48 protein-coding genes and 1 tRNA gene (1 of these 49 only partly in view) are annotated in these 56,515 nt (G+C 68.8%); 21 read left to right on the forward strand and 28 right to left on the reverse strand.

Going from position 1 to position 56,515, the window contains the following annotated elements:
• Positions 1 to 308: 308 nt before the first annotated feature.
• From H9658_RS05135 to H9658_RS05175, 9 genes are all read right to left on the reverse strand, one after another.
• A complete protein-coding gene (locus H9658_RS05135; RefSeq protein ID WP_191824603.1) occupies positions 309 to 1,145 on the reverse strand; it encodes a carbohydrate ABC transporter permease in 837 nt (278 codons plus the stop codon).
• A complete protein-coding gene (locus H9658_RS05140) occupies positions 1,142 to 2,023 on the reverse strand; it encodes a carbohydrate ABC transporter permease (RefSeq protein ID WP_179563998.1) in 882 nt (293 codons plus the stop codon). Before H9658_RS05140 ends, H9658_RS05135 begins: the two co-directional genes overlap by 4 nt.
• Positions 2,020 to 3,333, reverse strand: coding sequence for a sugar ABC transporter substrate-binding protein (locus H9658_RS05145; RefSeq protein WP_406848104.1), 1,314 nt, complete (start codon positions 3,331 to 3,333; stop codon positions 2,020 to 2,022). The genes H9658_RS05140 and H9658_RS05145 overlap by 4 nt, the downstream gene beginning before the upstream one ends.
• Positions 3,330 to 4,952 (reverse strand): glucoamylase family protein, encoded by a 1,623-nt coding sequence (locus H9658_RS05150; protein ID WP_179563996.1) that lies wholly within the window; start codon positions 4,950 to 4,952, stop codon positions 3,330 to 3,332. The genes H9658_RS05145 and H9658_RS05150 overlap by 4 nt, the downstream gene beginning before the upstream one ends.
• A gap of 106 nt (positions 4,953 to 5,058) precedes the next feature.
• Entirely contained in the window at positions 5,059 to 8,010 is a 2,952-nt protein-coding gene (locus H9658_RS05155) for a TonB-dependent receptor (RefSeq protein WP_406848105.1), read from the reverse strand.
• Positions 8,011 to 8,922: 912 nt separating this feature from the next.
• Entirely contained in the window at positions 8,923 to 11,889 is a 2,967-nt protein-coding gene (locus H9658_RS05160) for a TonB-dependent receptor (protein ID WP_191824605.1), read from the reverse strand.
• 118 nt (positions 11,890 to 12,007) lie between these two features.
• Complete coding sequence (locus H9658_RS05165) at positions 12,008 to 13,027, reverse strand: LacI family DNA-binding transcriptional regulator (protein ID WP_191824606.1); 1,020 nt, start codon at positions 13,025 to 13,027, stop codon at positions 12,008 to 12,010.
• A 245-nt stretch (positions 13,028 to 13,272) separates the two neighbouring features.
• Positions 13,273 to 13,548, reverse strand: a complete 276-nt coding sequence (locus H9658_RS05170; RefSeq protein WP_191824831.1) for a BolA family protein — start codon at positions 13,546 to 13,548, stop codon at positions 13,273 to 13,275.
• Positions 13,549 to 13,568: 20 nt separating this feature from the next.
• On the reverse strand, positions 13,569 to 13,868 hold the full coding sequence (locus H9658_RS05175; RefSeq protein ID WP_191824607.1) for a YciI family protein: 300 nt from the start codon (positions 13,866 to 13,868) through the stop codon (positions 13,569 to 13,571).
• 372 nt (positions 13,869 to 14,240) lie between these two features.
• Between H9658_RS05175 and H9658_RS05180 the strand changes: the two genes are divergently transcribed.
• From H9658_RS05180 to H9658_RS05190, 3 genes are read left to right on the forward strand one after another with little or no spacing between them, the layout of a single operon-like run.
• Positions 14,241 to 15,179, forward strand: a complete 939-nt coding sequence (locus H9658_RS05180; protein WP_179563987.1) for a segregation and condensation protein A — start codon at positions 14,241 to 14,243, stop codon at positions 15,177 to 15,179.
• A gap of 22 nt (positions 15,180 to 15,201) precedes the next feature.
• On the forward strand, positions 15,202 to 16,227 hold the full coding sequence (gene scpB, locus H9658_RS05185; protein ID WP_191824608.1) for an SMC-Scp complex subunit ScpB: 1,026 nt from the start codon (positions 15,202 to 15,204) through the stop codon (positions 16,225 to 16,227).
• Complete coding sequence (locus H9658_RS05190) at positions 16,220 to 17,782, forward strand: pseudouridine synthase (RefSeq protein ID WP_179563983.1); 1,563 nt, start codon at positions 16,220 to 16,222, stop codon at positions 17,780 to 17,782. Before scpB ends, H9658_RS05190 begins: the two co-directional genes overlap by 8 nt.
• Positions 17,783 to 18,210: 428 nt before the next feature.
• Here H9658_RS05190 and H9658_RS05195 read toward each other — a convergent pair whose 3' ends face one another.
• Positions 18,211 to 18,807 (reverse strand): hypothetical protein, encoded by a 597-nt coding sequence (locus H9658_RS05195; RefSeq protein WP_225209774.1) that lies wholly within the window; start codon positions 18,805 to 18,807, stop codon positions 18,211 to 18,213.
• 297 nt (positions 18,808 to 19,104) lie between these two features.
• Between H9658_RS05195 and H9658_RS05200 the strand changes: the two genes are divergently transcribed.
• Complete coding sequence (locus H9658_RS05200; RefSeq protein ID WP_179563981.1) at positions 19,105 to 19,797, forward strand: hypothetical protein; 693 nt, start codon at positions 19,105 to 19,107, stop codon at positions 19,795 to 19,797.
• Positions 19,798 to 19,878: 81 nt separating this feature from the next.
• Here H9658_RS05200 and H9658_RS05205 read toward each other — a convergent pair whose 3' ends face one another.
• The 3 genes from H9658_RS05205 to H9658_RS05215 form a co-directional block, all read right to left on the reverse strand.
• Entirely contained in the window at positions 19,879 to 20,316 is a 438-nt protein-coding gene (locus tag H9658_RS05205) for a hypothetical protein (RefSeq protein ID WP_179563979.1), read from the reverse strand.
• Positions 20,317 to 20,406: 90 nt separating this feature from the next.
• Positions 20,407 to 21,237 (reverse strand): amidohydrolase, encoded by an 831-nt coding sequence (locus tag H9658_RS05210; RefSeq protein WP_191824609.1) that lies wholly within the window; start codon positions 21,235 to 21,237, stop codon positions 20,407 to 20,409.
• Positions 21,238 to 21,387: 150 nt separating this feature from the next.
• On the reverse strand, positions 21,388 to 22,536 hold the full coding sequence (locus tag H9658_RS05215) for a pyridoxal phosphate-dependent aminotransferase (RefSeq protein WP_191824610.1): 1,149 nt from the start codon (positions 22,534 to 22,536) through the stop codon (positions 21,388 to 21,390).
• A 218-nt stretch (positions 22,537 to 22,754) separates the two neighbouring features.
• Between H9658_RS05215 and ccmA the strand changes: the two genes are divergently transcribed.
• The 11 genes from ccmA (at position 22,755) to H9658_RS05270 (ending at position 31,728) form a co-directional block, all read left to right on the forward strand.
• A complete protein-coding gene (gene ccmA / locus H9658_RS05220; protein ID WP_047324868.1) occupies positions 22,755 to 23,402 on the forward strand; it encodes a heme ABC exporter ATP-binding protein CcmA in 648 nt (215 codons plus the stop codon).
• On the forward strand, positions 23,399 to 24,094 hold the full coding sequence (ccmB, locus tag H9658_RS05225; protein ID WP_179563973.1) for a heme exporter protein CcmB: 696 nt from the start codon (positions 23,399 to 23,401) through the stop codon (positions 24,092 to 24,094). Before ccmA ends, ccmB begins: the two co-directional genes overlap by 4 nt.
• A gap of 115 nt (positions 24,095 to 24,209) precedes the next feature.
• A complete protein-coding gene (ccmC, locus tag H9658_RS05230) occupies positions 24,210 to 24,959 on the forward strand; it encodes a heme ABC transporter permease CcmC (protein WP_179563971.1) in 750 nt (249 codons plus the stop codon).
• Positions 24,956 to 25,129, forward strand: a complete 174-nt coding sequence (locus H9658_RS05235; protein WP_003474125.1) for a heme exporter protein CcmD — start codon at positions 24,956 to 24,958, stop codon at positions 25,127 to 25,129. Before ccmC ends, H9658_RS05235 begins: the two co-directional genes overlap by 4 nt.
• Positions 25,126 to 25,578 carry a cytochrome c maturation protein CcmE gene (ccmE, locus tag H9658_RS05240; RefSeq protein ID WP_191824611.1) on the forward strand — a complete coding sequence of 151 codons (453 nt, stop codon included), beginning with the start codon at positions 25,126 to 25,128 and terminating at the stop codon, positions 25,576 to 25,578. The genes H9658_RS05235 and ccmE overlap by 4 nt, the downstream gene beginning before the upstream one ends.
• 123 nt (positions 25,579 to 25,701) lie before the next feature.
• The gene (locus tag H9658_RS05245) at positions 25,702 to 27,636 is read left to right on the forward strand and encodes a heme lyase CcmF/NrfE family subunit (protein WP_191824612.1); all 1,935 of its coding nucleotides are present in this window, start codon (positions 25,702 to 25,704) and stop codon (positions 27,634 to 27,636) included.
• On the forward strand, positions 27,636 to 28,238 hold the full coding sequence (locus H9658_RS05250) for a DsbE family thiol:disulfide interchange protein (protein WP_179563966.1): 603 nt from the start codon (positions 27,636 to 27,638) through the stop codon (positions 28,236 to 28,238). The genes H9658_RS05245 and H9658_RS05250 overlap by 1 nt, the downstream gene beginning before the upstream one ends.
• Positions 28,235 to 28,681: a cytochrome c-type biogenesis protein gene (locus H9658_RS05255; RefSeq protein ID WP_191824613.1), complete on the forward strand. Its 447-nt coding sequence runs from the start codon at positions 28,235 to 28,237 to the stop codon at positions 28,679 to 28,681. The genes H9658_RS05250 and H9658_RS05255 overlap by 4 nt, the downstream gene beginning before the upstream one ends.
• Positions 28,682 to 28,685: 4 nt before the next feature.
• The gene (locus H9658_RS05260; protein ID WP_191824614.1) at positions 28,686 to 29,762 is read left to right on the forward strand and encodes a c-type cytochrome biogenesis protein CcmI/CycH; all 1,077 of its coding nucleotides are present in this window, start codon (positions 28,686 to 28,688) and stop codon (positions 29,760 to 29,762) included.
• 200 nt (positions 29,763 to 29,962) lie between these two features.
• Positions 29,963 to 31,075 (forward strand): homoserine O-acetyltransferase MetX, encoded by a 1,113-nt coding sequence (gene metX, locus H9658_RS05265; RefSeq protein WP_191824615.1) that lies wholly within the window; start codon positions 29,963 to 29,965, stop codon positions 31,073 to 31,075.
• Positions 31,076 to 31,101: 26 nt separating this feature from the next.
• On the forward strand, positions 31,102 to 31,728 hold the full coding sequence (locus tag H9658_RS05270) for a cold shock and DUF1294 domain-containing protein (protein WP_191824616.1): 627 nt from the start codon (positions 31,102 to 31,104) through the stop codon (positions 31,726 to 31,728).
• 105 nt (positions 31,729 to 31,833) lie between these two features.
• On the opposite strand, the gene cydC is transcribed toward H9658_RS05270, so the two are convergent.
• Together cydC and H9658_RS05280 are read right to left on the reverse strand one after the other, a co-directional pair.
• On the reverse strand, positions 31,834 to 33,513 hold the full coding sequence (gene cydC / locus H9658_RS05275; protein WP_191824617.1) for a thiol reductant ABC exporter subunit CydC: 1,680 nt from the start codon (positions 33,511 to 33,513) through the stop codon (positions 31,834 to 31,836).
• The gene (locus tag H9658_RS05280; protein WP_191824618.1) at positions 33,510 to 35,429 is read right to left on the reverse strand and encodes an ABC transporter ATP-binding protein/permease; all 1,920 of its coding nucleotides are present in this window, start codon (positions 35,427 to 35,429) and stop codon (positions 33,510 to 33,512) included. Before H9658_RS05280 ends, cydC begins: the two co-directional genes overlap by 4 nt.
• A 201-nt stretch (positions 35,430 to 35,630) precedes the next feature.
• On the opposite strand from H9658_RS05280, the gene H9658_RS05285 reads away from it, so the two are divergent.
• The 4 genes from H9658_RS05285 to H9658_RS05300 all read left to right on the forward strand — a co-directional run bounded on the left by H9658_RS05285 (position 35,631) and on the right by H9658_RS05300 (position 38,673).
• Complete coding sequence (locus H9658_RS05285; RefSeq protein ID WP_191824619.1) at positions 35,631 to 37,220, forward strand: cytochrome ubiquinol oxidase subunit I; 1,590 nt, start codon at positions 35,631 to 35,633, stop codon at positions 37,218 to 37,220.
• A gap of 19 nt (positions 37,221 to 37,239) precedes the next feature.
• Positions 37,240 to 38,391, forward strand: coding sequence for a cytochrome d ubiquinol oxidase subunit II (gene cydB / locus H9658_RS05290; protein ID WP_191824620.1), 1,152 nt, complete (start codon positions 37,240 to 37,242; stop codon positions 38,389 to 38,391).
• A gap of 34 nt (positions 38,392 to 38,425) precedes the next feature.
• Positions 38,426 to 38,536 (forward strand): cytochrome bd-I oxidase subunit CydX, encoded by a 111-nt coding sequence (gene cydX / locus H9658_RS05295; RefSeq protein ID WP_003470310.1) that lies wholly within the window; start codon positions 38,426 to 38,428, stop codon positions 38,534 to 38,536.
• 60 nt (positions 38,537 to 38,596) lie between these two features.
• Positions 38,597 to 38,673: transfer RNA gene (locus H9658_RS05300), tRNA-Pro, on the forward strand.
• Positions 38,674 to 38,799: 126 nt separating this feature from the next.
• On the opposite strand, the gene H9658_RS22870 is transcribed toward H9658_RS05300, so the two are convergent.
• The 4 genes from H9658_RS22870 to H9658_RS05320 all read right to left on the reverse strand — a co-directional run bounded on the left by H9658_RS22870 (position 38,800) and on the right by H9658_RS05320 (position 42,788).
• Positions 38,800 to 39,354 (reverse strand): cyclophilin-like fold protein, encoded by a 555-nt coding sequence (locus tag H9658_RS22870; RefSeq protein ID WP_225209775.1) that lies wholly within the window; start codon positions 39,352 to 39,354, stop codon positions 38,800 to 38,802.
• 34 nt (positions 39,355 to 39,388) lie between these two features.
• Positions 39,389 to 40,588 carry an MFS transporter gene (locus tag H9658_RS05310; protein WP_406848109.1) on the reverse strand — a complete coding sequence of 400 codons (1,200 nt, stop codon included), beginning with the start codon at positions 40,586 to 40,588 and terminating at the stop codon, positions 39,389 to 39,391.
• A gap of 103 nt (positions 40,589 to 40,691) precedes the next feature.
• Positions 40,692 to 41,726 carry an alpha/beta hydrolase gene (locus H9658_RS05315; protein WP_191824621.1) on the reverse strand — a complete coding sequence of 345 codons (1,035 nt, stop codon included), beginning with the start codon at positions 41,724 to 41,726 and terminating at the stop codon, positions 40,692 to 40,694.
• 12 nt (positions 41,727 to 41,738) lie between these two features.
• Positions 41,739 to 42,788: an NAD(P)-dependent alcohol dehydrogenase gene (locus H9658_RS05320; protein WP_191824622.1), complete on the reverse strand. Its 1,050-nt coding sequence runs from the start codon at positions 42,786 to 42,788 to the stop codon at positions 41,739 to 41,741.
• A 122-nt stretch (positions 42,789 to 42,910) separates the two neighbouring features.
• Between H9658_RS05320 and H9658_RS05325 the strand changes: the two genes are divergently transcribed.
• Complete coding sequence (locus H9658_RS05325; protein ID WP_191824623.1) at positions 42,911 to 43,798, forward strand: LysR family transcriptional regulator; 888 nt, start codon at positions 42,911 to 42,913, stop codon at positions 43,796 to 43,798.
• Between the two features lie 96 nt (positions 43,799 to 43,894).
• On the opposite strand, the gene H9658_RS05330 is transcribed toward H9658_RS05325, so the two are convergent.
• Positions 43,895 to 45,811 carry a CocE/NonD family hydrolase gene (locus H9658_RS05330; RefSeq protein WP_191824624.1) on the reverse strand — a complete coding sequence of 639 codons (1,917 nt, stop codon included), beginning with the start codon at positions 45,809 to 45,811 and terminating at the stop codon, positions 43,895 to 43,897.
• A 317-nt stretch (positions 45,812 to 46,128) separates the two neighbouring features.
• Here H9658_RS05330 and H9658_RS05335 point away from each other — a divergent pair, with 317 nt between their 5' ends.
• Positions 46,129 to 48,537, forward strand: coding sequence for a glycosyl hydrolase family 95 catalytic domain-containing protein (locus H9658_RS05335; RefSeq protein ID WP_191824625.1), 2,409 nt, complete (start codon positions 46,129 to 46,131; stop codon positions 48,535 to 48,537).
• Between the two features lie 133 nt (positions 48,538 to 48,670).
• Here H9658_RS05335 and H9658_RS05340 read toward each other — a convergent pair whose 3' ends face one another.
• The 8 genes from H9658_RS05340 to H9658_RS05375 form a co-directional block, all read right to left on the reverse strand.
• Positions 48,671 to 49,918, reverse strand: a complete 1,248-nt coding sequence (locus H9658_RS05340) for a glutamate-5-semialdehyde dehydrogenase (protein WP_191824626.1) — start codon at positions 49,916 to 49,918, stop codon at positions 48,671 to 48,673.
• A gap of 167 nt (positions 49,919 to 50,085) precedes the next feature.
• Positions 50,086 to 51,297, reverse strand: a complete 1,212-nt coding sequence (gene proB, locus H9658_RS05345; RefSeq protein ID WP_191824627.1) for a glutamate 5-kinase — start codon at positions 51,295 to 51,297, stop codon at positions 50,086 to 50,088.
• 16 nt (positions 51,298 to 51,313) lie between these two features.
• The gene (locus H9658_RS05350) at positions 51,314 to 51,571 is read right to left on the reverse strand and encodes a YciI family protein (protein WP_179563951.1); all 258 of its coding nucleotides are present in this window, start codon (positions 51,569 to 51,571) and stop codon (positions 51,314 to 51,316) included.
• Between the two features lie 88 nt (positions 51,572 to 51,659).
• Positions 51,660 to 52,382 carry a hypothetical protein gene (locus H9658_RS05355; RefSeq protein WP_225209776.1) on the reverse strand — a complete coding sequence of 241 codons (723 nt, stop codon included), beginning with the start codon at positions 52,380 to 52,382 and terminating at the stop codon, positions 51,660 to 51,662.
• A 134-nt stretch (positions 52,383 to 52,516) separates the two neighbouring features.
• The gene (argH, locus tag H9658_RS05360; protein ID WP_191824629.1) at positions 52,517 to 53,815 is read right to left on the reverse strand and encodes an argininosuccinate lyase; all 1,299 of its coding nucleotides are present in this window, start codon (positions 53,813 to 53,815) and stop codon (positions 52,517 to 52,519) included.
• Between the two features lie 144 nt (positions 53,816 to 53,959).
• Positions 53,960 to 54,928: an N-acetyl-gamma-glutamyl-phosphate reductase gene (gene argC / locus H9658_RS05365; protein ID WP_191824630.1), complete on the reverse strand. Its 969-nt coding sequence runs from the start codon at positions 54,926 to 54,928 to the stop codon at positions 53,960 to 53,962.
• Positions 54,925 to 55,536, reverse strand: coding sequence for a GNAT family N-acetyltransferase (locus tag H9658_RS05370; protein ID WP_191824631.1), 612 nt, complete (start codon positions 55,534 to 55,536; stop codon positions 54,925 to 54,927). Before H9658_RS05370 ends, argC begins: the two co-directional genes overlap by 4 nt.
• A gap of 5 nt (positions 55,537 to 55,541) precedes the next feature.
• On the reverse strand, positions 55,542 to 56,515 hold the 3' portion of the coding sequence (locus H9658_RS05375; protein ID WP_191824632.1) for an acetylglutamate kinase. Its footprint extends 343 nt past the window's final position; only the last 974 of its 1,317 coding nucleotides appear in the window; its start codon lies off the right edge, out of view; it ends in the stop codon at positions 55,542 to 55,544.

The raw sequence follows: 56,515 nt of genomic DNA on the forward strand, positions 1-56,515 counted from the left end.
CGCACTCCAGAACGTCCGGCCCGGCCATCCATGGCCGGGCGTTCGGGAACGCGCGAGCCAGTGGCTCGCAAGCGCGTCGCCGCACTCGCATCTTTCCCATGCCATCCATGGCGCAACGGATCGGCTCCGGACAACCCGGCCTGGCCATCCATGGCCAGGCGTTCGGCGCAACGCGCGCCAGTGGCACTCCATGATCGGCAGAACGCTGCCATCCATGGCGTAACACTCGCACTCCAGAACGTCCGGCCCGGCCATCCATGGCCGGGCGTTCGGGAACGCGCGAGCCAGTGGCTCGCAAGCGCGTTCCCTCACCCCTTCACGCTACCCAGCAGCAAGCCCTGGATGTAGTAGCGCTGCAGCGCCAGGAACAGCGCCAGCACCGGGATCACCGTCACCACCGCGCCGGCCATCATCATCTCCACGTCCATGATGTGTTCGCGCGAAAGCGCCGCCAGCGCCACCGGCAGGGTGTAGTGCTCCTGGTCGGTCAGCACGATCAGCGGCCACATGAAGTCGTTCCACGCGGCCATGAAGGTGAAGATGGTCAGCGTCACCAGCACCGGCTTGAGCATCGGCAGCACGATCTGGAAGAAGATGCGCAGCTCGCCGGCGCCGTCGATGCGCGCGGCCTCCAGCAACTCGTCCGGGATCGAGCGCGCGTACTGGCGCACCAGGAAGATGCCGAACACCGTCGCCAGCGCCGGCACCACCACCCCGCCGAAGTTGTTGACCAGGTGCAACTGCTTCATCAGCAGGAACAGCGGCAGCATCGCCACCTGCGCCGGGATCACCAGCGCCGCCAGCAGGATCTGGAAGATCCGCTCCTTGCCGACGAAGCGCAGCTTGGCGAAGGCGTAGCCGGCCATGGTGTTGATCAGCAGCGAGCCGAAGGTGATGGCGCACGACACCAGCAGGCTGTTGGCGAAGTTGCGCGCCATGCCGGTCCGCGAGAACAGCTCGCCGTAGTTGGCCAGGGTCGGGCCGGTCGGCAGCATCGGCGGCGGGAAGCGGCTCGCCTGCCCCGCCGGCATGAACGACACCGACACCATCCACAGCAGCGGCGCCAGGCTGATCAGCGCCAGCACCAGCAGCCCGCCGTTGACCAGCAGCGTGTTCCAGCGCGACGCGCCGATTTCGCGGCTCATACCAGGTCCTTCTTGCGGCCGAAGCGCAGCATCACGGAGGTCACTCCCAGGATGATCAGGAACAGCAGGAACGCCACCGCCGACGCGCGGCCGAGGTTCCACCACTTGAAGCCTTCCTCGAACATGAAGTACAGCACGCTGACCGTGCTTTGCAGCGGGTCGCCGCGGGTCATCACGTAGGGTTCGGCGAACAGCTGGAAATAGCCGGACACGGTGATCACTCCGACCACCAGCAGCACCGGACCCAGCATCGGCAGGGTGATGTGCAGGAACTGCCGCCACTTCGACGCGCCGTCGATGCGCGCAGCCTCGTACAGGTCCTGCGGGATGCCCTGCAGGCCGGCGAGGAAGATCACCATGTTGTAGCCGAAGTTCTTCCACACCGCGAACAGCATGATCGTCGGCATCGCCCAGTGCGGGTCGCCGAGCCAGTCGATCGGGCCGATGCCCAGATGGCTCAGGCCGTAGTTGACCAGGCCGTAGCTGGTGTGGAACAGGTAGCGCCAGATCACCGCCACCGCCACCAGCGTGGTCACCACCGGCGCGAACAGCGCGGTGCGGAACAGCGGCTTGAACCGCGCCACCGGCGCATTGAGCAGCAGCGCCGCGCCCAGCGAGGCGCCGATCGACAGCGGCACGCCGACGATGACGAAGTAGGTGGTGTTCCACAGCGACTTCCAGAACATCTGCGTCTGCAGCAACTCGATGTAGTTGCCGAAGCCGACGAAGCGCAGGTGGTTGCTGTCGGCCAGCGCGTACAGGTCGAAGTCGGTGACGCTCAGCGCCAGCGCCGACAGCACCGGCAGGCCGAAGAACACGCCGATCACGATCAGCGCCGGCCCGGCGAACAGCCAGCCGGCCAGGGAACCGCGCTTCATGGCGCCGCTCCCGCAGCCGCTGCGGCCGCTGCCTGCGGATGCTGCTGCTGGTAGATCCAGCGCCGCTTCTCCAGGATTTCGTCCACGCGCTTGTCCAGGTCCTGCACCGCCTTCTCCTGGCTTTCGCCGCCGCGCACCACGCGCTCGGTGACCAGCCGCATTTCCTGCACGATGCGCTCCCACTCCAGCACCTTCGGCGCCGGCTTGACCCGCTCGAGCTGGTCGCGGAACGCGTGCGCCAACGGATCGTTGGCCAGCGACGGGTACTCCCAGGTGCTGCGCCGCGGCGGCATGTCGCCGATCAGCGCATGGAACCGCGCCTGGGTCTGCGGCCGCGACAGGAACTCGATCAGCTTCCACGCCGCGTCCTTCTGCTCCGACTTGCGGAAGATCACCAGGCTGGTGCCGCCGGCGATGCCGGCGCCCGGGCCGCTCGGGCCCGGCAGCGGCATGGTGCCCCACTGCCCTTTCAGCGCCGCCGGCTCCAGCTTGCGGAACTCGCGGATATTCCACGGCCCGGAGATGTAGAACGCGTAGAAGCCGTTGAAGAATTCGTCCCACACGTTGGAGATCTGGGTCTCGGACATCTTCGGCGCCCAGCCCTGTTCGAACATGTTGGCGTAGAAGCCCAGCGCCTTGCGGAAACCGGGGCTGCGGAAATTGCCGTAGTTGTTGTGGTCGCGCAGCAGCGGATCGTCCAGCTGCAGGCCCAGCGACAGCTGCTGCTCGAATTCGTTGATCGGCATCAGGATCGCGTAACGCTTAGGCCCCACGTGCTTCTTCACCGCGGCCATGGCCTGTTCCCACTCGGCCCAGGTCTGCGGCAGTTTTTCCACGCCCGCATCCTTCAGCATGTCCTTGCGGTAGAACAGCAGGCGCGTGTCCACGTACCACGGCACCCCGTACAGCTGCCCGTCGATGACGCTGGTGTCCCAGATGCCGGCGAAGTAGTCCTTCGGATCGACCACCTTGGAGGTGTCCACGTAGGGCTGCAGCGGCTGCAGCGTGTCCAGCGCGGCGAATTCGGGGATCCAGGTGTTGCCGAGCTGGCACACGTCCGGCAACCCGTCGGCGGCGAACGCGGTCAGCAGCTTTTCGTGCGCGGCGGTCCACGGGATGTTCTGGATGTCCACGTGGATGCCGGGATTCTCCTTCTCGAACTCCGGGATCAGCTCGGCCACCACCTCGGCCTCGCGGCCCATCGCCCAGAACCGCACCACCTCGCCCTGCGGCGCGCGCGCGCAACCGCACACGGCCAGCACCAGCATGCCCAGCGTCACGTACCGGCGCATCGTCCGCAAGCCGCTCATTGCGGATTCTGCGGCTGGCGCTGCGCGGGATTGGGCTGCGCTTCGGCGGACGCGGCGCGCGACTCGGCGATGCCCAGCGCCCGGGCCGTGGCCGCCTGCTCGTCCTTCTTCGGCAACGGCTGGGTCTCGCCCTCCGGGGTCAGCCAGCCGCCGCTGAAGCCGGCGCGCTCCAGGCCGGTCCGCAGGTACTTGTTCTTCTTCATCACGTTCCAGACGAACTCGTTGCGGTAGTTGGCGATCATGGTGACGATCGCGCCCTGGTCGATGCCGATGTAATCGCCGGCGACCCAGCCGCGGTTGGGCAGCATGCGCCCGGTCTTGAGCGGGATATCGTAGTTGAAGCTGGGATTGAACGAATCCAGGAAGCCGTAGCTGGAATAGATGTAGTCGCCGAAGCGCTTGTGCATCTCCTGGGTCGCCGGGATCACCACTTCCGGCGCGAACACGATCGAGGACACCGCCGCGGTCGGCGCGATGGTGCCGTCGTCGAAGGCTTCGAACAATCCGGCGCCGCGGGTGCGGTAGTGGAAGAACTGGCGCTGTTCGCCGCGGTAGTCCTGGGTGGTGTTCTGCGGGCCGTCGCTGGCGGTCAGGCCCCACACGTTCTCGCCGTACTCCTTCCACTTCATCGGGTTGTCGATGGCGTACTCGCGCTGGGCGAGCGTGGCGCGGCGGCTGTTGAGGAAGTAGTCGATGCCGTGCTCGCGCATGTACTGGTCCTGGATGTCGCGGAAGTCGATCCAGACGTGGTTGTACTGGTGCGCGAACAACGGCCCGAACGCCAGGTATTCCTGGCCGTAGTACACGCCCCAGTCCTTGTTGTAGGTGCGGGTCCACTCCAGCCACGCATCGGGTTCCACCGGATGGGTCGGCGAGCCGAGCGCCAGCAGGTAGACCATCATGCCTTCGTTGTAGCCCATCCAGTCGTGCTGGATGAAGCCGCGCTCGGGGTACCAGCCCATCGTGATCAGCGGCGTGCGCTGCTGCATCCACTTCCAGTCCACGCGGCGGTACAGCGTGTCGGCGATCTGGCGGATCTCCTTCTCGTCGGCGCTGTCGCCTTCGTAGTAGGACTGCGCGAACAGCACGCCCATCATCAGCAGCGCGGTGTCCACGCTCGACAGCTCCACCCACTGGTCGTAGCGCAGGCCTTTCTGCATGTCCAGGAAGTGGTAGTAGAAGCCCTTGTAGCCGGCGCGGCCGGTGCGCTGCGGACCGACCGGCACGTCGCGCAGGAAGCGCAGCGTGGTCAGGGTGCGTTGCACCGCCTGCTCGCGGCTGATCCAGCCGTTCTCGTAACCGATCGGATAGACGGTGAGCGCAAACCCGATCGAGGCGATGCTGGCGAACGGGCGCGACGGGTAGCGGTCGACCGCCAGGCCGTTCTGCTCGTTGGTGGTGTCCCAGAAGAACTGGAAGGTGCGCCGTTCGATGTCGTCGAACAGCGGCGGCAACTCGGGTTTGACCAGCTTGGGGGGAAGTTCCGCTTCGATCAGGATCACTTTTACCGGCTTCTTGTCCGCTACGGAGGGCTCCTCGGTTTTCTTGCAGGATGCCAGCAGCGCTGCCGCCGCCAGCAGCAGGACCAATGGTGAGCGTGCGACGCTGCCCAGTTTCATGCCTTCGACACCCCTGTGAAATCGTTTACATGCATGTGCGAAATTATCCTACTTCCCGCCTCGCCGCGACCACCCTAAACGTTCCGGGGTGGCCGCGGCAAAGCCTTTACCAATCCAGGCCCAGCGACAGCTTCGCGGTACGGGTCGCGTACTGGTCGTAGCCGGTATAGGTCCCGCTGTCCCAATCGACGCTGTACGAGTCGTAGTTCTTCCAGTTGAAGACGTTCAGCACATCCAGGCGCATCTTCAGCTTGACGTTGGACCCGGTGTCCCACACCTTCTGCGCCGCCAGGTCCAGCTGCTTGATGCCCAGCGTGGTGTCGGGATGGAACTGGCGGATGCGGCACTGCCCGTCCGACGGGCAATAGGTGGTGTAGTAGTACTCCGGCGTGGACAGCGTCAGCTTGCCGGAGAACGTGGTGTCCCAGGGACCGTCGGCGACGCCGCTGATCACCAGGCGGTGCCGCGCCACGCCGCCGGAGGTGAACCAGCCGTAGTCGGCGATCGTCGGGTAGTCCAGCGCGTAGTTCTGCCCGAACTCACGGTTCTCCTTGGCGTTGCTGTAGGTGTAGGCGAAGTTCACGCTCCACGGCGACTCGGACGTGTACGGCTTCTCCAGACTCAGCAGCAGCGAGTTGTTGCGCGTCTCCAGGCCATTGGTGCCCAGGATCAGCGACCCGTAGCCGGGCACGCCGTAGTCCCACGGCGGACCGGAGATGGTGCCTGCCTCGAAGAAGCTGCCATCCGGCCGGCGGTTGCCCAGCAGGAACACGAAACCGTCCTTTGAGACGACACGCTGCAGCGTTACCGAACTGTTCCATCCGTAGCCCAGCATCTGGAACGTATCGCGGATGCCGATGCTGAACTGGTCCGAATACGGCACCTTCAGATTGTTGGACAGCAGATCGACCTCGCGCCCAGTCGCCGAGTTGCTCGCCACCAGCCCGTCTAGCGTGGACTGCTGCAGCAGCGAATCGTCCCATTCCAGGCAGTTGCCGCTGCCCACCGTGCACGGATGCGCGGCGGTGTTGACCGAATAGCCGTAGCTGCCGTAGGTGGCCTTGGTCTGCTCCAGCGCCAGGTAGTCGAACAGGTTGCGGTCGTAGGAGCGCCCGGCGCCGCCGAACAGCACGTGTTTCTGGTCGCCGGTCAGGTCGTAGGAGAAGCCCAGGCGCGGCTGCCAGGCATCCTTGAACGCATGCCGGTTGCTGCCGTCGCTGATGTAGTTGGAGATGTCGATCCCGCCCAGTGCCAGCGTCTGCGCATAGGTCTGGCCAGTCGGCCCGTTCGGATCCTGGCTGTAGATGGCCGCCACCACGTCCGGATCGGTCACATAGTTCAGGTAGCTCGGCGTCTTTTCGTAGTCCCAGCGCAGGCCCAGGTTCAGGGTCAGCCGGTCGTTGACCTCCCAGTCGTCCTGGAAATAGAGGCCGAACTGCTTGTTCTTGGACGTCAGCGTGCCCTGGCTGGTGCCGGTGAGGCCGGAGGCGAAGCTGATGTAGTACGGCACCGAGGTGCTGTCGTTGATGTCGTAGTAGTACTGCGGGTTGTACGGCTGCTGCTCGAGCGTGTTCAGCTCGACCTGCTTGTACTTCACGCCCATCTTGAGGGTGTGGCCCTCCCAGCCGGAGAAGGTCAGGTCGTCCTGGAAGGAGTGGCCCGTCTGTCCCTTGTGCTGGTAGCCGCCCGAACCGGCGCCGGTGGCCAGGATCACATTGCCGGTATTGCCGGTACCGTCAGTCAGCACATAACCGTCGCCGAAGTTCTTCGGTTCCTGCGACCAGAACGCCTTCTCGTAGGTCAGGTGCGCGTCGTTGAGCCAGTCGCCCATGGTCAACTGCCAGCGCAGGTCCACCCGGGTTTCGTCCACCTTGGTATTGGTCGCGTATGACTCGGTGTTCTGCGCGCCGATGTTGCTGAGGTTGGTTTCCTCGCGACGCTTGGCGGTCAGCTCCAGCAGGTTATTGTCATCGATCGCCCAGTCGATCTTGCCGAAGTACAGGTCCTCGTGGAACGGCACGGTGCTGTTGCGCACCGCCGACTGCACCGACGCGGGCAGTTCGGACACGGTGTAGCCCTGGCCCGGATACACATCCTGCGGGGCGGAGTAGTCCTTGCCCTCGTAGGTCACGAAGAAATGCGCCACGTCCTTGACGATCGGGCCGCCGAACGAAAAGCCGTACTGCTCGTCCTTGGAACGGTCCTTGCTGCCCTGCTCCTTCTCGCTCTCGCGGGCCGCGCGCCAATCGGAATTACTGTAGTCCCAGAAGAAGCTGCCGTGGAAATCGTTGCCGCCGGACTTGGTCACCGCCGACACCGCCGCGCTGCTGAGCTGGTCGTACTCGGCCTTGTAGTTGGAGGTGATGACCTTGTATTCGCCGATCGCCAGCTGCGGGAACGGATTGCCGCGGCTGGAGTCCTGCCCGGTGATGCCCCCCTTCAAAACGTAGTTCTTCTGGCCGACGCCGTCGATGAACACGTTGATGTTGTTCGCGCTCTGCGCACCGGACTGCAGCTTGGTCGAACCGTCGCTGGGGCTGGTCTCGAACACCATGCCTGGCACGGTGTCGGCAAACGCCAGGAAATTGCGCGAGCTCTGCGGCAAGGCCTCGATCTGGCGCGTGGTGACGTAGGTGGCGACTTCCGAGGTCTTGGTCTCCACCGCCAGCGGCGCGGTGACCTGCACCGTGTCCAGGGTCGTGGCATTGCCGCCGGCGCTGGCGCCGGCAGCGCCGACACCGAGATTCAGCGTCGCCGCCTGACCGACCTGCACGGTGATGGTCTGGCTGCTGGTGCTGCCGCCCGACTCCACGTCGACGCGGTAGGTACCGGGCGGCAGGCCCGCCACCGAATAACTGCCCGACGCGCTGGTCTGCACGCTGCGGCTGAAGCCGGTCGCGACGTTGGTCGCGGTCACTTTCGCGCTGCCGGCAGGGGCCGAATCGGCCGTCACCTGGCCACGGATGGTCGCAGCAGTGCTTTGCGCGAGTGCCGGCATTGTGACCAGAAGGACAGAGCTGGCGAGCGCGCAGGTCAACAGCTTACGCGCGGGTAGCATTTTACGAATGTTGCGTCGATTTGCCATTTCTAAGACCCTCCCGGGTTCCGTTTTTTGAGTTTTTGCGTGGACATGGATTTTTAACTATCGCCAAAGCAGCCAAGACTGCCTAAAGATGAACTGGCGACCCAAAAACACCAAAGCGTCATTTATAAATAACCAACTCTCCACCCCAAAAAAGAACCAAGATTGACAACGCAAATAAGTGAGCGACTAGAAACCCGCCCCACACTTATTATCTACAGCCAAAAAATATAGTACATAGTAGAAAATACAAAATAATTCCTGCCACCCATAAAGATGGCAGGAAATTTTTACTCAGCTATTATAGTTGCAGGAACAGATGATTTCGACGCCCCAGCTGAGGTAACACCAGTAGCATTCAATGTGTAGGTCCCTGGAACAGCTATGAGCAGCCGGCACGTATAAGGCTGCGTAGTAGAGTAGTACCTACATTCACTGATATTTCCATCAACTTTTGGGGAAAGCTTAAACTCACCATACAACATCGTGGTGCTTGTCCCAAGCCCCACAGTCTCTGCTACAGGATGAAAATCATAAGGCGCCCCGACAATTATTGTCGTCCCTGCCGACGGGCTAACCAAATTGAACGCCTTCAGAGGAACGCACTCAATTGGCTTTCCATTATTATCATACCCACAAGTCTTCGATTGCGCAGCAAATGAAATGATGGAAAAACACACAACAAAAAACACCAATAAAAATCTTTGATTTTTCATAACGATCCTCATTGATACCAATATATTCCATACATAGATTCAGAAATAGAGTGAAGTTAATAACCTCACTCAACTTTTTCGCTACGGCGCCAACACAATCACCCACACACACCCAAACACGCTCCTGCAAACATCGCGGCTCCCAACCTGTCGGGAACCGCGACAACTGCACTTACCAATTCAAGCCGAACGACAGCTTGAACGTGCGCATCGGCGACGCCAACACGCCGTTCGCGGTGCCGTACGACGTGTTGAGGTCGTCGTAGGTCCCGGTGTCGGTGTTGTAGTCGGCGTAGTTGGTCCAGTTGAACAGGTTGATGACGTCGGCGCGCACGTTGAACTTGATGCCCGCGCCGGTATCCCATTCCTTGTTCGCCGCCAGGCTGAATTCCTTGTAGCCCAGCGTGGCATCCGGCTTGTACTGGATGATATAGCACTGGTCGTTGCCGGCCAGGCAGTTGGTGCCGTAACGCGGCGTCTGGCTGGCCAGCGACAGCTTGCCCGACAGGGTGATGGCGTACGGCAACTCGTAGATGCCGGTGACCACCAGGCGGTTCTTCGGGATGCCGCCGGCCTCACGCCAGCCGTAGCCGGCCATCGACGCCTGGTCCAGCGCGTAGTGCTCGCCGTACTGACGGTTTTCCTTGGCGTCGGAGAAGGTGTAGGCCACGGTCAGGCCCCAGCCCGACTCCTTGTCGTACGGCTTGTCCAGCTTCAGCGCCAGCTGGTTGTTGCGCGTTTCCAGGCCGTTGGTGCCCAGCACGATCGCGCTGTAGCCGCTCGGCGAATCGGTCGGCACGCCGGACGTGGTGCCGGGCAGGAAGAACGAACCGTCGGCACGACGGTTGCCGCGCAGGAACACGAAGCCGTCCTTGCTCACGATCCGGCTCAGGGTCACGTCGGTGTACCAGTCGTTGCCCCACAGATGCACCATGTTGCGCATGCCGAGGCTGAACTGGTCGGAATACGGCACCTTGATGTTGTTGTCGATCAGGTAGATCTCGCGACCGCCGCCGCCGGTGTTGCTCGACGCCAGCCCGTCCAGGCCGGCCTGGGTGGCGTAGCTTTCGTTCCAGGGCACGCACGGGTCGCCGAGGCAGGCGTTGTTGGCGCTACTGAAGTAATAGCTGTACGACTTGAAGCTGTTGTTGAGCTGCTCCAGCGCCAGGTAGTCGAAGATGTTGCGGTCGTAGGCACGGCCGGCGCCGCCGTAGATCACGTGCGCCTGGTCGCCGAACAGGTCGTAGGAGAAGCCCAGCCGCGGCTGCCAGGCGTCCTTGAACGCCTTGCGGTTGTGGCCGTTGCTGATGTAGTTGGAGATGTCGTAGTTGGCGTTGTCCAGGTTGCTCCAGTTCTGCAGCGCGCTGGCGACGTCGGCCGGGGTCACGAAGTCGAGGAACGAGGGGGTCTTCTCGTAGTCGTAGCGCACGCCCAGGTTGAGCGTCAGGTGCTCGTTGACTTCCCAGTCGTCCTGCAGATAGATGCCGTACTGCTTGTTCTTGGACACCACCGAACCGCCGCTGGTATCGCCCCAGCGCACCCGGTACGGCGTGTCGGTATCGGTCAGGATGTTGTAGTAGTACTGCGGATTGGCCGGATTGATCTGGGTCGAATCCAGCTCGATGTCCTTGTACTTGAAGCCCATCTTGACCGTGTGGCTGCCGTGCCAGTCCATGCTGTTCAAGGTCAGGTCGTCCTGCAGGGTCCAGCCTTCCTGCCCCTTGTTCTGGTAGCTGCTGCCGGCGCCGGCGGTGAGGATGGTGGTCTCGTTGCCGGCCTGCGGCACGTACGACAGCACGTAGCCGCTGCCGTTGGTCAGCGGATTCTGGGTCCAGTACGCGCTCTCGTAGCTCAGGTTCAAGTCGTTGAGGAACGCGGCGCCGGTGTACTGCCAGCGCAGGTTGGCGCGCTTCTCTTCCTGGCCGTTGCTGCTGCCGTGCTGGTAGGTGGTGGTCTCGCCGATGTCCGACAGCTCGTCTTCCTTGCGGTACTTGCCGCTCAGCTCGAACAGGCTGTTGTCGCCGATGGTCCAGTCGATCTTGCCGAAATACAGGTCTTCCTTGAACGGGGTGCTGTAGGTGGTGACCAGCGGCTGCAGTTCGCTCGGCAGCTGATCGACGCGGTCGGCATAGATGCCGCCCGGGATCACCGTATTGGGCGTGGTGTATTCCTTGGCCTCGTAGGCGATGAAGAAATGCGCCCGATCCTTCAAGATCGGGCCGCTGAACGTCGCCCCGTACTGGGTTTCGGAGAAATCGTCGCGCTTGCCGGCTTCGCGTTCCAGCGGACTCTCGGCGCGCCAGTCGTCGTTGGTGGTGTCCCAGAAGAAGCTGCCGTGGAAATCGTTGCCGCCGGACTTGGTCGAGGCGACGATCGCCGCGCTGCTGACCTGGTCGAACTCGGCCTTGTAGTTGGAGGTGATGACCTTGTACTCGCCGATCGCCGACTGCGGGAACGGATTGCCGCGGCTGGAGTCCTGGCCGCTGACGCCGCCGGTCAGCACGTAGTTCTTCTGGCTGATGCCGTCGATGTAGACGTTGGTGCCGTTGGCCGAGGTTGCGCCGGAGCGCACCGTGGTGTTGCCCTTGGCGTCGCGCTGGAACTGCACGCTCGGCACGCTGTCGGCCAGTTCGAGGAAGTTGCGCGTGGCCTGCGGCAGCTTCTCGATCTGCACGTTGGAGATGTAGGTGGCGTTCTCGGAGGTGCGGGTCTCCACCAGCACCGGCGGCGCGGTGACCTGTACCGCGTCGAGCGTGGTGGCGCCTTCGGCGCCGGCGCTGGCGGCCGGTGCGGCGGCGCCGAGGTTCAGCGTCGCGGTCTGGCCGACCTGCACGGTGACGTTCTGCGAGGTGGTCTGGCCATTGGCGGTCAGGTCGATGCGGTACGAACCCGGCGGCAGGCCGCCGACCGCATAGCTGCCGTTGTTGACCTGCACGGTGCGCGACAGACCGGTCGCCAGGTTGGTCGCGGTGACCTGCGCTTGCGCCGACGGCGCCGACTCCAGCGCGACCTGCCCACGGATCGTGGCGGCGGTGCTCTGCGCGAACGCCGGTGCGGCGCTCAGCAGCAGGCAGCTGGCCAGCGCACAGGTGAGAAGCTTGCGCGCAGGCCTAGCCGCGGTCTGATTACGTTGATGCATGAAAACCCTCCAGGTTGGTTCTTAGTTGTTGTAGCGACTGCGTAAACAAGGAAAAAAGTGCAGCAAGTGAAGCGTTGAAAACAGCATGGCGACAGCGGCGTCGGCGACGTTGCTCCTCCTATTTCTTCATGACGTTGCGACTGGAATCGCGCACGACGAGCAGCGGCGTCAGCGTCTGCCGCAGCCCCTCGTCGCTTCCCGGTTGATCGATCAACTGCAACAGGCGCCGCATCGCCTGCTCGCCGAGGCCGGCGATACTCACCTGCATGGTGGTGAGAGACGGGTGAACGAAGCGCGCCAGCGGGATGTCGTCGAAGCCGGCCAGCGCGATGTCGTCGGGCACGCGCACGCCGGCCTGGGCGAAGGCGTACAGGCAGCCGAGCGCGGTCATGTCGTTGGCGGCGAACACCGCATCGGGCAGCGTGCCCGACTGCAGCATCGCCTGCCCGGCACGATGGCCCGAGGCTTCGTCGAACTGTCCGGGAAACTCCTGGCCCTGCGCCTGGCCCGGATGCGCGGCGATCGCGTCGCGGAACCCGCGCAGGCGTTCGCGCGCATCGAAGTTCAGGTCCGGGCCGCCGACGAAGGCGATGCGGCGGTGGCCCATCGCCAGCAGGTGCTCGGTCATCGCCATCGCGCCGGCATGGTCGTCGATGCTCAGTACCGGATACTCGGCGCCGGGCAGATAGGTGTTGATCAGCACCGTCGGCAGCGCCTGCGGCAGGTTGTCGGTGAGAAAGCCGGGGCGCTCGGCGTACGGCGACAGCACCAGCAGGCCGTCCACGCGCCCGCGCATCGCGCGCAGCGCGCGGCCCTGCTCTTCCGGATCGCCGTGGTAGCTGGACACCAGCAGATGCTGGCGGCGCGCGCGCGCCGCGCCGTCGATGCCGCGGATCAACTCGGAGAAGAACTCGCCGTACAGGTCCGGCAGCACCACGCCCAGGGTCTGGGTGCGGCGGCTGCTGAGGCTGCGCGCGGCCGCATGCGGGCTGTAGCGCAGCCGCTCGGCCACTTCCAGCACCAGCTTGCGTACCGGCTCGGCGACGTTCTCGTGGCCGTTGAGCGCACGCGACACCGTGGCCACCGATACCCGGGCCTCGCGTGCGACATCTTTGATGGTGACCGCGCTCTTCGCCATCGTGCCGCCCTCCGCGACCGAGACATTGAGAAACTGGCGCGGACTGTAATCGTTTTCAGGACGAGGCAGAAGCCTTTTGTTATTTTTTCAATAAAAACGTTTCAATTCAAACACTTGACCCATCGCAAAATCGCCAAAATCATGACGCGCCGCAGCATAATAACGGCCTGGATCCCGCTTTTTTCGGCTGCCGCGGCATGCGCGCGGCACTGCGGACGGTCCGCCGCGAGGCCCTGCGCGACGGGTCAGGCGGCCTCGCGCGGCGCCTCGGCGCGGATCGACAGCGCGTGGATGTCGCTCTCCATCATCGTGCCGAGCGCGGCGTAGACCGCGCGGTGCCGGGCCAGCGGCGCCATGCCGGCGAAGGCGGCACTGACGATGCGCACATTGAAATGACCGCGCCCGTCGCGCGCCCCGGCGTGGCCGGCATGGCGGTGGCTGTCGTCCTCCACTTCCAGCGACTGCGGCGCGAACGCCGCCTGCAACGCGGCGCGGATGCGCGCGACCCGGCTCGCGGCCATCTCGCCCACGGCAGGCCCGCTCACGGCAAGGTCTTCCGGAACGGCCGCACCTCGACCCGCGTGTAGACGCCCGCAGCCACGTACGGATCGGCCTCGGCCCAGGCCCGGGCCTGCGCCAGCGAGTCGAACGCCGCCACCACCAGGCTGCCGCTGAACCCGGCCGGACCCGGGTCCTCGGCGTCGATCGCCGGGCACGGACCGGCCAGCAGCAGGCGGCCGGCCTCCTGCAGAGCTTCCAACCGGGCCAGGTGCGCCGGCCGTGCCGCCGCCCGCCGCGGCAGCGCATCGGCGCCGTCGTATCCCTCGATCACGTACCACATACCGCCACCCGCCTTTCGTTTCGCGTATGAACCCCGCACAATTCTAGCGCCACGGCGCTGGACACCGACCCGGCTGGCGCATTACCCTTGGTTCCATTGCACGCGGCCGGATGCAGCGGCCCGTCGGTGATTGGCTCCCCCAGCCCCTTCCGACGACCGATTCGCTGCCTGACACCGCCCGCGCAGACGTCCTCCTCAAGCTGTTCCGTCGCCGCGACTCGTGCGGCGTACGCCTTGTGTCCTGTTGAAGTGTGGATCGCGTTGCGGGGATGACGCGACGTGAACTGCAGTACTGCTGGCAAGGCCCCGAGCCGGATCGCCCCTGCCCGGCCCTTCGCTACCGCAACACCTGATGTACCTGACGTCCAACTGATGACCTCCGAACTCGCGCTCGACGCGAACCCGCCAATCCAGCAGACCGCGCCACAGCAGCAGGAAATGCCGCTGGCGGTGGTGCATGGGCAGCCGGTCCTGCAGATCCCGCAGGACCTGTACATCCCGCCGGATGCGCTGGAAGTCATCCTGGATGCGTTCGAAGGCCCGCTGGACCTGCTGCTGTACCTGATCCGCCGGCAGAACCTGGACATCCTGGACATCCCCGTCGCCGAGATCACCCGGCAGTACGTGGACTACATCAACGTGATGCAGGAGCTGCGCTTCGAACTGGCGGCCGAATACCTGGTGATGGCCGCGATCCTGGCCGAGATCAAGTCGCGGATGCTGCTGCCGCGGCCGCCGGCGCAGGAAGGCGAGGAAGCCGATCCGCGCGCCGAACTGGTCCGCCGCTTGCAGGAGTACGAACGTTTCAAGCAGGCCGCCGAGGACATCGACGCGCTGCCGCGGCAGGACCGCGACACCACGCCGGTGCAGGCGCATGTGCCCGACCGCGCCGCGGTGAAGCTGCCGCCGCCGGTGGAGCTGAAGGAGATGCTGCTGGCGCTGTACGACGTGCTCAAGCGCGCCGAGCTGTTCAGCGGCCACGCGATCAAGCGCGAGGCGCTGAGCGTGCGGCAGCGGATGGGCGATGTGCTGAGCCGCCTGGACGACGGCCGGTTCTACCGTTTCGAATCGCTGTTCAGCGCCGAGGAAGGCAAGCTGGGCGTGCTGGTCACCTTCCTGGCCTTGCTGGAACTGGCCAAGGAGCAGTTGCTGGACATCGTCCAGGAGCCGATGGACCAGGTCGTTCGCAACGGCGAACGGCTGCCGCTGGCGCCGATCTACGTCAAGTCGCTGGCGCTGGGCAACACCAACGAACCGCTGCAGTTCAACAGCGAGTTCGACGATACCGACGCCGCCAACGACCCTACCTGAGTTTTCGAAGACCCCCTTACGCATGGATCAAGCGCTGATCAACCGCATCGTCGAGGCCGCCCTGCTCGCCGCCAACCAACCGCTGCCGCTGGCCCAGCTGCACGGCCTGTTCCCCGAGGACGAGCCGGCGCCGCCGGGCAGCATCGAGCGGGCGCTGGAGCAATTGCGCGAGGCCTGCGCCGGGCGCGGCGTGGAACTGGTGGAAGTGGCCTCCGGCTTCCGCTACCAGGTCAACAGCGAGGTGCACCCGTGGGTGGCGCGGCTGTGGACCGAGCGCAAGACCCGCTACACCCGTGCCACGCTGGAGACCCTGGCGCTGATCGCCTACCGCCAGCCGATCACCCGCGGCGAGATCGAGCAGGTGCGCGGCGTGGCGGTCAGTAGCAACATCATCCAGGCGCTGGAAGAGCGCGAGTGGATCCGCGTGGTCGGTCACCGCGACGTGCCCGGCAAGCCGGCGCTGTTCGGCACCACCAAGGGCTTCCTCGACTACTTCGGGCTCAAGCGCCTGGACGAACTGCCGCCGCTGTCGGAACTGAAGGACATCGGCGAACTGGAACCGCAACTGCAGCTGGACCGCGACACCCTGCCGGTCGGCGACATGGCCCAGGCCGGAGCGGCCGATGCCGACACCGCTGCCGACGCAGCCACGTCGGCAGCGGATGCCGACGCGGCCGACGCGCCACCTGCCGAGGCGAGCGACGAAGACAACGGCGCCACATCCGATCCGGATACTGCACCGGATCCGGACGCAGCACCGGCCGAAGCCGACAGCGCAGCCGATTCCCACGCGGCCGAGGACACGGCGGCCGCACACAGCGATACCGAAACCGAACGCGAGACCGATGCAGACGCCGCCACGGCGACTGCCTCGTCTGCAGACACCGCCCCGACGGGCGAACCCGAAGCCGCGCCGGGCGAGCGCGCGGCGGATGCGAACGAAGCCGAAGACAACGCCGTCGCGACGACGACCGTGGCTGTTGACGATGCCGATTCCGAACCACAGGCCGACGCACCCCGCGCCGGCCGGAGCCAAGTAAATGAGTGACACCTCCCGCAAGCTGTCGTTGAACAAGCTCTCGCTCAAGCGCGATGCCGCCGGCGAGCAGCCGAAACTGGAAGAACGCCTGCACAAGGTCCTGGCGCAGGCCGGCCTGGGGTCGCGCCGCGCGCTGGAGCAGCGCATCGCCGACGGCCTGGTCAAGGTCAATGGCGAGGTCGCGCAGACCGGCATGTCGGTCAAGAGCGGCGACAGGATCGAGCTGGACGGCCGCAGCTTCGTCGCCAGCGCGCTGACCGAGCCGGCGCGCGTGCTGATCTACAACAAGCCCGAAGGCGAAGTGACCACGCGCGAAGACCCCGAAGGCCGCCCGACCATCTTCGAGGCGCTGCCGGCATTGAAGGGCGCGCGCTGGATCGCCATCGGCCGCCTGGACATCAACACCACCGGCCTGCTGCTGCTGACCACCGATGGCGAGATGGCCAACGCGATGATGCATCCGTCCTACGAGATCGAGCGCGAGTACGTGGTGCGCGTGCGCGCCCCGGAAGGCGAGGACAAGGTGCCCGACAGCATGGTCGAGCGCCTCTCGCGCGGCGTGCTGCTTGAAGACGGCGGCGCCAAGTTCGACGAGATCGAACGCATCGGCGGCACCGATTCGCACGACTGGTTCCGCGTCGTGGTCAAGGAAGGCCGCAACCGCGAAGTGCGCCGGCTGTGGGAATCGCAGGGTTGCCAGGTCAGCCGCCTCAAGCGCACCCGCTACGGCAAGGTGGGCCTGCCGCGCGAGCTGCTGCGCGGGCAGTCGCTGGAGCTGGCGCAGGACAAGGTCGAGGCGCTGCGCGCCGAACTGAAGCTGGAAGAAGGCACCCCGTCGGCGCTGACCCTGCAGCCGGTGATCGGCCAGCGCAAGGCGGCCAAGGCCACCGTGCAGGTCGGCCGCGGCGGCAATGCCTACGTCAACGGCCACAACGTCGCCGACGAAGGCCGCGAGCTGCGCCGCTTCGACAACTTCCGCGAGGACCGCGGCCGCGGCCGCGGCGGCAAGAAGCCGCACGGCGGGCTGACCGTCAGCGGCGAGATGGCCGCCCAGCAGGCGCAGAAGCCGTTCAAGCAGCGCACCCCGAAGGGGCCCAAGCCGCTGCCGGACGGCAACCCCGCCGCGTTCCGCACCTGGTACGTGCCCGACGGCGTCAGCACCGGTCCGACCGGCCACCGCAATGCCGGTCCCGCCGCTGCCCGTGGTCCGGGCCAGGGGCAAGGCCAGGGTCGTCCCTATGGCAAGCCGCGCCCCGCCGGCGCCGGTGCCGGCCAGGGCGCAGGCCAGGGCCGCGGCGGCCAGGGACAGGGCCAGCGCAAGGCGCACCCGTACGGGCACCCGGGCAATGCGCCCAGCTTCCCGTCCGACCATGCCAACCCCGGCTTCAGCCCGTACGGCGCGGCGCCGCGCTCTGCGCGTCCGGCCGGCCCGCGCGCCGACGGGCAGAAGCGCGGTCCGGGCGGCCCCGGTGGTCGTCCCGGCGGCAACCGCCCCGGCGGCGGGCGTCCGGGCGGCGGCGGTCGCCCCGGTGGCGGCAACCGCGGTCCGCGCGGCGGCGGCTGAGTACCACGCGGCCGGCACCCGCTGCCGGCCGCATTAGCCAAGACCAAGGGCGCCTGCGCATGCGGCGCCCTTTTTGCTGGGCACAGATGCGGCAGACGCTGCCGCATCCCGCCCGCCAAGGCGGCCAGCGGGAGATCGAGCAGGCGATGCCGTCGCAGACGCGCGCCGCGGTGCCGCCGGCCAGGGCGTGCCATCGGTTGCCGAGTCAGTCGCGGGGCCTGCCGGGGCGCCGGCCGGCACTGCGTCGCAGCGCCCGACTGGCGCTCGGGTCGTCGAGCCGCGCGGTGTCGGCTGGTACCCGACAAGCCCAATCCACAGGGCCGCTGTTGCGCGTGCGCGCTGCCGCATCAGCGCTCTGGCACGGACGTGGTTCCCTTGCTGGCTTTGCCCCATGCACGCGCAAGCGCGGCGCGACCTGCTGCCACGCCTTAAGGCGAGCCTGCCCGGCATTCCTGGCTGTAGGCCACGGCGTAGGATTTCTCCATGCACCGCGCCAGCCCTTCGACGACGTCCGCATTCGGCGGCCAGCGCATCTTGATCACCTGCCCATCCTGCATCGGCAGCTCGATGACTCCATCCTTCAACGGCGGCAGGTCCGGCGACGGCGGCACCGCGTCCAGCGCCTTCTTCGCCGCTGCCAGGCCCTTCTGGTCGTGGGCGAGGAACGCCATCGTCGCATCGACATACGGATTCCATCCGGCAGGATCCTGCGACGCAGGCTTCTTGGACGCCTGCATCAGCGCCATCGCGGCGGGATAGTCGCCGGCGAACGCGCGCAGCTGTCCCTCATGCCAATAGAGAAGACTGGCGTCGTCGGGATGCGCCTTCCTGTAGTCGCGGATCAGATCGGCAGCGGCCGTTTCGCAGCCGGGACGCGCCGCAATGGCGCGCCAACCGCCGCCGCCATCGCGCACGTCCTGATCGAACTGCTGCTGATCCAGGGCCAGCAGCCTGGGCCTGTCGATCTCGCAGGCTTGCATGCCCTGCCCGGCTGCAGACGCATCGCGCGCCGACAGCAGCGCCATGAACACAACGGCCAGCCCGATCCTGCTCATCGATCGCCTCTCCTGCCTGCGGCATGCGCATCCGCCGGATGTCGGTGGCGATCTTGCCACGGCAAGCGGCTGGCTACGAACAAGCGTTCGATGCGATAGGTCTTGGTCCGCACAGCCGGACATGACGCGCATGGCGCCAAGGCTTGCTGCGGCATCCGCGCATGGCCGCACGCCCGAGGCGCCGATGCGCAAAAGCGGCGAAGCCGATATCCTGGGCGTCCTGAGCTGCCCACTTCCGCGGCGGCGCCTCTACCGATCGGAGATTCCATGTCACGGAAGATACTGCTGCCCCTGTTGATCGCCGCCGTGCTGAGCCTGGGCGCGTGCAAGAAGGTGCAGGAAGAAGTCGCCGCCGCGCAGAACCCCTACCCCAAGAGCTCGCCGCTGCACGAGCCGTTCGACCGCATGCTGCGCAAGCTGGTCAACGATCCGCGCTATGTCGCGCTGCTCAAGCAGGGCGACAAGGCGCAGGCGCAGCGCGCCGGCTTCGAGCTGGCGCAGAAGGGCATCACCCGGCTGGACCATGCCACGCTGGAACAGCGCCTGGAAATCCTTGCCGCGGTCAGCGAAAAAGTGGACGTGCCCAAGTGCGCGCTGCTGGCCCGCGGCGGCAACCCGAACGATGCGCAGGCGATGAGCGCGGCGATGCTGCAGGGGCTGGAGACGCTGCCGCCGGCGCAGATCGATCAATGGTTCGAGATTTCGCTCAAGGCGACCGATGCGCAGTTGAGCAACACGCCGCCGCAGACCGTGGCGCCGGCCGATGTGCAGGCGGCGATGACCAGCCTGATCGGGGCCCTGCCCGCCGATCAGCAGCAGCGCCTGGTGAAGGTGCTGCCGCAGATGGCGCAGGCCAGTGACGCCGACGCCTGCTGGGCCGCGCGTACGCTGTACGCGCAGGCGCTGGCCGCCAAGGAACCGGTGCGCGGCCAGCTGGCCTGGGTGTTCGCTCAGCAGTGAGCGGACCTGCCGGCGCTGCGGCCTCCTGCGGGAAGCCGCCTCGCCCTGGCGCCGCTGCGATCGCAGACGGCGCCGCGCGGCTCAGCGCCGCTCGATGGTGAAACCGCCGACGGCCACGCCCAGGTCCCAGCCCTTGCCGGTGCCGGCCAGGGCCAGCGAGATATCGCCCTTGGTCATGACCTGCGCGTCGGAAGACTTGGCCGCGCCGGCATGCGCCTCGGCGGTCGCGTAGGTGCCGAACAGGTCGTTGAGGGTGTAGGCGCCGGTGAACCGGCCGCGGCCGTCGACGATCTTCGACTTGCCCACGCTCAGGCCGCCGCCCTTGGCGCTGATCTTGACCGGGATTTTGGAGCCGTTGTCGCAGGTGATGGTGCCAGTGCCGGTGGCGGTCTTGTAGAACACCGACCAGCCGGACAGATTGAAGCGCAGCTGGCAATCGATATTGCCGGCGGCATGCGCCTGCGGCATGAAGGCGATGCCGGCGAGCAGCGCGGCGGTGGTCAACAGTTTGTTGTACATGGCGACGCTCCGTGGATGGAAAACCGGCCCGAGCGTAGCAGCGCGCCGCGCACGGCAGCGTGGTGAAACCCGCCTCCGGCACGGCGCCGTTCAGCGATCGGCGTTGGCCGCTCCCAGGGTGAAGGCGTCGGCATCGAGCATCGCCGGGAAGCGCGCGCGATGCGCGGCCAGCGCCGCCGCCGAGATCGTGGTGGTGGCCACCTGCTCGCGCTCGCGGATCTCCAGCTGCGGCTGGCCGAGGAAGTCGATCACCGCGCTGTCGCCGGCATAGTGCAGGCCGTTGCCGTCCTCGCCCACCCGGTTGACCGCGGCCACGAAGCACAGGTTCTCGATCGCGCGCGCGCGCAGCAGCGTGCGCCACGGGTAGGCGCGCGCCGACGGCCAGTTGGCGACGAAGATCTGCAGGTCGAAGTCGAGCTGGCCGGGGCGCTCGACGTCGTAGCGGTTGCGGCAGAACACCGGGAAGCGCAGGTCGTAGCAGACCTGCGGATTGATCCGCCAGCCCTTCCAGTCCACGCATAGCCGCTCGCGCCCGGCGGCATAGCGCTGGTGCTCGTTGGCGTAGCGGAACAGGTGGCGCTTGTCGTAGTGCTGCAGTGCGCCGTCGGGCGTGGCCCACAGCAGGCGGTTGAACACCTTTGCGACGCCGTCCTCGCTAGGCACGCGCAACTGCACGCTGCCGGTCACCGCGGCCCCCAGCCGCGCCGCCTGCTCGCGGATCCAGGCTACGGTCGGCCCGTCCATGCCCTCGGCCTGGTCCAGCGCCTCGTTGGAGAAACCGCTGGTGAAGGTCTCCGGCAGGATCACCAGATCGGTCGCTCCGGCCAGCGGCGCCAGCAGCTCGGCGTAGTGCGCGCGATTGCCGGCCGGATCGTGCCAGCGGGTGTCGCCTTGGATCAGGGAGATGCGCAGATCGGTCATTGAGGGGCCGGGATTTGGGATTGGGGATTCGGGATTGGCAAAAGCGGGATTTGAACTCGTGATTGGGATCGGTAAGCAGACTTTCCGCTAAAGGGGTACCTAGCTTCTACGAATCCCCAATCCCGAATCCCCAATCCCGGCGGTGGCGCGCTACCGCGCGCGCAACCGCTCGATCGCCGCATCCAGCGTCGCTTCGTTCTTGGCGAAGCACAGCCGGGCCAGGCGCTGGCCCGGCGGCGGGGTCTGGTAGAACGGCGACAGCGGGATCGCCGCCACGCCCTTCTCGATGGTCAGCCACTTCACGAACTCGGTGTCGGGCAGGTCGCTGATGGCCGAATAGTCGACCAGCTGGAAGTAGCCGCCCGGCACCGGCAATGGCTTGAGCCGGGTGGTCAGCAGCTGTTCGCGGAAGCGGTCGCGCTTGGCCTGGTAGAACGCGCCCAGTTGCTCGTCGTGCTCGGGTTCGTCGCGGATCATCGCGGCGAAGGCGTACTGGGCCGGGCCGAAGCTGGTGAAGGTGTTGTACTGGTGGACCTTGCGGAATTCGGCGCTCAGCGCCGGCGGCGCGATCGCGTAGCCGATCTTCCAGCCGGTGCAGTGGTAGGTCTTGCCGAAGCTGGAGACGACGAAGGCGCGTTCGCGCAGTTCCGGCCAGCGCAGCACCGATTCGTGGCGGCGGCCGTCGAACACGATGTGCTCGTAGACCTCGTCGGAGATCAGGAAGATGTCGCTGCCGCGCAGCAGGTCGGCCACCGCCTGCAGGTCGTCGGCGCCGAGCATCGCGCCGGACGGGTTGTGCGGGCTGTTGAGGATCAGCAGCCGCGTGCGCGGGGTGATCGCCGCGCGCACCCGCTCCCAGTCCACCGCGAAGCTCTGCGGGTCCAGCGGCACGTGCACCGCGCGCGCGCCGGCCAGGTCGATCGCCGGCTCGTAGCTGTCGTAGGCCGGATCCAGCACGATCACTTCCTCGCCCGGCCGCACCACCGCATGGATGGCGTTGAACAGCGCCTCGGTGGCGCCGCTGGTCACGGTGACCTCGGTGTCCGGATCGACCTGCGCGCCGTAGCAGCGCAGCGCCTTGCCGGCGATCGCCTGGCGCAGCACCGGCACCCCGGTCATCGGCGGATACTGGTTGTGGCCGTCGCGCATCGCCTGGGCGAGCGTGTCGATCAGCCGCGCCGGCGCGGCGAAGTCGGGAAAGCCCTGGCCCAGGTTGACCGCACCGTGCTCGGCGGCCAGTTGCGACATCACGGTGAAGATGGTGGTGCCCACCTTGGGCAGCTTGGTCTGCGGGTGCATGCGTCCGGGTACGGGAGCGGGAAAGCGTCGAGTGTACGCAAAGCCGCTTGCCGGCGATGCGTCGCCGCCGCGCAAAACAGCGTTCTTCGCGCGGCCCACTGGGCCGGCGCCGCCGTCGCCGCGGCGGCGCCCGCGCCGGGTGGCCGCATGCCGATACAATGCGCGGCTCCCGCACCCACCGCCTGCCGCCGCGCCCGTCCCGGCGCGGCATTCCGCCGATGACCGATCCGCTGCATTCCCCGCCGCCGCTGCTGGCCGCGCACGGGCTCACCTTCGCCCGCGACGACGCCGCCGTGTTCGGCCCGCTGGACTTCCATCTGGATGCGGGCGAGGCGCTGCTGGTGCAGGGCGACAACGGCGCCGGCAAGACCACCCTGCTGCGGGTGCTGGTCGGGCTGCTGCGCGCGGAGGCCGGACGCATCGAGATCGACGGCCGCCCGGTGCGCCGCGGCGACCGCGCGCGCTACATGGCCTACCTGGGCCACCTGGGCGCGCTGAAGGCGGACCTGAGCACCTTGGAGAACCTGCATTACCTGTGCGGCCTGCAGGGCCGCCGCGCCAAGCAGATGCCGGGCAGCGCGCTGGCCATCGTCGGCCTGGCCGGCTACGAGGACACCCTGGTGCGGCAGCTGTCGGCCGGACAGAAGAAGCGCCTGGCGCTGGCCCGGGTGTGGCTGTCGCCGGCGCCGCTGTGGCTGCTCGACGAACCCTACGCCAACCTCGACCTGGACGGCATCACCCTGGTCAACCGGATGATCGCCGCGCACCTGCGCAGCGGCGGCGCGGCGCTGGTCACCACCCACGGCGCCTACGCCGCGCCGCCGGTGCGCACGCGCATGCTGAGCCTGAGCGGGGTGGCCGCATGAGCCTGGCCGCACCGGTTCCCTCGCTGTGGCAGGCCACCCGCGCGCTGTTGCTGCGCGATCTGCGCCTGCTGTGGCGGCGCCGCGGCGACGCGCTGCAGCCGGCGCTGTTCGCGTTGCTGATCGTGGCCCTGTTCGCGCTGGCGCTGGGCAACCAGCCGCGCCTCCTCGGCGAGGTCGCCGGCGCCGCGCTGTGGCTGGCGGCGCTGCTGGCCGGGCTGTTGGCGCTGGACAGCCTGTTCCGCGGCGACGCCGAGGACGGCTCGCTGGAACAGTGGCTGCTGGCGCCGGTGCCGCTGGCCTGGCTGGTGCTGGTGCGGGTGCTGCTGCACTGGCTGACCACCGCGCTGCCGCTGATCGTGGCCACCCCGCTGCTCGGCGAATTGCTGCACCTGCCGCATGACCGCATGCCGGTGCTGCTGGCATCGTTGGCGCTGGGTACGCCACTGCTGAGCCTGATCGGCGCAGTCGTGGCGGCGCTGACGGTGAGCATGAAGCGCGCCGGGATCCTGGTCGCGCTGCTGGCGCTGCCGCTGTACGTGCCGGTGCTGGTGTTCGGTGCCGGCAGCGTGGCGGCCGCGGCGCAGGGCCTGGATCCCAGCGGCGGCCTGCTGCTGCTGGCGGCCGGGCTGGTGCTGGGACTGGTGCTGGCGCCGCTGGCGGCGGCGGCGGCGATCCGCATCTCGTTGAGCTGAGCGCATTTGGCGCAGCGCCAGCGCCGCGCGGGCCGTACCATCGTGTTGTCCTGGTCCATCGTCGCACCGCTGTCGCCGCACCGTAGCAAGCCCCCCGCCCGCTAGAATCGACCGCATGTCCTCCGTCGTCCGCTGGTTCCACCAACTCGGTTCGCCCCCCGCCTTCGACCGCTTCGCCGCGCGCTGGACGCCATGGTGCTATCTGGCCGCGCTGCTGCTGGGCGGGCTGGGGATCTGGCAGGCGCTGTTCGTGGTGCCAGCCGACCGCCTGCAGAGCGACGCCTTCCGCATCCTCTACATCCACGTGCCCAGCGCGTGGATGAGCCTGTTCGTGTTCGGGCTGATGGCGCTGTACGCGGCGATCGCGCAGGTCTGGCGGATCAAGCTGTGCGAGGTGCTGGCGATGGCCTGCGCGCCGATCGGCGCCGCCTTCACCGTGATCACCCTGCTGACCGGCAGCATCTGGGGCAAGCCGATGTGGGGCGCCTGGTGGGACTGGGACCCGCGCCTGACCACCGAACTGATCCTGCTGTTCCTGTACATCGGGGTGATGGGCCTGTACCTGGCGATCGAGGACCGCCGCAACGCCGCGCGCGCGGCCGGGCTGCTGGCCATCGTCGGGGTGGTGCTGCTGCCGGTGATCCGCTATTCGGTGGTGTGGTGGAACTCGCTGCACCAGGGCCAGACCATCCGCCTGTTCGGCCAGTCGAGCATGGACCCGAGCATGCTGCCGCCGCTGTGGCTGATGGTGGCGGCGACCAAGTTCTGGTTCGCCGGCTCGCTGCTGGCGCGCGCGCGCGCCGACAACCTGCGCCGCGAGGCCGGCAAGGACTGGGTGGCGAAACTGGCGGAGGCGCGCGGATGAATTACCTGCCCTACGTGATCGGCGCCTATGCGGTGTTCGTCGGCGTGCTGCTGGCCGACTTCGTGCTGGCGCGGCTGCAGCTGCGCGGCGCCCTGCGCGCGGCGCGGCTGCGCGCGCAACGCAAGCAGCAGCCCAAGCCCGACCCGGCCACGCTGGACCTGAGCCGATGACCCCGCAACGCAAGCGCCGCCTGCTGCTGTTGATGGTGCTGGTGCTGGCCGCCGGCCTGACCACCACGCTGGTGGCGATGGCCCTGCAGCGCAATACCGCCTACCTGTACACCCCGGCCGAAGTGCTGGCCGGCAAGACCGCCGAGCACGCGCGCTTCCGCCTCGGCGGCATGGTCGAGAAAGGCTCGTTCCAGCGCGCGCCCGGTTCGCTGCTGGCGCGGTTCCGGGTCACCGACGGCGATGCGCAGCTGACCGTCAGCTACGACCGGATCCTGCCCGACCTGTTCCGCGAAGGCCAGGCGGTGGTGGCCACCGGCCGCATGCACGACGGCGTGTTCGTGGCCGAGGACGTGCTGGCCAAGCACGACGAGACCTACATGCCCAAGGAACTGGAAGACAAGATGGGCAGCGCGCATCGCAAGCACGATGTGGCGGAGGCGGCGCGGTGACTGGAGTTTTCTGCGGGACTCGGGACTCGGGACCCGGGACTCGTAACAGCAAGACCGCGCGCGGCCTGAGCGTTCGCTTTTCCGGGTCCCGCGTCCCGGGTCCCGCGTCCCGGCGCACGCCCCATGCTTCCTGAATTCGGCCAGATCCTGCTGATCCTGGCGCTGCTCGCCGCGCTGCTGCAGGCGGCGGTGCCGCTGGCCGGCGCGCAGCGCGGCGACGCGCGCTGGATGGCGGTGGCGCGGCCGGCCGCGTTCGCGCAGCTGGCGCTGGTCGCCGGCGCCTTCGCGGTGCTGACCCATGCGTTCCTGGTGCAGGATTTCTCGGTGGCCTACGTGGCCGAGAACTCCAACTCGCTGTTGCCGCTGATCTACCGCTATTCGGCGGTCTGGGGCGCGCACGAAGGCTCGCTGCTGCTGTGGACGCTGATCCTGGCGCTGTGGACCGGCGCGGTGGCGCTGTTCTCGCGCAGCCTGCCGGCGCCGGTGGTGGCGCGGGTGATCGGCACGCTGGCGCTGGTCAGCCTGGGGTTTCTGGCGTTCCTGCTGTTCACCTCCAACCCCTTCGCGCGGCTGCTGCCCGCGCCGCTGGAAGGCCGCGACCTCAATCCGCTGCTGCAGGATCCGGGCCTGGTGATCCACCCGCCGCTGCTGTACGCGGGCTACGTCGGCTTCGCGGTGCCGTTCGCGTTCGCGATCGCCGCGCTGCTCGACGGCCATGTCGATGCGCGCTGGCTGCGCTGGACGCGGCCATGGACCAATGTGGCCTGGGGTTTCCTGACCATCGGCATCGCGCTGGGCAGCTGGTGGGCGTACTACGAGCTGGGCTGGGGCGGCTGGTGGTTCTGGGACCCGGTGGAGAACGCCAGCTTCATGCCGTGGCTGGCCGGCGCGGCGCTGCTGCATTCGCAGGCAGTGACCGAAAAGCGCGGCAGCTTCACCGCGTGGACGCTGCTGCTGGCGATCGCCGCGTTCTCGCTGTCGCTGCTGGGCACGTTCCTGGTGCGTTCGGGCGTGTTGACCAGCGTGCATTCCTTCGCCGCCGATCCCGGCCGCGGCCTGTTCATCCTGGTGTTCCTGAGCCTGGTCTGCGGCGGCGCGCTGCTGCTGTACGCGCTGCGCGGCGGGCGCATCGGCGCCAGCGCCGGCGACGAACGCCAGCGCTTCGCTGCGTCCTCGCGCGAGACCCTGCTGCTGGCCAACAACCTGCTGCTGACCTGCGCCTGCGCGATGGTGCTGCTGGGCACGCTGTATCCGCTGCTGGCCGACGCGCTGGGGCTGGGCAAGCTGTCGGTCGGCCCGCCCTACTTCGGCACCCTGTTCGTGGTGCTGATGGCGCCGCTGGTGGCGCTGCTGCCGTTCGGTCCGCTGACCCGCTGGCAGCGCGAACAGCCGTCGCGGCCGCTGGCGCTGCTGGCGCCGTGGGCCGGGCTGGCGCTGCTGGCCGGCGTGCTCGGCTTCTTCCTGGCGCCGCAGGGACCATGGAAGACCGCCGCCGGCGTGGCCGGCGCGGCCTGGGTGCTGCTCGGCACCGCGCGTTTCGTGTGGAGCCGCTTCCAGCTCAAGGGCAGCCGCTTCACCGCCGAGATGCTGGGCATGACCCTGGCCCACGCCGGCATCGCGGTGTTCCTGACCGGCGCGCTGCTGGTGGAAGCGCTGGACCAGCAACGCGAGGTGGCGCTGGCGCCGGGGCAGAGCCTGCAGATGGGCCGCTACCGCTTCGAGTTCCAGAGCCTGGACCAGATCCGCGGCCCCAACTACCTGTCCGAACGCGCGCACGTGCAGGTGCTGCGCGACGACCGCCCGCTGGCGCTGCTGCATCCGGAAAAGCGCGTCTACGCCAGCGGCGGGCAGAGCCTGAGCGAGGCCGGCATCCATCCCGGCCTGTTCGGCGACGTCTATATCGCCCTGGGCGAACCGCTGGGCGGCAACGCCTGGGCGATGCGCCTGCATGTCAAACCGTTCGTTCGCTGGATCTGGCTCGGCGCGGCGCTGATGGCGCTGGGTGGCTTCGTCACCGCCGGCGACCGGCGCTTCCGTCGTTCCCCGGAGAAATCCTGATGTCCGCTCCTGCTCCACGCCGCCTGCCGCTCGCCGCCATCGTGCTCGGCGCCCTGTTCTTCCTCGGCCTGCTGGCGCTGATGTTCTACGCGGTGCAACGTTCCGGGGTGGCCGATCGCGATGCGCTGCCGTCGGCGCTGATCGGCAAGCCGGCCCCGGCGTTCGACCTGCCGGTACTGCACGATGGGTCGATCCGCGTGCGCAGCGCCGAACTGCGCGGCGCTCCGTACGTGCTCAACGTGTGGGGCAGTTGGTGCGCCACCTGCCGCGAGGAGCACCCGGTACTGACCCGCTTCGCGCTGACCAAGCGCGTGCGGGTGATCGGCTACGACTGGAAGGACACCCGGCAGGATGCGCTGCACTGGCTGGAGCAATTGGGCAATCCGTTCTTCGTGGTGCTGTTCGATCCGGACGGGCGCACCGCGATCGACTGGGGCGTGGCCGCGGCGCCGGAGACCTTCCTGGTCGATGCGCGCGGCGTGGTGCGCTGGAAGCATTCCGGCGCATTGACCGACCAGATCGTGCAGGACGAACTGCTGCCGGCGCTGTTGCAGGCCGAACGCGACGCGCCGACCGCCAAGCAGGGCCGGGCCGCACCGTGACGCGCCGTTGGCTCGCGCTGCTGCTGGTGCTGCTGGCCTGCGCCGGGCATGCCGGCGCGCAGCCGGTGGCCGACCCGACCCCGCTGGCGTACCGCTCGGCGGCCGAGGAAGCGCGCTTCCATGCGCTGACCGCCGAACTGCGCTGCGTGCAGTGCCAGAACCAGTCGCTGGCCGACTCGCATGCGCAGATCGCGCTGGACCTGCGCCGCGAAGTGCTGCAACTGATGCAGCAGGGACGTTCGGACGCGGAGATCAAGCGCTTCCTGGTCGATCGCTACGGCGAGTTCGTGCTGTACCGGCCGCAGGTGGAAGCGCGCACCTGGCTGCTGTGGTTCGGGCCGTTGCTGCTGCTCGGCGCCGGTGCCCTGCTCGTGGTCTGGGTGGTGCGCCGCCGCGCGCCGGCCGGCGCTGCGCCGCCGGCGCAAGAGGAACAGGAATGGTGAGGCGATGCTGAGCTGGGGCATGCATGCCGCCGCCGCGGTGCTGGCCGCGCTGGTGTTCGGCGCGGTGCTGTGGCCGTTGCGGCGCAGCCGCGGCGGCGCGCCACTGCTCGCGGTCGCGGTGCTGGCGCTGGGCGTGGCCGCCGCCGCGCTGTATGCGCTGGTCGGCACGCCGCGCGCGCTGCGGGCGCAGAACCGTGAAGCGCCGCGCAATCTGGAAGACGGCGTGGCGCAGTTGCAGGCGGCGCTGGCCAAGGATCCAGGTCGCGCCGAAGGCTGGGCGCTGCTGGCGCGCTCGCAGATGTCGCTGGGCCGCCCCAACGAGGCCGCCGCCGCGTTCGCACGCGCGGTGCAGCTGGCGCCGGACGAAGCGCAATGGCTGGTGCAGGCGGCCGAAGCGCGCGCGCTGGCCACGCCGCAGCGCCAGTTCGATGCGCAAGGCGTCGCCTGGCTGCAACATGCCTTGCAGGTCGAACCGAACAACGAGCGCGCCGCCTGGTTCCTGGGCATCGCGCAGCGCCAGCGCGGCCAGCACGCCGAGGCCGCCGCGACCTGGGAAGCACTGCTGCCACGCGTGGATGCCGCTACCGCCGCCGCGCTGCGCCCGCAGATCGACGCGGCGCGTGCCGATGCCGGGTTGCCGGCGCTGCCGGACGCCGCGCCAGCCGCAACGGCGACGGCCGCGGCAAGCGCAACGGCCGCGCCGAACGCCGCCGCCTCGTCTGCATCCACCGCTGCCGGCACGCTCACCGTTGCGGTGTCGCTGGACCCGGACTTCGCCGCACGCGTGCGCCTGCGCGGCGACGCCAGCGTGTTCGTCATCGCGCGCGTGCCCGGCGGCCCGCCGATGCCGGTCGCGGTGCAGAAGCATGCGCTGCAGTCGCTGCCGCTGCGCGTGACCCTGAGCGACAGCGACAGCCCGATGCCGACGCAGAAGCTGTCGCAGCTCAAGCAAGTGCAGGTGCTGGCGCGGCTCTCGAACAGCGGCAACGCGATGCGCCAGGAAGGCGACCTGGAATCGGCGCCGGTGACGGTGACGCTGCCGACGGCGACACCGGTGGAGTTGGTGATCGGGACGCCATGACGCGGCGCGCCCGGGTTCTCCTGTAGGAGCGGCTTCAGCCGCGACACCGGCGCGAGGAACATGTCGGTTGCGGAAAATGCCTGTCGCGGCTGAAGCCGCTCCTACAGGGGCGCCGCTCGTTGCTGGCTTCGTCTACGCGTCTCCTTCGCCGGGCACGCGCACGCACGCCGCATCCGCCGCCGCACCGCTAGAATCGGCGCATGACCGAATTCATTCCTGCCGGCAGCCGCTTCCTCGCCCTGCCCTCGCCGTTCCCGATGAAGCGTGGCGGCCAGCTGCGCGATGCGCGCGTCGCCTACGAGACCTGGGGCACGCTGGCGGCGGACCGCAGCAATGCGATCCTGATCGTCACCGGCCTGTCGCCCGACGCGCATGCCGCCGCGCATGCCGACGATCCCAGCCCCGGCTGGTGGGAAGCGATGCTCGGCGCCGGCAAGCCGATCGATACGCAGCGCTGGTTCGTGATCTGCGTGAATTCGCTGGGCAGCTGCAAGGGCTCGACCGGCCCGGCCTCGCCGGCTCCGGACGACGCGCGACCGTATCGCCTGCGCTTCCCGGAACTGTCGATCGAGGACGTCGCCGATGCCGCCGCGCACGTGGTGCGCGCGCTGGGCATCGACCGGCTGGCATGCCTGATCGGCAACTCGATGGGCGGCATGACCGCGCTGGCGCTGCTGCGCCGCCACCCCGGGCTGGCGCGCAGCCACATCAACATCTCCGGCAGCGCGCAGGCCTTGCCGTTCTCGATCGCGATCCGCTCGCTGCAGCGCGAGGCGATCCGTCTGGATCCGAACTGGAACGGCGGCGACTACGACGAGGCCACCTATCCCGAATCGGGCATGCGCATGGCGCGCAAGCTGGGCGTCATCACCTACCGTTCGGCGCTGGAATGGGATGGCCGCTTCGGCCGCGTGCGGCTGGATTCGGACCAGGCCGACGACGATCCGTTCGGCCTGGAATTCCAGGTCGAAAGCTACCTGGAAGGCCATGCGCGGCGCTTCGTGCGCCGCTTCGATCCGAACTGCTACCTGTACCTGAGCCGCTCGATGGACTGGTTCGACCTGGCCGAATACGCCGGCGGCGACGTGCTCGCCGGACTGGCGACGATCCGCGTCGAACGCGCGCTGGCGATCGGCGCCAACACCGACATCCTGTTCCCGGTGCAGCAACAGCAGCAGATCGCCGACGGCCTGCGCGCCGGCGGCGCCGACGCGCAGTTCCTGGGCCTGGACTCGCCGCAGGGACACGACGCGTTCCTGGTCGATTTCGCGCGTTTCGGGCCTGCGGTGCGCGCGTTCCTGGCGCAATGCTGAGCCGCGACACGCGCGATGCCCGTGCGATGCGCTATCAAGGACGCCTGAGCGATTGGAACGACGCCAGCGGTTTCGGCTTTGTCGTTCCCAACGGCGGCGGCACGCGCGCCTTCGTGCATATCCAGGCGTTCGAGCGGCGCGGGGGTCGGCGGCCGCGCGACGGCGATGCGATCACCTACGAAACCGCGACCGATGCGCGTGGGCGCGTGTCCGCCGTGCGTATCCACGCGGTTCGCGCCACAGTGCCGGGCGCACGCCGCGGGGCGGCGCATACCGCGCCCTGGCTGCCGCGACGCTGGCTCGGTGCCGGCGCCTTGCTGGCCATCGTCGGCGCCGCAGCGAGCGGGCGAGTGCCGGGGTGGCTGGCGGCCTGCTACCTGGGCTGCAGCACCGCCGCGCTGCTGTTGTACGGCATCGACAAGTCGGCGGCACAGCGCGGCCAGCGGCGGACCCCGGAGGCGACGCTGCAATTGCTGGCGCTGGCCGGCGGCTGGCCAGGCGCGCTGTTCGCGCAGGGCCAGTTTCGGCACAAATCGCGCAAGACCAGCTTTCAGTTCGTGTTCTGGGCCGCGGTGCTGCTCAACCTGTTCGCGCTGGCCTGGCTGCTGCTGGCTGCGGACGCGCAGGCGTTGCGCAATTCGCTGAGCGCGTGATCCGCGCCGCGGCGCGGCCCGTATGCGCCTGGCGCGGCGCATCCCTGTGCGCTGCGTTCGCCGCAGACGGCACCAATGGCTGACCCGGCACGCTACCGGTGCGGCTCAGTTCAGCGGCACGAGCCGCCCCTGCTGTAACCGATAGCGCGCGTGCGCTACGCCGTCGGGCAGCGCATCGTGACTGATCAGCAGCAGGCTGCGCTGTCCCAGCGCGCTGGTCAGGTCGCGCAGCAAGGCCTGCGCGGTGTCCACGTCCAGGCCTTCGGTGGGTTCGTCCAGCACCAGCAGCGGCGCGTTGCGCAGCAGCGCGCGGGCCAGGGCCAGGCGCCGCGCCTGGCCGGCGGACATGGTCGCGCCGTTCTCGCCCAGCCAGGCGTCCAGGCCGCCGACTTCGTGCAGCCACGCGTCCAGGCGCACGTCGGCGAGCGCGCGCTGCAAGCTGGCGTCGTCGGCATCGATCGCGCCCAGGCGCAGGTTGTCGCGCACGCTGCCGGCGAACACCGGCGCGCCCTGCGGCAGCCAGGCGATGCGCTGGTGCCATTGCGCCTGGGCCAGGTCGCGCAGGTCCGTGCCGGCATAACGGACGCGGCCCTGTTGCGGATCCCACAGCCGCAGCAGCAGCGCCGACAAGGTGGTCTTGCCGCTGCCGCTGTCGCCGCAGATGGCGACGCGCTCGCCCGGCGCGATGCGCAGGTCGATGCCGTCGAGCACGTGCCGGGTCTCGCCGGGCCAGGCGAAGACCACGGCGTCGAACTGCACGTCGCCGGCATCGGGCAGCGGTTGCGGCTGTGCGGCGTCGGCCACCGGCGCGCTCTGGCCGGCGATGGCCTGCAGCCGCTGCGCGGCGACGCGTCCGGACTGCAGCGCCTGCCAGGCCAGGCCGGCGCCGGCCCAGACCTCGAGCAGGGCCACGGTCAGGAAGATCAGCCCGGCCGCCTGCTCGGCGCCGATCAGCGCGGCACGCGCCGCGCCCAGCGCCAGCCACAGCATCGCCAGCAAGCCCAGCGCGGCGCACAGCGCGTGCAGCGCATTGCCGCCGATCAGGCGCTGCCGCTGCCGGCGGTCCTGCGCGCGCAGCTCGTGCGCGCTGGCGTCCACGCGCGCGATCCAGTCGGCCTGCGCGTCCAGCGCGGCCAGGTCGGCGGCGCCTTCCAGGCCTTCGTAGGCCAGCGTGCGCAGCGTCTCGCGCTGCTGCGCGCGGCGCTGCTCGCGGATGCGGCCGCCGCGCGCGACCACCCACGGCACGCCGGCGCCGATCGCCAGCGCCAGCACTGCCAGCACCAACGCCGCCGGCCAGTGGATCGCGGCTGCCGCGGCCACACCGGCCACGCCGATGCCGAGCAAGGCGACCAGCGGCCCCAAGGCGCGTACCACCAGCCCGTCGACCTCGCCGATATCGGACATCAGGCGCGCCAGCAGTTCGCCGGTGCGGCTGGCACCGAGCCTGGCCGGCGCCAGCGGCAACGCACGGCGGAAGAACCACACGCGCAGGTCGCGGGCGATGCGCAAGGTGGCGTCGTGGCCGACCAGCTTTTCGCCGTAGCGCGAGGCGATGCGGGCGAAGGTCAGCGCGCGGATCCCGGCCGAGGGCGAGAAGAAGTTGAAGCCGCTGCCCATGCCGGCCACGCCGGCCAGCGCCGCAGCGGTCAGGAAGCCGCCGGACAAGCCGAGCAGGCCGACCCCGGCCAGCATCGTGCACAACAGCAGCAGCGCGGTCAGCAGCAGGCGGCCGAGATGGCGGCCGAACACGCTGCGCAGGTCGTCGTCGCGCGCGGGGCCGCTCATGGCGCGGCTCCTATCGCGTCGTCCACCGCCACCCGCGCCGGCAGCCGCAGCACGCTGTCGGCCCAGCGCATCGCCGCCTCGCTGTGGGTGGCGACGATCACGCTGCGGCCGTGGCTGAAGGCGGCCAGGGTGCGCAGCAGTTCGGCCTCGGTGTCCGGATCGAGGAAGGCGGTGGGTTCGTCGAGCAGCCACAGTTCCGGATCGCGCAGCAGCAACCGCGCCAGGCCGATGCGCCGCGCCTCGCCGCCGGACAGGCCGAAGCCGCGTTCGCCGATCACGGTCTCCAGGCCCAGCGGCAGGCGTGCGGCGAAGCGCATGACCTGCGCCGCCTCGGCCGCCGACTGCAGTTGCGCGGCGCTGGCCTGCGGAGCGGCCAGGCGCAGGTTGTCGGCGATGCTGCCGTGGAACAGGTACGGGCGCTGCCCGGCGTAGCCGACGCGCAATCCGGGACGCAGTTGCAGGCTGCCGGCGCGCGGCGGCAGCCAGCCGGCCAGCGCTTCGAGCAGCGTGCTCTTGCCGCTGCCGCTGGGTCCGACCAGGGCCAGGCGCTGGCCGGGCTGCAGGCTGAAGGACAGATCCTGCAGCGCATCGCAGCGCGCGCCTTGCGGGCGCAGCGTCAGCCCCTCGGCGCGCAGCAGCGGCGGCGCGGGCGCTGCCGGCGTCGCCAGCGCCATGGGCACTGCGGGGACTGAAGGCTTTTCAGGCAGTGCGAGCGTTGCAGGCACCGCGGGCGTTGGCGGTGCTGCAGGCGACGGCACTGCGGACCCATCGGGCGCCGCCGGCATTGCCGGCGCAGGTGGCGCAGACAACGGCGGCGCCAGCGACGAGAGCGCCGGCGCGGCAACGGCCGGCGACGACACGGACGGCGTCAGCGCTGCCGCCGCATCCGGCAACGCGCCGAGCAACCGCTCCACCTCGGCCGCCGCCGCCAGCGCGTTGGCGCGGTCGTGGTAGTGCGCGGCCAGGCGCCGCAGCGGCGCGTAGAACTCCGGCGCCAGCAGCAGGCAGAACACGCCCACGCCCAGGGTCGGCACCGCCGCATGCAGCGAAATCATGCCCAGATAGCTCAGGCCCAGGTACATCGCCACCATCGCCACGCTGACCGAGGCGAAGAACTCGAGCACGGTCGAGGACAGGAAGGCGATGCGCAGCACCTTCAAGGTGCGTTCGCGCACGCCCTCGGCGGCGGCGGCGATGCCGCGCAGTTCGTCCTCGCCGCGGCCGTACAGGCGCAGCAGGCCCAGGCCCTTGAGCCGGTCGGCGAAATGCCCGCCCATCCGCGCCAGCTCGCGCAGCTGGCGGCGCCCGGCGGCTTCGGCGCCCCACCCCACCAGCATCATGAAGATCGGCACCAGCGGCGCGGTGAACAGCAGCAGCAGGCCCACCACCCAGTCGCTCCAGCCGACCGCGAGCAGGATCAGCAACGGCACCACGCTCACTTCCAGCCGCGCAGGCTGGTAGCCGGCGTAGTAGCCGTCCAGCGCGTCGCCGTGGGCCAGCAGCAATTCGCCCAGTTCGCCGTTGCGCTGGCCGCGCAGCCACAGCGGGCCGCGCTGCAGCAGGCGCCGGTACACGCGCCGGCGCAGTTCGAACTTCGCCGCATCGGCGACATCGCCGGCGGCGCGCTGCGCGCAGACGCCGAGCAGCGCGCGCACGGCCAGCACCAGCGCCAGGACGGCGAATGCGGGCAGCGCCTGCGGCAACTCGCGACGCTCCACCAGCAAGGCCTGCAGCAACCAGGCGATGGCGCCGGCCTGCACGATCAGCAGCGCCCCGGACAGGCTGATCGCGGCTGCGGCCAGCCGTTGCCGCCCACGCGCCGCGCTGGCCAGCGACGCCAGCCAGCGCACGCGTTGCTGCCGCAGGTGCGGCGACTCGGCAGGCGGTGCGGCGGACGACTCGGCGGGATCGGTCAAAACGGACTCTGCGCGGCGAACAGGCCGCCATTGTAAGGCGGCATCCCGGTCGGGACCGCCGCGTGCCGCCACGATGCCGATCCCGGCCGGTGCGGACATTGATCTGAATCAAGGCCGAACACGCCACGGAAGCGGAACATCGCCCTCAACCTACCGCCACTCGGCCACCCAGATGCACATTTCACACGAGGTAGCACAGCCATGATCGACACCACTGTCGTAGAGCTGTCGCGGCTGCAATTCGCCATGACCGCCATGTACCACTTCCTGTTCGTCCCGCTCACCCTCGGCCTGTCCTTCATGATCGCGATCATGGAGAGCGTGTTCGTCATGACCCGCAAGGAGGTCTGGCGGCGCATGGCGCTGTTCTGGGGCGTGCTGTTCGGCATCAACTTCGCGATGGGCGTGGCCACCGGCATCGTCATGGAGTTCCAGTTCGGCATGAACTGGTCCTACTACAGCCACTACGTCGGCGACATCTTCGGCGCGCCGCTGGCGATCGAAGGGCTGATGGCGTTCTTCCTGGAAGCCACCTTCATCGGCCTGTTCTTCTTCGGCTGGAACAAGCTCTCGCCGGTCAAGCACCTGATGGTGACCTGGCTGATGGCGCTGGGCACCAACCTGTCGGCGGTGTGGATCCTGATCGCCAACGGCTGGATGCAGAATCCGACCGGCGCGGTGTTCAATCCGGACACGATGCGCATGGAAGTCGTGGACTTCATGGCGGTGGTGTTCAACCCGGTGGCGCAGGCCAAGTTCGTGCACACGGTCAGCGCCGGCTACGTGACCGGCGCGGTGTTCGTGATGTCGATCAGCGCGCTGTTCCTGCTGCGCGGCACGCACCGCGACATCGCGCGGCGCTCGTTCGCGGTGGCCGCCGCGTTCGGCCTGGCCTCCTCGCTGTCGGTGGTGGTGCTCGGCGACGAGAGCGGCTATGCCGCCAACGAACACCAGAAGATGAAGCTGGCCGCGATCGAGGCGATGTGGGAGACCGAACAGGCGCCGGCCGACTTCACCGCCTTCGGCATTCCCAACCAGGCCACCGGCAAGAACGACTACGCGATCAAGGTGCCGTACCTGATGGGCCTGGTCGCCACGCGCTCGCTGGACACGCCGATTCCCGGCATCCTGGAGCTGGTCGGCCGTGCCGAGCACCGCATCCGCGGCGGCCAGATCGCCTACGGCGCGCTGGAACGGCTCAAGGCCGACCGCAACGACGTGCAGGCGCGCGAAGTGTTCGACCGCCACTGGCAGGACCTGGGCCACGGCCTGCTGCTCAAGCGCTACCGCGACGACATCCTCAACGCCACGCCGGAAGAGATCTCCAAGGCCGCGCTCGACACCGTGCCGCGCGTGCTGCCGCTGTTCTGGACGTTCCGGGTCATGGCCGGCCTGGGCTTCTACCTGATCGCCTTCTTCATCGCCGCGATGTGGTTCTCGTGCAAGCACAACTTCGAGGACAAGCGCTGGTTCCTGAAGCTGGCGCTGTGGTCCCTGCCGGCGCCGTGGATCGCGATCGAATGCGGCTGGTTCGTCGCCGAGTACGGCCGCCAGCCGTGGGCGGTGGAAGGCGTGCTGCCGACCTTCTATGCCGCCTCCGGCCTGGCCCTGCACGAGATCCTGATCACCCTGGCCGGTTTCGTGGCGATCTACACCGTGCTGCTGGTCATCGAGATCAAGCTGATGCTCAAGGCGATCCGCAAGGGCCCGGACAATCTGCCCGCGCTGCTGCAGCCGATCCCGCGCCCCGCTACCCCGCTCGCCGCACCTGCGGCCGCCGGTCAACTCTGATTCCGGCAGGAGAATGACGATGGACTTCATTGCATTGGACTACACCACGCTGCGCCTGATCTGGTGGCTGCTGCTCGGCATCCTGCTGATCGGTTTCGCGGTGATGGACGGTTTCGACCTGGGCGTCGGCGCGCTGCTGCCGTTCGTGGCCAAAAACGACGCCGAACGCCGGCTGGTGGTCAACACCATCGGCCCGGTCTGGGAAGGCAACCAGGTCTGGCTGGTGCTCGGCGGCGGCGCGATCTTCGCCGCCTGGCCGCCGCTGTACGCGGTCAGTTTCTCCGGCTTCTACCTGGCCATGTTCGTGATCCTGTTCGCGCTGATCCTGCGCCCGGTCGGGTTCAAGTTCCGCGGCAAGCTGCCCAGCCAGCGCTGGCGCAACGGCTGGGACTGGGCGCTGTTCATCGGCGGCTTCATCCCGGCGCTGATCATGGGCGTAGCGGTGGGCAACGTGGTGCTGGGCGTGCCGTTCCACTTCGACGACACGCTGCGGGTGTTCTACACCGGCACCTTCTTCGGCCTGCTGATGCCGTTCGCGCTGCTCGCCGGCCTGCTCAGCGTGAGCATGCTGGTGGCGCATGGCGCGGCGATGCTGGTGCTGAAGACCGACGGCCCGGTGGCCGAGCGCGCGGCCCGCTACGGCAGCGTGGCGGCGCTGGTGGCCTGCGCGCTGTTCGCCGCCGGCGGCGTGTGGGTGGCGCTGGGCCTGCCCGGCTACGCGGTGACCTCGCAGGTGGTCACCGACGGCGCCACCAACCCGCTGCTGAAGACCGCGGTGCTGGGCGAGGTCGGCGGCTGGATGCACAACTACCAGACGATGCCGCTGACCGCACTGGCGCCGGTGGCCGGCCTGCTCGGCCTGCTGCTCAGCGCGGTGCTGCTGCGCAAGCGGCGCGGCGGACTGGCGTTCATCGCCTCGGGCGCGGCCATTGCCGGCATCATCCTCACCGTCGGCTTTGCGATCTTCCCGTTCCTGCTGCCCTCCTCCAGCCAACCCGGCTCCAGCCTGACCGTGTGGGACGCCTCCAGCAGCCACCTGACCCTGTGGATCATGCTGCTGGCCACGGTGCTGTTCCTGCCGATCATCATCGGCTACACCACCTGGGTGTACCGGGTACTGAAGGGCAAGGTCACCGCCGAATCGCTGGACGACAACCCCAACGCGTACTGAGCGCGTTCAACCCGATCGCATAGGAGATTGCACCATGTGGTATTTCGCCTGGATTCTCGGTGTCGGCCTGGCCTCCACCGCCGCCATCCTCAACGGCATGTGGTTCGAGGCGCGCGAGGGCGCCGCCCCCGACGCCGCCGACTGAAATTTTTTCGCAAAGGATCTTGCCGAATGCGGGTGACCCCCGTATCATGTGCGGCTCCTTCGGGGTGTAGCTCAGTCTGGTAGAGCGCTACGTTCGGGACGTAGAGGTCGCAGGTTCGAATCCTGTCTCCCCGACCAGTTTCAAGGTCACAAAAAGCCTGGAAAACGTCAGTTTTCCGGGTTTTTTTGTGTCTGCGGCAAACCCTTGCGGACGCGGCTTGCGCTGGCGGCGCGAGGCCTGCGGCGGTGAACGCGGGGCGTCCGCTAGTCGTTGGTGAATGCGACCCGGACGTCGCGCCGGCCCAGCGCCTGCGCCAGCGCAGTCGGGTCGTCGACACGTCCCAGCCGCGTGTAGGAATAGGCGGAACCGAAGCTCGCATAGAACACGACCAGCGTCTGCGCGCCGTAGAGCATCAGGTCGCCAGCGTGGATCGTGTCTGGCCGGCGCGGAGCCGCCGGCAGCGGCTGCGGCAGTTCGGCGTGTTTCTCGTTGCCGTTGAGCTCGGCCATGTCCAGCACCAGCGGCAACTGCGCGGCGAACGCGCGGGCGGCCGCGTTGTCGGCCAAGGCGATGGCGAAACGGCGATCGCCGACGGTCATCCACATGCGTGCGTCCTCCGGAGTGATGGATGCCGCGGCGGCCGCGGGCGGCGCCGCCTCCGCGCGCATGCCGGCCGCAAAAGCGCCGAGTGCCGGCAAGCCGACCAGCAGTATCGGCCAGCGCAGCGCCCGGCGTCGCCTGCGATGCCCGGCGCCGTCGCCGGCGACGGGCCGCTGCGTGCCGGGCTTCGCCTCGCCATCGTCTGGTTGCCGGGTCATGGCCATGGCGCCGACCTGCGGCGATCGCGCCAGCTCATGCGCCGCGCGCCGCGTTCGCGCGCGATGCGCGCCAGGTCAGCGCGGCCGCGAGCAGCAGCAGCGCGGCGCTGGCCACGAAGGTCGCCGCGTAGCCATTGCGATCGAACAGCATGCCGCCGATGGTCGAGCCCAGGGCGATGGCCAACTGGATCACCGCCACCATCAAGCCGCCGCCGGCCTCGGCGTTGCCGGGCAGCACCCGCGCGATCCAGTTCCACCATCCCACCGGCGCAGCGGTGGCCAGCAATCCCCACAGTCCCAGCAATGCGGCCACGGCAGCGACGCGCGCGCCGAATGCAATCAGCAGCAAGGCGATCGCCGCCATCAGCAGCGGAATCGCGATCAAGGTGCGATACAGGCCGCGCTCGAGCGCGACGCCGACGAGCGTGGTACCGACGAGACCGGCCACGCCGATTCCGAGCAGAAGCAGCGACAGCGTGGGCACGTCCGCCAGCGTCACGGTTTCCAGGAACGGGCGCACGTAGGTGAACAGCGCGAACTGCCCCATGAAGAACGCAGCGCAGGCCGCCATGCCCAAGGCGACCGCTCGGTGCCGAAGCAACACGAACACGTTGCGCGCGCCTGCCGCGCGCGCCGCGGCCATGGCCGGCAGGCTGGCCCACTGCCAGGCGAACGCGAGCGCCGCCACCGGCACCAGGCACAGGAACGCGCCGCGCCAGCCGATCACCGCGCCCAGGTAGCTGCCGAGCGGAGCCGCGACCACCGTGGCCAACGCGTTGCCGCCATTGAAGATGGCCAGGGCGCGCGGCACCTGCGCGGGCGGCACCAGGCGCATCGCGGTCGCGGCCGACATGGACCAGAAGCCGCCGATCACCACGCCGATGAGCGCGCGGCCGGCCATGTAGGTCGGATAGTTCGGGGCCAGCGCGACCACCGCGCCGGACACCGCCATCAGCCCGGTCAGCGCCAGCAACAGGCGCTTGCGGTCCATGGCGCCGGCCAAGGCGGGAATGGACAGGCTGGTGAGCACCGCGAACGCACCGGAGATGGCGATGCCGTAGCCGGCCAGGCCTTGGCTTACATGCAGATCGGCGGCCATCGGCGTCAGCAGGCTGACCGGCATGAACTCCGACGCGATCAGCGCGAACACGCACAGCGTCATCGCGCACACGCCGCCCCAGTGCGCAGGCTGCGGCGTGGCGTCGCGCGGCCCAGGTCCTGCACTGGCCTGCAGCGGCGCGCTCACCGCGCCGCGCCGTGGCGGCAGCGGCCAGCTGCATGCCTGGGTGCGGTCGGCGGCAGCGCCGGATGGCGCGGGCGATTCGTCATGCGTGCGCTCACGGCGCGCCCAGGTGCTGCTTGAAGAAGGATGTCAGCTTGTCGAACGGGATCAGGTCGGTGCGGTCGTAGAGATCCACGTGGCCGGCGCCCTTCACCCAGTACAACTCCTTCGGCTGCCCCGCCAGGCGGAACGCTTCCTCGCTGAACTCCTTCGAGTGCGCCTGGTCGCCGGCGATGAACAACATCGGCCGCGGCGCGATGGTCTCGATGTCGGCGAACGGATAGAAGTTCATGAACTTGACGTTGCTGGTCAGGGTCGGATGCGTGGTGAGCGCAGGCGAAGAGCCCGCCGGGGTGAACTCGCCGCGTGCGGTTCGGTAGAAGTCGTAGAACTCGCGCTGGATCGGATGCGTCCGCGCATCGAGCGCATGCACCGTGCCGCCGGTGTACTCGGTCTTCCCGCCGCTGAATTCCACGTCGCGCTGTCGCGCCGCGGCGGCGATGATCTGCTTGCGTTGCTCGAGGGTCTGCGCGTGATTCAACCCATCGCGGTTGGCGGCGCCCATGTCGTACATGCTCACGGTGGCGATGGCCTTCATGCGCGGGTCGATCTTGGCCGCGCTGATGACGAAGCTGCCGCTGCCGCAGATGCCGAGCACGCCGATGCGCTCGCGGTCCACGAACGCCTGGCTGCCGAGATAATCCACCGCCGCGCTGAACGCCTCGGCATAGAGGTCCGGCAGCACCGCGTTGCGTGGCTGGCCCTCGCTCTCGCCCCAGAACGACTGGTCGATCGCCAGGGTGACGAAGCCCTGCTCGGCCAGCTTCTGCGCATAGAGGTTCGAACTCTGCTCCTTCACCGCGCCCATCGGGTGTCCGACGATGATCGCCGGATAACGGACGCCGCCCTTGCGCTGCTTGGGCACGAACAGGTTGCCCACGATCGTCATCCGGTACTGGTTGCGGAAGGAGACCTTTTCCGCGGTCAGCGTGTCGCTCTTGTAGAAGTTGTTCGCGCCATTGGCCATGTCTTGTCCCATCGCAGTGGATGCGCTGGCCGCCAGGGCCAGTATCAGCAGCAGTCGTTTCATCGGTCTCTCCGGTCAGGCGGCCAAGGTGGCGTTGTCGATGACGAAGCGGTACTTCACGTCGCCCTGCAGCATCCGCTCGTAGGCGACGTTGATCTGGTCGGCGCGGATCAGTTCGATGTCGGCGACGATGCCGTGCTCGGCGCAGAAATCCAGCATCTGCTGGGTCTCGGCAATGCCGCCGATCATCGAGCCGGCCAGAGTGCGGCGCTTCAGGATCAGGCTGAACACCGCCGGCGACGGATGCGGGCTGGCCGGCGCGCCGACCAGCACCATCGCGCCATCGCGCTTGAGCAGGGCCAGCAACGCGTCCAGGTCGTGCGGCGCGGCGACCGTGTCGACGATCAGGTCGATGCTCTGCGCATGCGCCGCCATCTCCTGCGCATTGCGCGACACCACCATCTCGTCGGCGCCCAATGCGAAGGCGGCGTCGCGCTTGGCATCGGAAGTGGTGAACGCGACCACATGCGCGCCCATCGCATGGGCCAGCTTCACGCCGACGTGGCCGAGCCCGCCGATGCCGACCACGCCCACCTTCTTGCCGGGGCCGGCGCCCCAGTGGCGCAGCGGCGAATAGGTGGTGATGCCCGCGCACAGCAGTGGCGCCACCGCCGCCAGTTGCCGTGCCGGGTGGCGGATGCGCAGCACGTAGCGTTCGTGGACCACGATCTGCTGCGAATAGCCGCCCAGGGTGTGGCCGGGTGCGTCGGCGGTCGGGAAGTTGTAGGTTCCGGTCATGCCGTCGCAGTAGTTCTCCAGCCCGTTGCCGCACTCCTCGCAGTGCCTGCAACTGTCGACGATGCAGCCGACGCCGACCAGATCGCCGGGCTGGAAACCAGCGACATGCGCGCCGACCGCCGCGACCCGGCCCACGATCTCGTGGCCTGGCACGCACGGGAACCGGGTGCCGGCCCATTCGCCGCGCGCCTGGTGCAGGTCGGAATGGCAGATGCCGCAGAACGCGATGTCGATGCGCACGTCGTGCGGGCCGGGAGCACGGCGCGCGATCCGCATGGGCTGCAGGGGTTTGTCGCCGGCGTAGGTGCCGTAGGCGTTGATGGACATGGTGGCGTTCCGGTGGGACGGGAGGATGGCCATTGTCGGCACACCGCACCTGACTGATAAGATGATGAATCCTTGCATACCCTATTAGTCCGGCTAATCAATCGAACTGTCAGACTCGACCCATGGCACGACGCAACCTCAACGACCTGCTGGCCTTCGTCACCGTCGCCCGGGAAGGCAGCTTCACCCGCGCCGGCGCGGCGCTGGGCGTCAGCCAGTCGGCGCTCAGCCAGGCGATCAAGGCGCTGGAAACGCGGCTGGAGATCCGCCTGCTCACGCGTACCACGCGCAGCGTCTCGCCCACCGCGGCGGGCCAGCGCCTGCTGCAGGCCATCGGCAACCGCTTCGACGAGATCGAGTCGGAACTGGACGCGCTGACCGCCCTGCGCGACAAGCCTGCCGGGATCGTGCGCATCACCAGCGGCGACCACATCCTGCACACCACCCTGCTGCCCAAGCTGACCCCGGTGCTGCAGCGCTACCCGGACGTGCAGATCGAATTCGATGTCAGCTACGGCTTCCGCGACATCGTCGCCGACCGTTTCGATGCCGGCGTGCGCCTGGGCGAAAGCCTGGACAAGGACATGATCGCGATGCCGATCGGCCCGCCGCTGCGCATGGCCGCGGCCGCGGCGCCGGCCTACTTCCAGCAGCGACCGGCGCCCAAGCTACCGGGCGACCTGACCCAACACCGCTGCATCAACATCCGTTTCCCCACTCATGGCGGCATCTACGTGTGGGAGTTCGAGCGGCGCAACCGACAGGTGAACGTGCGGGTCGAAGGCCAGGTGATCTTCAGCACCTCGCCGCCGATCGTGCGCGCCGCGCTGGACGGACTCGGCATCGCGTTCCTGCCCGAGCAGGAATTCGCACCCTATCTCCAAGACGGGCGCCTGGTGCGGGTGCTGGAAGACTGGTGCCCGCCGTTCTCCGGATACCACCTCTACTACCCCAGCCGCCGCCAGCACTCGCCGGCGTTCTCGCTGGTCCTGGACGCACTGCGTCTATGAGCCGGGCGCGCGGCGGCGCGATACGGCATGCCGCGCACACGGAATGCGCCGGCTTCGCCGGCGCTGCACACCCGCACGACCGCCCTGCAGCGGCGCTCAGCGCACTGGCAGACTGATGTAGCTAGCCTGCTGCGGCGTGTGCCAGATGCGCTGCGTGGCCTTCTGGTAGTCGCCGGGCTTGGCGAAGTAGATGTTGGGCACGTAGGTCTGCGGGTTGCGGTCGTACAGCGGGAACAGGCTGGACTGCACCTGCACCATCACCCGGTGGCCGCGCTGGAAGGTGTGGTTGGCGGTGGGCAGGCCGAAGCTGTAGGCCAGCGGCTGGTTCGGTGCGATCGGCTTGGGCGTCTCGAAGCTCTCGCGGTAGCGGCCGCGGAAGATCGCCATCGACACCGCCAGTTCGTAGCCGCCCAGCTTCGGATCGGACGCCATCTCGTCCGGGTAGACGTCGATCAGCTTCACCACCCAGTCGCTGTCGCTGCCGCTGGTGGAGGCTTGCAGGTGCACCTCGGGCACGCCGGCGATGCTCAGCGGCGCGTCCAGCGGCGCGCTGACGAAGGTCAGCACGTCCGGGCGGCCGTCGACGAAGCGCTGGTCGTGCACCAGCCAGGTGGTCCACATGTCGCGGTCGCCGAAGTCGACCGGGCGCGGTACGAACGGCACCGGCTTGGCCGGGTCGGATACGTATTCCTCGTAGTCGCCCTGCCCGGCCGTCGGCGCGTCGAACGACAGCGTGCCGCCGGCGCCCAGATACAGCGGCTTGCTGCGCGCCGCGCAGCCCTGCGCGCAGCTGCGCGGCCAGGCCTGCAGGCGATCCCAGTGGTTCTCGCCGGTGTTGTAGATGAACACCGGCGGCGTGTCGGCCTTGGCCGCGCCATCGACCAGGTACTGGTCGAAGAACGGCTTGAGCACGTCGCGGCGGAACTGCAGCGCGGTGTCGCCGTCGAACTTCAGCGCGCCCAGCGCCGAGCCGTCGTAGTTGACCTGGCTGTGCCGCCACGGCCCCATCACCAGGTAGTTCCTGTCGTTGCCGGCGTCGCGCGGCTCCATCGCCTGGTAGCTGTGGATCGCGCCCCACATGTCCTCCTGGTCCCACAGGCCCTGCAGCCACATCGTCGGCACCTTCAGCGCGGTGCGCGCCATCACCTTGTCCAGCGCCTGGCCCTGCCAGAACGCGTCGTAGGCCGGGTGCTCGGTGAGCTTGTGCCACCACGGCAACTGCTCCAGGCCCGCGGCCTTGGCGTAGTCGCCGGCCGAGCCGGCGCGCAGGAAATTGCTGTAGTCGTCGTGGCCGTGGCGCGGGATGCCGCTGCCCTTGCCGCGCTGGGTCAGCTGGCCGGTGAAGTAGTCGAAGTTGACCTGGCGGAACGCGCCGTAGTTGAGCCAGTCGTCGCCCATCCAGCCGTCGATCATCGGGCTTTCCGGCGCGGCCACCTTCAGCGCCGGGTGCGGGTCGGTCAGCGCCATGACCACGGTGAAGCCTTCGTAGGACGAGCCGATCATGCCGACCTTGCCGTTGGACTCGTGCACGTTCTTGACCAGCCAGTCGATGGTGTCCCAGGCGTCGGTGGCATGGTCCACCTTGCTGTTGTTGAGCGGGCCGCGCAGCGGCCGGGTCATCACGTAGTCGCCCTGCGAGCCGTACTTGCCGCGGATGTCCTGGAACACGCGGATGTAGCCGCCGTCGACGAACACTTCGTCGCCCTGCGGCAACAGGTCGCGCATGTGCGGCGAGGCCAGCCGGCTGGCGCGGCCGCTGGCATCGTAGGGTGTGCGCGTCAGCAGCATCGGCGCGTGCTGCGCGCCCTTGGGCAGCACGATCACCGTGTGCAGCTTGACCCCGTCGCGCATCGGAATCATCACCTCGCGCTTGACGTAGTCGTTGGCCTCGGTCGGCGCGACGAAGGCCTTGCCGGTGATGTCGGGCGTCATCGGCGCGGTCTGCGCCTGGGCGGCGGCGGCCAGCGCGGCGGCAATCACGGTGACGAGCAAGCGGGCGGCGATGGGACGCATGGAACCTCCGGGCAGTGAGACGGCGACTGTAGGCGCAATCGCGGCCCATGCGGAAGTGTCGGCGCGCCGCACACGGCCCGGCGTGTCCGCACGGGGGTCGCGGTGCGCATGCGCCAGGACACGGAAATGTCGGGGTCCGGAGCAGGAAGGGCCATGCGACCGCCAACGCTCCGGTCAGTTGCGGACATGCCTGGCGCCATCGGCGCCACCGCACCGGAAACCGCACGCGATAGCTTCCCTGCAGCGCGCACGGCAGGTACAACGATGCTTCTGCCCATCGCCGCAACCGCGTGCGGGGCGCCGGCGAGACCCACACGATGAGCGACTCCGAGCACGCGCCCGGCCATGCGGCGCGCCGCGCGTTCCTGAAACAGGGCGGCGCCCTGGCCGCCATGCTGCCGTTGCTGGGCCTGCCCGCATTCGGCCGTACGCTGGCCGCGCCGCTGCGCCCGGCCCGCTCGCCGCTGGTGCCGCCGGCGCAGACGCTGCGGATGCGCTACGCCAGCGCGGCCAACGAGGCCGACGTGTTGCGGCAAGGCCTGCCGATCGGCAACGGCCGGCTCGGCGCGCTGGCCGGCGGCGCGCCCGAGCGCGACTTCCTGTACCTGTCCGATGCCAGCCTGTGGACCGGCGGGCGCAACGACGTGCTCGACGCGCAGGGCCAATTTCCCTACGAGAAGGACAACTTCGGCAGCTTCGTGATGCTGGCCAAGCTGTATCTGGAACTGGACGGACACGCGCCTGCGCAGTTGCGCGATTACGCACGCGAACTGGACCTGAGCAACGGCTGCATGCGCGTGCGCTACGCGTTGGGCGCTGCGCAGTTCACCCGTACCGTGTTCGCCAGCCATCCCGACGACGCCATCGTGATCCAGCTCGACCAGCGCGGCGGCGGCCGCCACAGCGGCCGGCTGCGACTGGTCAGCGCGCATGCGGCGCCGGTGCAGGGCGATGCCAGCGGACGGCTGGGATTCTCCGGTGCATTGGCCAACGGTCTGCGCCATGGTGCGAACGTGCAATTGATCGCGACCGACGGCATTGTGGAACTGCAAGGCGACACGCTGCACTTCCGCGACTGCAGCGCGCTGCGCATCATCGTGTGCGGCGGCAGCAACTATGTGCCCGACCCGGCCAGGAACTACCGCGACCCGGACCTGGATCCGCAGGCCCTGGCGCGGCAACGTTGCGACGCGGCGGCGAAGCTCGCGCCCGAGGCCTTGCTGTACACCCATGTGGCCGACTACCGCGCCCTGTTCGACAGCATGCAGGTGGACCTGGGCCGCTCCAGCCCGGCGCAACGCAAGCTCGATCTGTGGGAGCGGCTGCAGGCCCGCGCCGCGGCCGACACGCCCGACCCCGAACTGGAAGCGCTGTACCTGCAGTTCGGCCGCTACCTGACCATCGCCGCCTCGCGCGACGCGCTGCCGATCAACCTGCAGGGGCTGTGGCTGGAGAACAACGATCCGCCGTGGATGAGCGATTACCACAGCGACGTCAATCTGCAGATGAACTATTGGCTGACCGACGCGGCCGGGCTGGCACCGTGCTTCGACGCCCTCGCCCGCTACTGCCTGGCGCAGTTGCCGGCATGGACGCAGATCACCCAGGCGCACTTCAACGACCCGCGCAACCGCTTCCGCAATACCTCCGGCAAGGTCGCCGGCTGGGCGGTGGCGTTCTCGACCAATCCGTTCGGTGGCAGCGGCTGGTACTGGCACCCGGGCGGCAACGCCTGGCTGTGCGACAGCCTGTGGCAGCACTACGAATACACCCAGGACCGCGCCTACCTGGCACGGATCTATCCCTTGCTCAAGGGCGCCTGCGAGTTCTGGCAGGCGCGGCTGATCGAGCTGGAGGTGACCGGTGCCGATGGCCGCCCGCAGCGGCGCCTGGTCGACGATCACGACTGGTCGCCCGAGCACGGCCCGGAAGACGCGCGCGGCATCGCCTACGCGCAGGAACTGGCCTGGAACCTGTTCGGGCAATACCGCCAGGCCAGCGCGCTGCTCGATCGCGATGCGGCCTATGCCGCGACCGTCGCCGAGCTGCAGCGGCGCCTGTACCTGCCGGAAATCAGTCCGAGCAGCGGGCAACTGCAGGAATGGATGTCGCCCGACGACCTGGGCGAGGCGCACCACCGCCACCTGTCGCCGCTGATGGGGCTGTATCCCGGCCATCGCCTGCATCCGGACCTGGCCCCGCCGGAGCAGGTCGCCGCGGCGCGCAAGCTCCTGGAAGCGCGCGGCATGCACAGCTTCGGCTGGGCCTGCGCCTGGCGTGCGCTGTGCTGGGCGCGGCTGGGCGAGGCCGAGCGCGCCTATGCGCTGGTCGCGACCAACCTCAAGCCGTCGATCGTGCACAGCAACGGCACCGCGCCGAACTTCTTCGACATCTACGACCTCAGCCAGCATGGCGACCCCACCCTGGGCGGCGTGTTCCAGATCGACGCCAACTTCGGCACGCCCACCGCGATGCTGGAGATGCTGCTGTACTCGCGGCCCGGCCATATCGCGCTGTTGCCGGCGCTGCCCAAGGCCTGGGCCGAACGCGGCCGGGTCACCGGCATCGGCGCGCGCGGCGGCTTCGTGGTGGACCTGGAATGGCGCGCCGGCAAGGCCACGCGGATCGCGCTGCGCAGCGTCGGCGGTACCCGCACCGAGATCGCGTTCAACGGCACGCGGCGCACGGTCGAGTTGGCGAAAGGTGGACGTTTGCAGGTGCTTTGAGGACGCTGCCGACGCATCGTCGGGCAGCGCGATGGCAAGTGTGGGAGCGACTTCAGTCGCGACGGGCGTTACCGGGAAGGCCCGTCGCGACTGAAGTCGCTCCCACAGGGATCGCCACCCGAAGCAGCGAAAATCAGTGCCGCACCTGCCCTTCGCCGCGCACCACGAAGCGCTCCACGGTCAGCGCTTCCAGGCCCATCGGGCCGTAGGCGTGCAGGCGCGTGGTGGAGATGCCGATCTCCGCGCCCAGGCCGAGTTCGCCGCCGTCGGAAAAGCGCGAGGAGGCGTTGACCATCACCACCGCCGCGCGCAAGGCCTGCACGAACGTCTCGGCGTTGGCCGCATCGGCGGTGGCGATGACTTCGGTGTGGTCCGAGCCGTAGTGGCGGATGTGCGCGATCGCCGCGTCCAGGTCCGGCACCACGCGGATCGCCAGGATCAGGTCGAGGTATTCGGCGGCATAGTCGGCGTCGCTGGCCGCGTCGATGTCCGGCAGCAGGTCGCGGCTGGCGTCGTCGCCGCGCAGGGCCACGCCGCGCGGCTGCAGCGCCTGCGCCGCCAGCGGCAGGAAACGCGCGGCGACGTCGGCGTGCACCAGCAGCGTCTCCAGCGAATTGCAGGCGGCCGGGCGCGTGGTCTTGCCGTCCACCAGCAGCTTCACCGCCAGTTCCAGGTCCGCCGAGGCGTCCACGAACAGGTGGCAGACGCCCTTGTAGTGCTTGATCACCGGCACCCGCGCGTGTTCGGCGACGAAACGGATCAGGCCCTCGCCGCCGCGTGGGATCGCCAGGTCGACGATGTCGTTGAGCTGCAGCAGTTCCAGCATGGTCTCGCGGCGCAGGTCCTCCACCAGGGTCAGGGCGTCCTCGCCGATCCCCGCCTCGCGCAGCGCGCGCCGCAGCGCGGCGGCGATCGCGGTGTTGGAATGGATGGCCTCCGAGCCGCCGCGCAGGATCACGCCGTTGCCGGCCTTGATGCACAGCGCCGCGGCATCGGCGGTGACGTTCGGACGCGCCTCGTAGATCATCGCGATCACGCCTAGCGGCACCCGCACCTTCTGCACGCGGATGCCGTTCGGGCGCACGTCGTCGCGGGTGACCTGGCCGACCGGATCGGGCAGCGCCGCCACTTCGCGCAACGCCGCGGCGACGCCGGCCAGGCGCTTGCCGTCCAGCGCCAGCCGGTCGAGCATCGCGCTGCCGACGTCCCTGGCCCGCGCCGCCTCCAGGTCGCGCGCATTGGCGGCGAGAATCGTCTCCGCATCCGCCTCCAGCGCCGCCGCCATCGCCTCCAGCAAGGCCTGCTTGGCCGCCGAGGACAACTGCGCCAACGCCTGCGCGGCATCGCGGCATTGCAGGGCTTGGGATCGGATCGTGCTCATTGAAGGTTCCAGTGGTTAGGCGGGACTCGGGACTCGGGACTCGAAAAGGCTGCGCGAGCGGCGGGAATCGTCAAGCTGTCGGGCGAAACGCGTCGAAACATTTGCGCGATCGCTGCAACGACGCAACGCGATTCCCTTTCGCGCGACGTCGCACCAGTCTCGCGCGCTTACACCGAGTCCCGAGTCCCGAGTCCCGAATCCCGGCTCTCGAATCCCGAGTCCCGAATCACCACCAGATCGTCGCGGTGAATCACATTCTCTCCATAGCTGTACCCCAGGATCGACTCGATGTCGCGCGAGTGGCGGCGGGCGATGCGGCGCACGTCGGCGGCCGAGTACTGGCTGACGCCGCGCGCCAGGCAGCGGTCGCCGCCGGTGTCGCGCAGGCGCACTTCGACCATGTCGCCGCGGCGGAAGTCGCCTTCGGCGCCGGCCACGCCGCCGGGCAGCAGCGAGGCGCCCTTGTCGGCCAGCGCGGCGGCGGCGCCGGCGTCGACCAGGATCGCGCCGGGTTCGACCGGCACCTGGCGCAGCCAGTACTTGCGCGCGGCGATGCGGGTGCGCGCGGGATGGATGCGGGTGCCGCGCAGGCGGTCCTGGGCCAGGCCGCGCACCACCTCGGCGCTGCGGCCGTTGAACAGATAGGTCTCGATGCCGGCGGCGCCGGCCTTGGCCGCGGCCTCCAGCTTGGTGCGCATGCCGCCAGTGCCGACATGACTGCCGCTGCCGCCGGCCATCGCCAGCACCGCCGCGGTCAGCTCCGGTACGTCGTCCAGCGGCTGCGCGTGCGGATCGCTGCGCGGATCGGCGGTGTACAGGCCGTCGATGTCGGTGGCGATGAACAGCGCGTCGGCATCGACCAGCGCGGCGACGATCGCGGCCAGGTTGTCGTTGTCGCCGAGCTTGAGTTCGTCCACCGACACGGTGTCGTTCTCGTTGACCACCGGCAGCGCGCCCAGCCGCAACAGCTCGCCCAGGGTGGCGCGCGCGTTGAGATAGCGGCGGCGGTTGCGCAGGTCGTCGTGGGTCAGCAGCACCTGCGCCACCGGGCGCTCGAAGAAGCGCTGCCACAGCGCGATCAGCTGCGCCTGGCCGAGCGCGGCCAGCGCCTGCCGCGCGGCGATCGCCGCGCCGGCCTCGGCCGCGCGTGGCAGGATCGCGCGGCCGGCGGCGACCGCGCCGGACGACACGATCACCAGTTCGCGCCCGGCCGCCAGGTTGGCCGAGACGAACTGCGCCAGCCCCAGCGCATAGCGCGGCGATAGTCCGCCGCCGCCATCGGCGGCGAGCAGGCTGCTGCCGACCTTCAGCACCGCGCGCCGCCACGGCGGCAGCGCCTGCTCGACGAACGCCGATGCGCCAGCCGTCACGACGCTCATCGCGGCCGCGCCCGGCTCATTGCGCGTTCCATGCATGCACGCTCAGTTCGGACGCGTCCTCGATCGCCAGCGGATCCTCGGCGACGATCGCCCGCGCCTGCTCCAGGCTGGCGACGTTCTTCAGCAGATAGGCGCCGCCGCTGCCGTCGCCGAAACCGCCGGCCAGTTCCAGCAGCCCGCGCGCGCGCAACGCGGCGAGAAAATCGCGATGCGGCTGGACCACCGACGGCGGAAAGTCCGGCTTGCGCATCGCCATCACCAGGTACAGCGTCATCCTGCTTCTCCTCGATCGACTACGTCACCATCGGGCCGGCGTGGCCGCCCGCCCTTCCCGCACCGCCTGCCAGCGGCCGCTACCGACACTAACGCACCACAGCCGTGCGTGTCGCCGCGAAGTAGCGCAGCAGGCGCCGCATCTTGTCCTGCGCCGCAGCGTCGCCGCCCTCCTCGTCCATCCAGCTGGCGTCGGCTTCGGGATGCGGGCCGGTCAGCAGCACCGTGCCGGCACCATAGCCGTAGCGGGCCATGGCCACGTCGCCGTTGCGGTAGTGGGCGATCGGCGCATAGCCCGACGCGGCCTTGCCGGTGAAATACGGACCGTCCTGATAGTAGAAGCGTTCCAGCGTCCCGTCCCAGCGCACATCGATCGTATGGTCGCCTTCGTCGTCGATGCCCGAACCCGGGCGCCCGACTTCCGATAACAGCGCCACGTCGATCAGCCCGATCCAGTCGCGGTCGGCGAGATAGGCGCCCATGCACAAACCGAGGAAGCCCTTGCCGCTGCGCACGAACGCGCGGATTGCGCTGGCGCCGTCGTCGCCGATGGCGGCATAGGCGGCAGGGATATCCTGCCCGCCGCCGGGCTGGATATACAGGTCGAATCCGCTCAACGTGCGCGCGTTCACCTTGAGCGGCTCGCGCTCGCCGACATAGGCGAGTTCGAGCTTCAGGCCGCTTCCCTGCAACGCTTTCACCACCATTTCCGAACAACCGCGGCAACCGGCCTTGCCCCGGTACACCGCCACCTTCAGCGCGTCGCCGGCTGCCGCCTGCGACGGCAGGGACAACGCCAGCAGCAGCGGCAACAGCAACGTCGCCAGCGCGGCCCAGCGATGGCGCTTGGGTGCCTGCGGCAGCGCGGTCGATCGGTCCATGCGTTCTCCTTCCGGTGCAACCCGTAAACCCGGCGTGGCAGCGTACGGCCTGGGCCGCGCCGGCCTCAGCCGGCCAACGCGTCCCAGCGCGATTGCAATTCCGCCAGCCGCAGGTCGGCGGCGGCACCGGGCGAGACCCGCGCGGCCAGGCTGCCTTCCGGCGTGCGCCCCTGCCCTGCGCTGGCCGCCGACGCGGCGGCGGCCTGGTAGGCCTCGCGGAACGGCACGCCGGCCAGCGCCGCCTCGACCGCCACATCGGTGGCGTACATGCCCGAGTCGATCGCCGCGCGCAACCTGTCCTCGCGCCATTCCAGGTTGGCCAGCAACGCCGGCAGCAGTTCCAGCGCGGCCAGGCCGCGGCCGAAACCGTGGAAGATCGCGCCCTTGCTGCTCTGCAGGTCGCGGTGGTAGCCGGACGGCAGCGACAGCAGTTGTTCGATTTCGGTGCGCGCGGCGGCCACGCTGGCGTGGGTCGCGCGCATCAGTTCGATCACGTCCGGATTGCGCTTGTTGGGCATGATCGAACTGCCGGTGGTGTACTGCGCCGGCAAGGCGACGAAACCGAATTCGCCGCTGGTGAACAGCGACAGGTCCCAGGCCAGCCGGCGCAGGTCCAGGGTCGCGCTGCCCAGCGCTTCCAGCGCGGCCATCTCGAACTTGCCGCGCGACAGCTGCGCGTAGATCGGGCTGACCTGCATGCGCGCGAAGCCGAGCGCGGCGGTGGTGTGCTCGCGGTCGAGTTTCAGATTGACGCCGTAGCCGGCGGCGGTGCCGAGCGGGTTGGCGTCGATCAGGCGCAGGGTGTCGTGGGCGCGGATCGCATCGTCGATGAAGGCCTCGGCCCAGCCGGCCCACCACATGCCCGCCGAGGACACCACGGCGCGCTGGATATGGGTGTAGCCCGGCAGCGGCAGCGCCTGCTCGGCCTGCGCGCGGTCCAGCGCGACCTTGGCGATCTCGCGGCTCAGCTGCGCCAGGTGCGCCAGCCGTTCCTTCAGCCACAAGCGGGTGGCGACCAGGATCTGGTCGTTGCGGCTGCGCCCGGTGTGGATCTTGCGGCCGGCGTCGCCCAGGCGCTCGGTGAGCCGCGCTTCGATCGCCGAATGGCCGTCCTCGAAGCGCTCGTCGAGCACGAACGCGCCGCTGCGGAAATCCTCGGCCAGGATCGCCAGTTCGCGCTGCAGCCCGGCCAGTTCGTCGGCCGACAGGATGCCGATGCGCTGCAGGCCTTCGGCATGCGCGCCGCTGGCGGCGATGTCGTGCAGAAAGAATTCGCGGTCCAGGATCACGTCGTCGCCGGCCAGGAAGGCCTGGATCTTGGCATCGACGGCGACGCCGGGTTTTTGCCAGAGGAGATTGGTCATTTTTGGGGGGAATCGGGAATGGGGAATGGGGAATCGAAAGCCGTCGCTTGCTCTATTTCGGCGCGCGTGACCGACCGGGCGATGTCGAGGTGGGCGCGCTTCGCGTCGTTGTCCGGGGTTCCGAGTCCGGGCGGCAAAGAAGCCTCATTGCGGCTGCCCCACCACCGGGATCGAGGTCAGCTCGTCCAAGCCCAGCGCCAGATTGAGATTCTGCATCGCCTGCGTCGCCGCGCCCTTGAGCAGGTTGTCCAGGGTCGCCACGACCACCAGGCGCTTGTTCCCCGGGGCCAGGGTGAAGCCGCCGATCTGCACGCCGTGCTTGCCGGCGATGCGGCTGACCCACGGCGCGTCGTCGAGCACCTCGATCAACGGCTCGCCGGCGTAGCGCTCGCGGTAGCGGCGCTGGATCGCGTCCAGCGCCAGCGGTTGCTGCAGCCACAGGTTCACGGTCATGGTGATGCCGCGGAAATGCGGCGCCACGTGCGGCATGAACTCCACCGGCACGCCCAGGTGCGTGGACACTTCGCGCTCGTGCATGTGGTCGGTCAGCGCGTACGGCATCAGGTTGTCGCGCAGCAGCTCGGGGTTGTTCTTGTCCGATGGCGTGGTGCCGGCGCCGGAATAGCCGGACACGCCGAAGCACTGCGGCGGCCCGGCCAGCTGGTCGAGCAGCGGCGCGATCGCCAGCTGCATCGCGGTGGCGTAGCAGCCGGGATTGCTGATCCGCTTCTGCCCGGCATAGCGGCCGCGGGTCAGTTCCGGCAGGCCGTAGTACCAGCCGGGATCGAAGCGGTAGTCGGCCGACAGATCGACGACGATGGTCTCGGCCGCCGCCGCATCCAGCGCCGCGACGTAGGGCGCGGCCTTGCCGTTGGGCAGCGCCAGCACCACCGCCGCGGCACCCTTGGCCGCGACCGCATCGACGTCCAGATTTTCGTAGCGCAGCTCGCCCTGGTAGTCCGCGCTGTGCTCGGCCACGCGCTGGCCGGCCAGTTCGCGCGAGGACACGAAGGCCAGGTGCAGGTGCGGATGCGCGGCGACCAGCTTGATCAGTTCGGCGCCGGTATGGCCGCGCGCGCCGACGATGCCGACGCCATAGGTCTTGGAAGTCATGTATGCGAGTCCAGGCGGAACTGCAGGTGGCGTTTCACCCCGGCCCATTCCGTATCGATGATGGAGAACACCACGGTATCGCGCGGCGTGCCGTCGACGTGGCGCTTGTGGTTGCGCAGCACGCCGTCCTGCTTGGCGCCGAGGCGGGCGATCGCCGCGCGCGAGGTGTGGTTGAACCAGCTGGTTTCGAAGCCGACGCTGATGCACTGCAAGGTCTCGAACGCGTATTGCAGCAGCATGCGCTTGACCTCGGTGTTGACCCCGCTGCGCTGCACGCGCGGCGCGTACCAGGTGTAGCCGATCAGCAACGTCGGCACCTCGGCGTCCAGGCCGTAGAAGCGGGTGCTGCCGACCACCTCGCCGGCGGCGTCGCGCACCGCGAACGGCAGCACGCGGCCCTGCGCCTGCACGTCCAGCGCGGCGGCCACGTAGCCGTCGACCTTGTCCGCAGCCGGCACGCTGGTGTACCACAGCCGCTCCAGGCCGCTGCCGTGCAAGGCCGTGCGCAACGCGTCGGCGTGCGCTGCCCGCAACGGTTCCAGCGACGCATGCCTACCCTGCAGGCTCGGCACCTCGCGCCACAGCGCAGGCAGCAGGTCCATGCTCATCGCGATCAGCCCAGCAAGGTCGGCGTGCGGGTGGCGCAATGCGCCACGCAGTGCTGGATCTGCTCGAAGTTCTCCAAGCCGTACCAGAACACCTTCCACTTCTCCTGCTTGAAGCAGCCGTCGGATTCGGCGTAGTAGAAGATGTTGACCTGGTTGTTGTGGCGCGAGCGCCAGAACAGCTGTGGGGTTTCCTCGCGCATCACGTTCCACACCGCGCGGCCCAGGCCTTCGCCCTGCGCGTCGTCGAGCACCGCGAACTTGTCCAGGTAGGTGTAGCCGTCCTCGTTGGTCAGGATCACCGCGGCGCGGTAATTCTCGCTGACGTAGGCGCGCAGCAGCCGGGTCTTGTCGAAATAGTCCGGCACCAGGGTGCGGCCGAAGCTGGATTCGATCAGCGACTTCAGCCGCTGCGTGTCCAGCTCGCCCCACGCGGTGGCGCGCAGCACCTTCTCGCCGCGCCGCACCAGCGTGCCCGAACCCTTGTGGGTGAACAGTTCCTTGGCCAGGTCGGCCGGGCGCGTGATCGACACCGACGATTCCGGCGGCAGGCGGTCCAGCAGATCCTTGATCTGCTCGATCTTGACCCGCATGCCGCCGTTGATCCACGGCTGCTGCATCAGGTGCGCGTACTCGGTGGACAGGTTGATCGAATCGATCACCTTGCCCTCCTCGTCGAGCAGCCCGCCGGTGCCGGTGAGGAAGATGATCTTGTACGGCTGCAGCTCCTGCACCAGTTCGTTGGCGGCGAAATCGGCGTTGATGTTGAGGATCTGGCCGCTCGGGGTTTCGCCCAGGCTGGTGATCACCGGGATCGAGCCGGCCTGCAGGCTGGCCTCGATCGGCGCCAGGTTCACCGCCTTGACCTCGCCGACCAGGCCGTAGGTGTCGCGATCCAGGTACTGCGCCTCGAACACCCCGCCGGTGATCGAGGTGGCGCGCGCGCCGTTCTGCTGCAGCGCTTCGACCAGCTTGAGGTTGG

The organism is Xanthomonas bonasiae (assembly GCF_014836395.1).
Lineage (GTDB): Bacteria > Pseudomonadota > Gammaproteobacteria > Xanthomonadales > Xanthomonadaceae > Xanthomonas_A > Xanthomonas_A bonasiae.

What these genes read in the sequence shown, in the direction of transcription:
- H9658_RS05135 (WP_191824603.1), bottom strand. Translation starts at nt 1,145, where the DNA reads ATGAGCCGCGAAATCGGCGCGTCGCGCTGGAACACGCTGCTGGTCAAC.
- H9658_RS05140 (WP_179563998.1), bottom strand. Translation starts at nt 2,023, where the DNA reads ATGAAGCGCGGTTCCCTGGCCGGCTGGCTGTTCGCCGGGCCGGCGCTG.
- H9658_RS05145 (WP_406848104.1), bottom strand. Translation starts at nt 3,333, where the DNA reads ATGAGCGGCTTGCGGACGATGCGCCGGTACGTGACGCTGGGCATGCTG.
- H9658_RS05150 (WP_179563996.1), bottom strand. Translation starts at nt 4,952, where the DNA reads ATGAAACTGGGCAGCGTCGCACGCTCACCATTGGTCCTGCTGCTGGCG.
- H9658_RS05155 (WP_406848105.1), bottom strand. Translation starts at nt 8,010, where the DNA reads ATGCTACCCGCGCGTAAGCTGTTGACCTGCGCGCTCGCCAGCTCTGTC.
- H9658_RS05160 (WP_191824605.1), bottom strand. Translation starts at nt 11,889, where the DNA reads ATGCATCAACGTAATCAGACCGCGGCTAGGCCTGCGCGCAAGCTTCTC.
- H9658_RS05165 (WP_191824606.1), bottom strand. Translation starts at nt 13,027, where the DNA reads ATGGCGAAGAGCGCGGTCACCATCAAAGATGTCGCACGCGAGGCCCGG.
- H9658_RS05170 (WP_191824831.1), bottom strand. Translation starts at nt 13,548, where the DNA reads ATGGCCGCGAGCCGGGTCGCGCGCATCCGCGCCGCGTTGCAGGCGGCG.
- H9658_RS05175 (WP_191824607.1), bottom strand. Translation starts at nt 13,868, where the DNA reads ATGTGGTACGTGATCGAGGGATACGACGGCGCCGATGCGCTGCCGCGG.
- H9658_RS05180 (WP_179563987.1), top strand. Translation starts at nt 14,241, where the DNA reads ATGACCTCCGAACTCGCGCTCGACGCGAACCCGCCAATCCAGCAGACC.
- scpB (WP_191824608.1), top strand. Translation starts at nt 15,202, where the DNA reads ATGGATCAAGCGCTGATCAACCGCATCGTCGAGGCCGCCCTGCTCGCC.
- H9658_RS05190 (WP_179563983.1), top strand. Translation starts at nt 16,220, where the DNA reads ATGAGTGACACCTCCCGCAAGCTGTCGTTGAACAAGCTCTCGCTCAAG.
- H9658_RS05195 (WP_225209774.1), bottom strand. Translation starts at nt 18,807, where the DNA reads ATGGCGCTGCTGTCGGCGCGCGATGCGTCTGCAGCCGGGCAGGGCATG.
- H9658_RS05200 (WP_179563981.1), top strand. Translation starts at nt 19,105, where the DNA reads ATGTCACGGAAGATACTGCTGCCCCTGTTGATCGCCGCCGTGCTGAGC.
- H9658_RS05205 (WP_179563979.1), bottom strand. Translation starts at nt 20,316, where the DNA reads ATGTACAACAAACTGTTGACCACCGCCGCGCTGCTCGCCGGCATCGCC.
- H9658_RS05210 (WP_191824609.1), bottom strand. Translation starts at nt 21,237, where the DNA reads ATGACCGATCTGCGCATCTCCCTGATCCAAGGCGACACCCGCTGGCAC.
- H9658_RS05215 (WP_191824610.1), bottom strand. Translation starts at nt 22,536, where the DNA reads ATGCACCCGCAGACCAAGCTGCCCAAGGTGGGCACCACCATCTTCACC.
- ccmA (WP_047324868.1), top strand. Translation starts at nt 22,755, where the DNA reads ATGACCGATCCGCTGCATTCCCCGCCGCCGCTGCTGGCCGCGCACGGG.
- ccmB (WP_179563973.1), top strand. Translation starts at nt 23,399, where the DNA reads ATGAGCCTGGCCGCACCGGTTCCCTCGCTGTGGCAGGCCACCCGCGCG.
- ccmC (WP_179563971.1), top strand. Translation starts at nt 24,210, where the DNA reads ATGTCCTCCGTCGTCCGCTGGTTCCACCAACTCGGTTCGCCCCCCGCC.
- H9658_RS05235 (WP_003474125.1), top strand. Translation starts at nt 24,956, where the DNA reads ATGAATTACCTGCCCTACGTGATCGGCGCCTATGCGGTGTTCGTCGGC.
- ccmE (WP_191824611.1), top strand. Translation starts at nt 25,126, where the DNA reads ATGACCCCGCAACGCAAGCGCCGCCTGCTGCTGTTGATGGTGCTGGTG.
- H9658_RS05245 (WP_191824612.1), top strand. Translation starts at nt 25,702, where the DNA reads ATGCTTCCTGAATTCGGCCAGATCCTGCTGATCCTGGCGCTGCTCGCC.
- H9658_RS05250 (WP_179563966.1), top strand. Translation starts at nt 27,636, where the DNA reads ATGTCCGCTCCTGCTCCACGCCGCCTGCCGCTCGCCGCCATCGTGCTC.
- H9658_RS05260 (WP_191824614.1), top strand. Translation starts at nt 28,686, where the DNA reads ATGCTGAGCTGGGGCATGCATGCCGCCGCCGCGGTGCTGGCCGCGCTG.
- metX (WP_191824615.1), top strand. Translation starts at nt 29,963, where the DNA reads ATGACCGAATTCATTCCTGCCGGCAGCCGCTTCCTCGCCCTGCCCTCG.
- H9658_RS05270 (WP_191824616.1), top strand. Translation starts at nt 31,102, where the DNA reads ATGCGCTATCAAGGACGCCTGAGCGATTGGAACGACGCCAGCGGTTTC.
- cydC (WP_191824617.1), bottom strand. Translation starts at nt 33,513, where the DNA reads ATGAGCGGCCCCGCGCGCGACGACGACCTGCGCAGCGTGTTCGGCCGC.
- H9658_RS05285 (WP_191824619.1), top strand. Translation starts at nt 35,631, where the DNA reads ATGATCGACACCACTGTCGTAGAGCTGTCGCGGCTGCAATTCGCCATG.
- cydB (WP_191824620.1), top strand. Translation starts at nt 37,240, where the DNA reads ATGGACTTCATTGCATTGGACTACACCACGCTGCGCCTGATCTGGTGG.
- cydX (WP_003470310.1), top strand. Translation starts at nt 38,426, where the DNA reads ATGTGGTATTTCGCCTGGATTCTCGGTGTCGGCCTGGCCTCCACCGCC.
- H9658_RS22870 (WP_225209775.1), bottom strand. Translation starts at nt 39,354, where the DNA reads ATGACCCGGCAACCAGACGATGGCGAGGCGAAGCCCGGCACGCAGCGG.
- H9658_RS05315 (WP_191824621.1), bottom strand. Translation starts at nt 41,726, where the DNA reads ATGAAACGACTGCTGCTGATACTGGCCCTGGCGGCCAGCGCATCCACT.
- H9658_RS05320 (WP_191824622.1), bottom strand. Translation starts at nt 42,788, where the DNA reads ATGTCCATCAACGCCTACGGCACCTACGCCGGCGACAAACCCCTGCAG.
- H9658_RS05325 (WP_191824623.1), top strand. Translation starts at nt 42,911, where the DNA reads ATGGCACGACGCAACCTCAACGACCTGCTGGCCTTCGTCACCGTCGCC.
- H9658_RS05330 (WP_191824624.1), bottom strand. Translation starts at nt 45,811, where the DNA reads ATGCGTCCCATCGCCGCCCGCTTGCTCGTCACCGTGATTGCCGCCGCG.
- H9658_RS05335 (WP_191824625.1), top strand. Translation starts at nt 46,129, where the DNA reads ATGAGCGACTCCGAGCACGCGCCCGGCCATGCGGCGCGCCGCGCGTTC.
- H9658_RS05340 (WP_191824626.1), bottom strand. Translation starts at nt 49,918, where the DNA reads ATGAGCACGATCCGATCCCAAGCCCTGCAATGCCGCGATGCCGCGCAG.
- proB (WP_191824627.1), bottom strand. Translation starts at nt 51,297, where the DNA reads ATGAGCGTCGTGACGGCTGGCGCATCGGCGTTCGTCGAGCAGGCGCTG.
- H9658_RS05350 (WP_179563951.1), bottom strand. Translation starts at nt 51,571, where the DNA reads ATGACGCTGTACCTGGTGATGGCGATGCGCAAGCCGGACTTTCCGCCG.
- argH (WP_191824629.1), bottom strand. Translation starts at nt 53,815, where the DNA reads ATGACCAATCTCCTCTGGCAAAAACCCGGCGTCGCCGTCGATGCCAAG.
- argC (WP_191824630.1), bottom strand. Translation starts at nt 54,928, where the DNA reads ATGACTTCCAAGACCTATGGCGTCGGCATCGTCGGCGCGCGCGGCCAT.
- H9658_RS05370 (WP_191824631.1), bottom strand. Translation starts at nt 55,536, where the DNA reads ATGAGCATGGACCTGCTGCCTGCGCTGTGGCGCGAGGTGCCGAGCCTG.